Annotated in this window: 36 protein-coding genes, 2 tRNA genes, 3 rRNA genes and 2 pseudogenes (2 of these 43 only partly in view); 27 read left to right on the forward strand and 16 right to left on the reverse strand. The window is 33.6% G+C overall.

Going from position 1 to position 57,671, the window contains the following annotated elements:
* The 4 genes from NNL09_RS24605 to NNL09_RS24620 form a co-directional block, all read left to right on the forward strand.
* Positions 1–578: the 3' portion of a TonB-dependent receptor gene (locus tag NNL09_RS24605; RefSeq protein WP_196911403.1), read on the forward strand. The gene continues 1,801 nt to the left of window position 1, outside the view; the window shows 578 of its 2,379 coding nt (coding positions 1,802–2,379); its start codon lies beyond the left edge, outside the window; its stop codon occupies positions 576–578.
* A 118-nt stretch (positions 579–696) separates the two neighbouring features.
* Positions 697–1,512: a DUF4249 family protein gene (locus NNL09_RS24610; protein WP_196911402.1), complete on the forward strand. Its 816-nt coding sequence runs from the start codon at positions 697–699 to the stop codon at positions 1,510–1,512.
* A 160-nt stretch (positions 1,513–1,672) separates the two neighbouring features.
* Entirely contained in the window at positions 1,673–2,485 is an 813-nt protein-coding gene (murQ, locus tag NNL09_RS24615) for an N-acetylmuramic acid 6-phosphate etherase (protein ID WP_025663954.1), read from the forward strand.
* Complete coding sequence (locus NNL09_RS24620) at positions 2,475–2,708, forward strand: DUF6095 family protein (RefSeq protein ID WP_025663953.1); 234 nt, start codon at positions 2,475–2,477, stop codon at positions 2,706–2,708. Before murQ ends, NNL09_RS24620 begins: the two co-directional genes overlap by 11 nt.
* Before the next feature lie 22 nt (positions 2,709–2,730).
* Here NNL09_RS24620 and NNL09_RS24625 read toward each other — a convergent pair whose 3' ends face one another.
* On the reverse strand, positions 2,731–3,240 hold the full coding sequence (locus NNL09_RS24625) for a DinB family protein (protein ID WP_025663952.1): 510 nt from the start codon (positions 3,238–3,240) through the stop codon (positions 2,731–2,733).
* Between the two features lie 299 nt (positions 3,241–3,539).
* Between NNL09_RS24625 and NNL09_RS24630 the strand changes: the two genes are divergently transcribed.
* The 4 genes from NNL09_RS24630 to NNL09_RS24645 all read left to right on the forward strand — a co-directional run bounded on the left by NNL09_RS24630 (position 3,540) and on the right by NNL09_RS24645 (position 9,170).
* A complete protein-coding gene (locus NNL09_RS24630; protein WP_025663951.1) occupies positions 3,540–4,358 on the forward strand; it encodes a hypothetical protein in 819 nt (272 codons plus the stop codon).
* A 169-nt stretch (positions 4,359–4,527) separates the two neighbouring features.
* A complete protein-coding gene (locus NNL09_RS24635; RefSeq protein ID WP_255518929.1) occupies positions 4,528–5,739 on the forward strand; it encodes a DNA polymerase IV in 1,212 nt (403 codons plus the stop codon).
* Positions 5,740–5,873: 134 nt separating this feature from the next.
* Positions 5,874–8,834, forward strand: a complete 2,961-nt coding sequence (locus tag NNL09_RS24640; protein WP_196911401.1) for a DNA polymerase III subunit alpha — start codon at positions 5,874–5,876, stop codon at positions 8,832–8,834.
* Between the two features lie 132 nt (positions 8,835–8,966).
* Complete coding sequence (locus NNL09_RS24645; protein WP_152538262.1) at positions 8,967–9,170, forward strand: hypothetical protein; 204 nt, start codon at positions 8,967–8,969, stop codon at positions 9,168–9,170.
* A gap of 114 nt (positions 9,171–9,284) precedes the next feature.
* Here NNL09_RS24645 and rrf read toward each other — a convergent pair.
* The 5 genes from rrf to NNL09_RS24670 all read right to left on the reverse strand — a co-directional run bounded on the left by rrf (position 9,285) and on the right by NNL09_RS24670 (position 14,667).
* Positions 9,285–9,392: ribosomal RNA gene (gene rrf, locus NNL09_RS24650) — 5S ribosomal RNA — on the reverse strand.
* 182 nt (positions 9,393–9,574) lie between these two features.
* A 23S ribosomal RNA gene (locus NNL09_RS24655) occupies positions 9,575–12,392 on the reverse strand.
* Positions 12,393–12,622: 230 nt separating this feature from the next.
* Positions 12,623–12,696 (reverse strand) — tRNA-Ala (locus NNL09_RS24660).
* Positions 12,697–12,904: 208 nt separating this feature from the next.
* Positions 12,905–12,978, reverse strand: a tRNA-Ile gene (locus tag NNL09_RS24665).
* 166 nt (positions 12,979–13,144) lie between these two features.
* Positions 13,145–14,667 (reverse strand): 16S ribosomal RNA (locus NNL09_RS24670).
* The 16S, 23S and 5S rRNA genes sit together here with 2 tRNA genes alongside, the layout of an rRNA operon.
* An 829-nt stretch (positions 14,668–15,496) precedes the next feature.
* On the opposite strand from NNL09_RS24670, the gene thrS reads away from it, so the two are divergent.
* From thrS to NNL09_RS24725, 11 genes and pseudogenes are all read left to right on the forward strand, one after another.
* On the forward strand, positions 15,497–17,443 hold the full coding sequence (gene thrS, locus NNL09_RS24675) for a threonine--tRNA ligase (RefSeq protein WP_196911177.1): 1,947 nt from the start codon (positions 15,497–15,499) through the stop codon (positions 17,441–17,443).
* A 96-nt stretch (positions 17,444–17,539) separates the two neighbouring features.
* Positions 17,540–18,029 (forward strand): annotated as a pseudogene (gene infC / locus NNL09_RS24680) (translation initiation factor IF-3).
* A 60-nt stretch (positions 18,030–18,089) separates the two neighbouring features.
* Entirely contained in the window at positions 18,090–18,287 is a 198-nt protein-coding gene (gene rpmI, locus NNL09_RS24685; RefSeq protein WP_024771193.1) for a 50S ribosomal protein L35, read from the forward strand.
* A 141-nt stretch (positions 18,288–18,428) separates the two neighbouring features.
* Positions 18,429–18,773 carry a 50S ribosomal protein L20 gene (gene rplT / locus NNL09_RS24690; protein ID WP_025667297.1) on the forward strand — a complete coding sequence of 115 codons (345 nt, stop codon included), beginning with the start codon at positions 18,429–18,431 and terminating at the stop codon, positions 18,771–18,773.
* Between the two features lie 194 nt (positions 18,774–18,967).
* Positions 18,968–19,357: a hypothetical protein gene (locus NNL09_RS24695; protein WP_254514280.1), complete on the forward strand. Its 390-nt coding sequence runs from the start codon at positions 18,968–18,970 to the stop codon at positions 19,355–19,357.
* A gap of 6 nt (positions 19,358–19,363) precedes the next feature.
* Positions 19,364–22,129, forward strand: a complete 2,766-nt coding sequence (locus NNL09_RS24700; RefSeq protein ID WP_196911179.1) for an ATP-binding protein — start codon at positions 19,364–19,366, stop codon at positions 22,127–22,129.
* Between the two features lie 51 nt (positions 22,130–22,180).
* Entirely contained in the window at positions 22,181–22,990 is an 810-nt protein-coding gene (locus tag NNL09_RS24705) for an RNA methyltransferase (protein ID WP_025667294.1), read from the forward strand.
* 94 nt (positions 22,991–23,084) lie between these two features.
* Entirely contained in the window at positions 23,085–24,317 is a 1,233-nt protein-coding gene (locus NNL09_RS24710; RefSeq protein WP_025667293.1) for a M48 family metallopeptidase, read from the forward strand.
* Between the two features lie 168 nt (positions 24,318–24,485).
* The gene (locus tag NNL09_RS24715; protein ID WP_025667292.1) at positions 24,486–26,693 is read left to right on the forward strand and encodes a bifunctional (p)ppGpp synthetase/guanosine-3',5'-bis(diphosphate) 3'-pyrophosphohydrolase; all 2,208 of its coding nucleotides are present in this window, start codon (positions 24,486–24,488) and stop codon (positions 26,691–26,693) included.
* A 175-nt stretch (positions 26,694–26,868) separates the two neighbouring features.
* Positions 26,869–27,336, forward strand: coding sequence for a Fur family transcriptional regulator (locus NNL09_RS24720; protein ID WP_025667291.1), 468 nt, complete (start codon positions 26,869–26,871; stop codon positions 27,334–27,336).
* Complete coding sequence (locus tag NNL09_RS24725; RefSeq protein WP_025667290.1) at positions 27,336–28,607, forward strand: adenylosuccinate synthase; 1,272 nt, start codon at positions 27,336–27,338, stop codon at positions 28,605–28,607. Before NNL09_RS24720 ends, NNL09_RS24725 begins: the two co-directional genes overlap by 1 nt.
* A gap of 70 nt (positions 28,608–28,677) precedes the next feature.
* On the opposite strand, the gene NNL09_RS24730 is transcribed toward NNL09_RS24725, so the two are convergent.
* Together NNL09_RS24730 and NNL09_RS24735 are read right to left on the reverse strand one after the other, a co-directional pair.
* On the reverse strand, positions 28,678–29,382 hold the full coding sequence (locus NNL09_RS24730) for a hypothetical protein (protein ID WP_035096598.1): 705 nt from the start codon (positions 29,380–29,382) through the stop codon (positions 28,678–28,680).
* Between the two features lie 88 nt (positions 29,383–29,470).
* Positions 29,471–30,832, reverse strand: a complete 1,362-nt coding sequence (locus tag NNL09_RS24735) for a PD40 domain-containing protein (protein ID WP_051476125.1) — start codon at positions 30,830–30,832, stop codon at positions 29,471–29,473.
* Between the two features lie 486 nt (positions 30,833–31,318).
* On the opposite strand from NNL09_RS24735, the gene NNL09_RS24740 reads away from it, so the two are divergent.
* From NNL09_RS24740 to NNL09_RS24770, 7 genes and pseudogenes are all read left to right on the forward strand, one after another.
* On the forward strand, positions 31,319–33,094 hold the full coding sequence (locus NNL09_RS24740) for an OstA-like protein (protein WP_025667287.1): 1,776 nt from the start codon (positions 31,319–31,321) through the stop codon (positions 33,092–33,094).
* Between the two features lie 64 nt (positions 33,095–33,158).
* Positions 33,159–34,349 carry an aspartate aminotransferase family protein gene (locus NNL09_RS24745; protein WP_196911180.1) on the forward strand — a complete coding sequence of 397 codons (1,191 nt, stop codon included), beginning with the start codon at positions 33,159–33,161 and terminating at the stop codon, positions 34,347–34,349.
* Between the two features lie 332 nt (positions 34,350–34,681).
* The gene (locus NNL09_RS24750) at positions 34,682–36,073 is read left to right on the forward strand and encodes a tetratricopeptide repeat protein (RefSeq protein ID WP_025667285.1); all 1,392 of its coding nucleotides are present in this window, start codon (positions 34,682–34,684) and stop codon (positions 36,071–36,073) included.
* Positions 36,074–36,160: 87 nt separating this feature from the next.
* The gene (locus NNL09_RS24755; RefSeq protein ID WP_196911181.1) at positions 36,161–37,126 is read left to right on the forward strand and encodes a DUF368 domain-containing protein; all 966 of its coding nucleotides are present in this window, start codon (positions 36,161–36,163) and stop codon (positions 37,124–37,126) included.
* Positions 37,127–37,129: 3 nt separating this feature from the next.
* Positions 37,130–38,143 (forward strand): annotated as a pseudogene (locus tag NNL09_RS24760) (DUF368 domain-containing protein); the annotation flags it as partial.
* Positions 38,144–38,152: 9 nt separating this feature from the next.
* Positions 38,153–38,884 carry a shikimate dehydrogenase gene (locus NNL09_RS24765; protein WP_196911183.1) on the forward strand — a complete coding sequence of 244 codons (732 nt, stop codon included), beginning with the start codon at positions 38,153–38,155 and terminating at the stop codon, positions 38,882–38,884.
* 139 nt (positions 38,885–39,023) lie between these two features.
* A complete protein-coding gene (locus NNL09_RS24770) occupies positions 39,024–41,207 on the forward strand; it encodes a DUF349 domain-containing protein (protein WP_196911184.1) in 2,184 nt (727 codons plus the stop codon).
* 346 nt (positions 41,208–41,553) lie between these two features.
* Here NNL09_RS24770 and NNL09_RS24775 read toward each other — a convergent pair whose 3' ends face one another.
* From NNL09_RS24775 to mazG, 7 genes are all read right to left on the reverse strand, one after another.
* Positions 41,554–43,011, reverse strand: coding sequence for a RagB/SusD family nutrient uptake outer membrane protein (locus NNL09_RS24775; protein ID WP_196911185.1), 1,458 nt, complete (start codon positions 43,009–43,011; stop codon positions 41,554–41,556).
* Positions 43,012–43,027: 16 nt separating this feature from the next.
* Complete coding sequence (locus tag NNL09_RS24780) at positions 43,028–46,105, reverse strand: TonB-dependent receptor (RefSeq protein WP_196911186.1); 3,078 nt, start codon at positions 46,103–46,105, stop codon at positions 43,028–43,030.
* 260 nt (positions 46,106–46,365) lie between these two features.
* Positions 46,366–47,805: an AraC family transcriptional regulator gene (locus tag NNL09_RS24785; protein WP_196911187.1), complete on the reverse strand. Its 1,440-nt coding sequence runs from the start codon at positions 47,803–47,805 to the stop codon at positions 46,366–46,368.
* A 376-nt stretch (positions 47,806–48,181) separates the two neighbouring features.
* Entirely contained in the window at positions 48,182–49,531 is a 1,350-nt protein-coding gene (locus NNL09_RS24790) for a RagB/SusD family nutrient uptake outer membrane protein (protein WP_196911188.1), read from the reverse strand.
* 14 nt (positions 49,532–49,545) lie between these two features.
* Positions 49,546–52,584, reverse strand: a complete 3,039-nt coding sequence (locus NNL09_RS24795) for a TonB-dependent receptor (protein WP_196911189.1) — start codon at positions 52,582–52,584, stop codon at positions 49,546–49,548.
* A gap of 571 nt (positions 52,585–53,155) precedes the next feature.
* Positions 53,156–54,655 (reverse strand): helix-turn-helix domain-containing protein, encoded by a 1,500-nt coding sequence (locus NNL09_RS24800; RefSeq protein ID WP_254514281.1) that lies wholly within the window; start codon positions 54,653–54,655, stop codon positions 53,156–53,158.
* Positions 54,656–55,096: 441 nt separating this feature from the next.
* Positions 55,097–55,870, reverse strand: coding sequence for a nucleoside triphosphate pyrophosphohydrolase (gene mazG, locus NNL09_RS24805; protein WP_025667274.1), 774 nt, complete (start codon positions 55,868–55,870; stop codon positions 55,097–55,099).
* A 100-nt stretch (positions 55,871–55,970) separates the two neighbouring features.
* Here mazG and NNL09_RS24810 point away from each other — a divergent pair, with 100 nt between their 5' ends.
* Entirely contained in the window at positions 55,971–57,263 is a 1,293-nt protein-coding gene (locus tag NNL09_RS24810; protein ID WP_196911191.1) for a glycosyltransferase, read from the forward strand.
* Between the two features lie 10 nt (positions 57,264–57,273).
* On the opposite strand, the gene NNL09_RS24815 is transcribed toward NNL09_RS24810, so the two are convergent.
* On the reverse strand, positions 57,274–57,671 hold the 3' portion of the coding sequence (locus NNL09_RS24815; RefSeq protein ID WP_025667272.1) for a nitronate monooxygenase family protein. The gene runs 547 nt beyond the window's last position; 398 of the gene's 945 nt are visible here — the last part of the coding sequence; its start codon lies beyond the right edge, outside the window; its stop codon occupies positions 57,274–57,276.

The following is a 57,671-nucleotide window of genomic DNA, read 5'->3' on the forward strand; positions in this document are numbered from 1 at the left end:
TCGAGCGAGATATTTTAAATGGAGAAGCCCGTGCTTATGGTTTAGAATTTTTATTAAGAAAAAATAAAGGGAAGTTTAAAGGTTGGCTTGCCTACACCTTATCAAAATCAGAACAAAGAACCCCTGGTAGAACACCACAAGAACCAGGGATCAACAATAGCAAATGGTATAGTACTCCATATGATAAAACTCATGATATATCCTTTAACGGAAGTTATGAATTAAACAAAAAATGGAAATTTGGCGCTAATTTCATATTCCAAACAGGACAACCAACCAATTACCCTACAGGGCAGTTCGAATTTCAAGGATTAGTAGTCCCTGTGTTTGATGGACCACGAAATAGTGAACGATTACCAGCATATCATAGAATAGATATATCAGCTACTTTAACACCAAGGAAAAACAAAACCAGAAAATGGCATGGAGAGTGGGTATTTAGTATCTATAATGTATATAATCGTAAAAATGCAGCATCAATTACTTTTAGAAGAAATCAGGATTCCTATGTAAATGAAGCCGTGAGAACTTCTATATTTGGGATTATACCAGCTGTGACCTATAATTTTAAATTCTAATACATGAATATAATTAAAGGTTTATATAGTAATCAAGAACTATACACTACACTAATAAAAACAAGTATGATGTAAATTTTAGTTTTGATCACTGAAAAGAAAATTAGAAACAGAAACAATGAAAAAATTAATCTATATACTGGTAATTCTAATAACATCGATTAGCTGTGAAGATACAATTGATATAGAGGTCCCCAATGGAAAACAAAGATTAGTAATCGATGCTTCTTTTGAATATTATCTAGACGAAAATCCAGTTGATATCGAAGGTGGAGTAAGGCTTACATTATCGGCTCCATTCTTCGACAAAGAAACTCCTACTGTAAGTGATGCCACCGTTTTTATCACAGATCTTTCTAATAATTCGATTATCAATTTTACCGAATCAACAGAGCCAGGGTTTTATACCCCAGACTCAACTACATTTACTCCAGAATTCGATACGACATATCAACTTACCGTTATCTACAACAATGAAACTTTTATTGCCACTGCGCAACTTATTCCTACTGTTCCTATTGATAATGTAGTGCAAGGTGATAATACTTTATTTGACGACGAGACCGAAATTATTATTTTCTTTACAGATGACGGAACTCGTGATGATTTCTACCTTTTTGATTTTGATTTCAGTTTATTTCTGGCAAGCGAAGATCGTTTTTATCAAGGCGAAGCATTCAATTTCTCTTATTTCTACGAGGATATGGTAAACGGCCGTAATGTAACCATCAAGATATTAGGAATTGACGAACGCTATTACAACTATGCAAACCTACTTATCGAACAAAGTGAACAAGAAGGAGGAAATCCATTTCAAACACCTCCTGCTCTACTAAGAGGCAATATCATTAACACAACCAATATTGATAATTTTGCCTTGGGATATTTTAATATTTCTGAAGCTAATCGATTTGATTTTACTATAAAAGAATAACCTATTCTTATTGGGCTCATTCTATTTTTGAGTTTGTCGAAAATAGTTTCTCCCTTAAAAAAGGATTGTATTTTATAAAAAATCATAGAAAGTCTAAATAACTTCATTAAAAAAAGAAAGTTACTTCCGTCTTCAAATCAAAAATGAGTATTTTTGAAGCATGTCATTTACAAAAACTACAGAGCAATCCTCAAAATATGATCATTTAGAGAAAATGAGTATTAACGAGTTGCTTTCCAACATAAACAAAGAAGATAAAACAGTTCCTGATGCTGTAGAAAAATCTATTCCGCAGATTGAAGCTTTGATCGCTCAAATTGTACCAAAACTTAAAAATGGCGGTCGGATTTTCTATCTCGGAGCCGGGACAAGTGGCAGATTAGGAATTGTAGATGCCAGCGAATGCCCACCTACTTTTGGTGTTTCTCCCGATTTGGTTATTGGATTAATCGCTGGAGGTGATACTGCAATTCGTAAATCTGTAGAATATGCCGAAGATAGTACAGAACAAAGTTGGAAAGAGTTACAAGAATATCAGATTTCAGAAAAAGATGTCGTTATTGGTATCGCAGCTTCAGGTACTACTCCATATGTCATAAGTGCATTACAAAAATGTAATGAACATAATATTATTACAGGATGTATTACCTGTAATGAAGGTAGTCCTTTAGCCATCACTGCTCAATTTCCTATTGTTATTACCGTAGGTCCCGAGTTTGTAACCGGAAGCTCTCGTATGAAAGCCGGTACTGCCCAAAAACTGGTGTTGAATATGATTTCTACAGCCACTATGATTCAATTAGGGCGAGTAAAAGGGAACAAAATGGTTGATATGCAACTTAGTAATAATAAATTAGTAGATCGTGGAATACGTATGATCATGGAAGAATTATCAATCGATCATGCAAAAGCTTCTGCGATATTAGAACAGTACGGAAATGTACGTGATGCAATAAGCCACTATGGAACCTGAAAGAACAAATAAAGAACTATTAGGTAAAGGAGTGCAGCGAATGGCTATAGCGCTTATTTTTATGTTTATTAGCCCGGTTATTATTCATTCTGCTTTTAAAAATCAGGATCATCCGTTATATATCCCTATATTAATATTAGGAATAATTGGTGCAGGATTTGCGATATTTATGGCATTTAGAGGTTTAAGAACTATTATGGAATCAATATTTGGCAAAAAATAAAATAGTTTACAATCATTTTTAACTAAATCCCCTCTCTTTTACTAATCGGTGTTGTCGGGTTATAACCAAATCCCGGAATTTTTATTTCTACTCCTAGCCGATTAAGAATATATCCGATAGTTGCATAATGATGTACCGCATGACTATTGGCATGAGCAAGAATACTCTCTAGTGTGTAGTTTACAGTTACTTTTCCCTGTCCCAAATTATCAGTAACATGAATTAGGTAATCCGTATTTGTATCAATATAAGATAGTAATGTTTCCTGAAGTTGGTATATATGATGTATCGCAGACTCCTTATCTGTAGATAATATTTCATCTCGTTTACGAGCTGTTAGATCAATATTGTTAGAGTCTAACCCATGAATTATACAGTCAAAAAAATCAAGAGTATGGCGTATATGTGAACCTATACTAGAGTAATATGGCCCAACAGAACTATTTTGATATGTAGTAGAATCTATAGCGTTAAGTAAATCTATAGCGCTACTAAGATTATAATTTATTGAAGAGATAACTAATTGTTTCATGAGCCGTTTAGACGTAAGATACATAATTAACTTACAAATTTTATAGATAAGCCTATAAAATTAATTTTTAAAAAAGTTATATCGTAAATAATATTACATGCAAATCATCGTTTAGGTATTGATTTACAGTAACAATCACCCTATTTTCTCACACACAGTAGGATATTTATCACCAAAAATAAGGTTTACCCGTAAAAACTAAGACAAAATGCGTGTTTCGTCGATTAATGACTGTTTTTTTTGGATATTATATATAAAATATTGTATTATTGCTATGTGATTTAAAAAGCCCCCAAAGAATGAAAAAAATTGCACTTATCCTATTTTTGTTATGTTTTATCCCCAGAACTAACGCTCAAAATATATACGACGATGCCTTAACTGCTGCCAGTTATGCATACTCGCACAGTAAAAAAGCGCATGGGGCAAATAACGTCTTTCATACCCAAGAATATGCCGATAAAGCTATAGAAGCTTTCCAGAAAGTAGAAGATTTGGCTGATAAATGTGGTTGCAAAGAAGCAAACGAAACCGCATATAAAGCTAGAGTTGATATGGAAAGTTCGTTAGAACAAGATACCTACGAACGTAGTAGATATTTTGCTAAACGCGCTAAAGAATTGGGATCTCAACTTCTAGAACAATTAACTTCTTGTCAGGCTAATGGTGATAATTATTCAGATGCAGATGTAGCCTCTACAGAGGGAGAAAACGAATTGGCAGAAGCCACTCAAGAAGTCGCTAGCAAACAAAAAGAATTAGAAGAAAAACGTCGTCAGTTAGAAATCGAACAACAAAAACTCGAACAACAAATAGCTGAGCAAAATAAGATGAAAGCCGAATTTGAAGCTAAACGTGCTGCCGAATTAAAAGCACAGTCATTAATGAAATCAAAAGCCGAAATGGCATTACAAAAATTAGAAAGCGCACTACAAGAATTAAGTGTAGTTCTAAATGAAGAGTCTAAATTCGTATCACAAGCTGATTATGTGCGAAGTGAAAATGACCTAAAAAACGAATCACTCGACGATACAAAAACATTCTATGTAAATAGAGCAAAAGAACTTACCCAAACCGCTATGCAACAATTTGCCGGTTATAATATGGTAGAAAATTAATTAATGCTGAATTTTATTTTGTAGCCCCAAAATAAAATTTTTACGAACGACATCTCTCCTCTTGCGAGATGTCGTTTTTTTTTTTGCCCTGTTGTGAATAAAAAAATTGTTATAAAACAATAATTATGGAATAATTCCTTATTTTTGGAATTATTCCATAATTATTGTTTTGAGAACTATATTACATCTTGATCTAGACACATTCTATGTATCTGTAGAACGCATGATCAACAGCACTCTAAAAGAAAAACCACTTCTTGTTGGTGGAATTAGTGATCGTGGTGTTGTAGCTGCATGCAGTTATGAAACCAGATCCTATGGCATACACTCTGGCATGTCTATGAAAATTGCTAAAGAGCTGTGCCCCGAGGCCGTTGTTATAAAAGGTAATGCTGGAACATATAGCAAATACTCTGATACAGTTACAGAAATCATCAAAGAAAATGTACCTGTATTCGAAAAATCAAGTATTGATGAATTCTATGCAGATCTTTCTGGGATGGACAAATTCTTTGGCACTTATAAATATTCTTTAGAATTACGCCAAAAAATTATTTCCGAAACGGGGCTTCCTATATCTTTTGGACTTTCTGGTAATAAAGTAGTATCTAAAGTAGCGACCAATGAAGCAAAACCAAATAACCAGTTAAAGATAGATTTTGGCACAGAAAAACCGTTTCTGGCTCCGTTATCAGTTAAAAAAATTCCAATGGTAGGTGATAAAACATATCAAACTTTACGAAACCTAGGAGTTCGCTATATAAAAACGATCCAGGATATGCCTGTAGATGTAATGAAAGGAGTACTTGGAGTAAACGGTCTCACCATCTGGAAAAGAGCAAACGGGATAGATAACACCCCCGTTATTGCATTTTCTGAACGCAAATCAATCTCTACAGAAAGAACATTCGATAGAGATACTATAGACATCTACAAACTTAGAAACCTCCTTATAGCAATGACAGAAAACCTCTCCTATCAATTGCGTAGAGGAAATAAGTTAACTGCCTGCATTGCTGTAAAAATCAGATACTCTGATTTTAATACATATACTAAACAACTTAAAATACCATATACCAGCGCAGATCATATTCTTATCCCAAAAATTCTGGAGCTATTCGAAAAACTATATCAAAAACGATTATTAATTCGATTAATAGGAATACGATTTACCCATTTGGTTGGTGGCAACTACCAGATTAATTTATTTGATGATAGTGAGAAGCAGCTTAACTTATATCAGGCATTAGATAACATTAGAATTCGATATGGAGACCGAAGTGTAATAAGAGCCGCCGCTATAGGATCAACAACTATAGGCAGAATGCAAAACCCATTTAATGGACAGCCTCCTATTGTATTAGCCCATAGAAAACAATAGTTTTTACCCATCGATATCATAATAATGGCATCCGGGCGGGTTATTCACTATATCTTTTTCTGTTAATTCGAATGAATTAACAGAAAAAGGATGTCGTTGCTACCCCTGATGCAAAAGTCAAAACATGAAACTAAATGTATCTTAATTGTCACTCATACTATAGTTTACGTTTCGGAACTTTTTCTGAAATCGATCTCTTAGAGTTGGCCAAAAAAAATAATATAAACTGCCTTGCTCTAACAGATATTAACAATACCTCTGCCTGCCTAAATTTTGTTAGAAAAGCAAAAGAGTATGAGATCAAATCTATTGTAGGAATAGACTTTAGAAACAATCATCAACCTTTATATATAGGATTGGCAAAAAATAATGAAGGGTATAAAGAACTAAATGATTTCTTATCATACTATTCGTATAAAAAAACCGATTTTCCCAAAATAGCTCCTCCTGTAAAAAACGCCTATATCATATATCCTTTTGAATACATATTATCTATAAATAAAACCAATTTTACAGATAATGAATTTATAGGTATAGCTATAAAAGACATTCCAAAATTTCGTCTTTCTAATTTGCAAAAACTGAAAGATAAATGTATAGCACTACAACCAGTTACCTTCAGAAATAAAAAAGATTTTAATGCCCATCGATTATTAAGGGCTATTGATAATAATATACTACTAAGTCGTTTACCCAATAACCAACAGGCTTGTTTTTCAGAACAAATGATCCCGGATCAGGAAATAAACAATAAATTTTCAGAATTTGATTTCATTATCAAAAACACCCTTGCAATCCAGGAAGAATGCTGTATTAATTTTGACTTTTCAAAAAACAACCCTTCGCTAAATCCAAAAACATACACCAACAGTATACAAGAAGATAATAAATTACTTAAAAAGCTCTGCCAGGAAGGTCTTGCCTATCGATATCCAAATCCTCCAAAAAAAGTACTAGATCGCCTAAAAAAAGAACTATCGCTAATTACAAAAATGGAATTTGTTTCCTATTTTTTGATTAACTGGAGAATTATCTCTTATGCACAGAGCAAAGGATATTATTATGTAGGTCGTGGTAGTGGAGCAAATAGTATTGTAGCATACTTACTTCGTATCACAGATGTTGATCCCATAGAACTAGATCTCTATTTCGAACGGTTTATCAATACACACCGTACCAGTCCTCCTGATTTTGATATTGATTTCTCATGGAAAGATAGACAAGATATCACTCGATTTATTTTCCAGGAATTTAACAATGTAGCATTACTAGGAACCTACATTACTTTTCATTATAAAGGAGCAATAAGAGAATTAGGTAAAGTATTTGGTCTTCCAAAATTTGAAATCGACAAGTTAAGTGAAGGAGATTACGATTATAACTCTCTTGATCAAATTCATAAGTTGGTAGTCATTTATAGTAATCTTATACGAGGTATCCCTAATTACCTTAGCGTACATGCTAGCGGAATATTGATTAGTGAACACCCTTTACACTATTATTCTGCCACAGATCTTCCGCCCAAAGGGTTTCCCACTGTACAATATGATATGATTATCGCAGAAGATCTGGGTTTATACAAATTTGACATTTTAGGGCAACGTGGGTTAGCAAAAATTAAAGACGCAATTACAATTATAGCATACAATCAACCTGCATTAGCAAATTTTGATATTCATGATATAAAGAGGTTTAAGAAAGATAAAAAAATAAATACTCTGATACGAGATGCAAAATGCCTGGCTTGTTTTTATGTAGAATCTCCTGCGATGCGTATGCTTTTAAGTAAACTAAAAACAGATAATTACTTAGGGTTAGTAGCAGCAAGCTCAATTATACGTCCCGGAGTAGCTAAAAGCGGAATGATGCGGGAGTATATTTTACGGGAACATGACGTAGAAAGAAGAAAAAACTCACACCCGATTATGCTTGATTTAATGAGTGAAACCTATGGTATTATGGTATATCAGGAAGATGTAATTAAAGTAGCACATTTTTTTGCAAAACTAACCTTAGATGAAGCAGATGTATTACGTCGAGGTATGAGTGGTAAATTTAGATCGCGAAAAGAATTTAAAGATGTTAAAAATAAATTTATAAAGAACTGCAAAAATGAAGGTTATGCTGAATCCTTAATTTTTGAAATCTGGGATCAGATAGCAAGCTTTGCAGGATATGCTTTTCCAAAAGGACATTCTGCTTCTTATGCCGTAGAGAGTTACCAAAGTTTGTTCCTTAAAGCTTATTTTCCATTAGAATATCTAGTAGCAACATTAAATAATGGAGGCGGTTTCTACCGCCCCGAAATATATCTTCATGAAGCCAAAATATTAGGAGCTACCATACTAACTCCTTGTATCAATACTAGTAACTACGAACACACCTTAAAAGGCAAAAGTATATTTTTAGGATTAATGATACTAAGAAATCTAGAATATAAGGTTTCAGAAAACATTTTGAAGAATCGCTCTCAAAGTGGTCCATATACTTCTTTAGATAATTTTATTGATAGAGTACAAATAAGTATAGAACAGATTAGCATCCTTATTAAGATTGATGCATTTAGGTTTACTAATAAAAACAAACATGAACTATTATGGCAGGCTCATTTTAAAATAAACAGCATTCCATCAAATAATCACACTCAATTTCTTTTATTTAACCAAAAACGAGTATCACATACACTTCCAGAATTAAAAGTATCAAAACTAGAAACTATGTTCGAGCAAATTGAAGCTTTCGGGTTTCCACTTTGTGGTTACTTCAAAATATTAGCTACCACACCCAAAAACAGCAATAATGCGAATCAGCTATATGATTATCTAAATAAAAATATAGATATATACGGATATCTTATAGCCATGAAAAACACTAAAACTCATACAGGAAAACGTATGGCTTTTGGTACGTTTCTAGATCAGTTTGGCAATATCTTTGACACTTTACTATTTCCCAAGGTGCAAGAGAAATATCGATTAAGAGAAAAAGGTATTTATCGAATATATGGTAAGGTCGTTAAAGAGTTTGGTTTTTTGAGTATCGAAGTTATTAAAATCGTAAAACAAGACTATATTCAAGATCCCAGATATGCATAAACGAAACCAACTAAAAACAACACCATAACAATATTACTTTTTAGAATACTTTTCATTTTTTAAGTGATACATAATTTAAATTTTATAACTTCATATCATCATAAAAATTATTAACCTCTTAAATTAATCATTATGTATACAAAAATTCTAATTACGAAAGGTGTCAAAAAACTAAGCAAAACTGATCAATCTACAATTAAGGGAGCGCATTTTGGTGGTTGTAGACCAGGCGGTGGGTATACAGGGCAAAGTTGCAATACTTCAGACCAATGCAGACCTTTTGAACCAGGCTTCCCTGTCTTTTGTTCTCATGGCTGTTGTTATGGCGCTTTTTAACCAAAAACACGTATGATAATTAAAAATCCTCTTTATTTAAATAAAGAGGATTTTTATATTTAATATTTTAAATCATAAAAAAAAACCCTTCATTAAATAATGAAGGGTTTTCAAAGAAGGCGGTGACCTACTCTCCCACGATTGTAGTACCATTGGCGCTAACGGGCTTAACTTCTCTGTTCGGAATGGTAAGAGGTGAGCCCCGATGCTATAACCACCTTAAATCTTGATTAGTACCTGAGTAATCAGTAAGGAATATTCAGAGATTATATCTCTATATACACTATACTAATATCTCACTACTAACATAATATTGTTGACATATTGATTTAATACACGATAAAAGAACACTAAATATAGCTTGCAAAGCAATTCTCCACTCCGATAGTTGCCTATCGGAGTGTGCGCATAAGCCTATGGGTTATTAGTACTACTCGGCTATGACATTACTGCCTTTACACCTATAGCCTATCAACGTGGTAGTCTCCCACGACCCTTTAAAGAAATCTCATCTTGTGGTGGGTTTCGCGCTTATATGCTTTCAGCGCTTATCCCTTCCGAACGTAGCTACTCTGCAATGCTCCTGGCGGAACAACAGATACACCAGCGGTTCGTCCAACTCGGTCCTCTCGTACTAAAGTCAGATCCACTCAAATTTCTAACGCCCACTGTAGATAGAGACCGAACTGTCTCACGACGTTCTGAACCCAGCTCGCGTGCCACTTTAATGGGCGAACAGCCCAACCCTTGGGACCTTCTCCAGCCCCAGGATGTGACGAGCCGACATCGAGGTGCCAAACCCCCCCGTCGATGTGAGCTCTTGGGGGAGATCAGCCTGTTATCCCCGGAGTACCTTTTATCCTTTGAGCGATGGCCCTTCCATGCGGAACCACCGGATCACTATGCTCTACTTTCGTACCTGATCGAGCTGTATCTCTCTCAGTCAAGCTTGCTTATGCCATTGCACTCTACGCACGATTACCAACCGTACTGAGCAAACCTTTAGAAGCCTCCGTTACTCTTTTGGAGGCGACCACCCCAGTCAAACTACCCACCAAGCACTGTCCGTCGCTAGACGTTAGGCTTCGAATAAGCAAAGGGTGGTATTTCAACAATGACTCACACACGCCTGGCGACGCATGATCAAAGTCTCCCACCTATCCTACACATTACTTATCCAAAGTCAATACTAAGCTATAGTAAAGGTTCACGGGGTCTTTTCGTCCCACAGCGGGTAACCGGCATCTTCACCGATACTACAATTTCACCGAGCTCATGGCTGAGACAGTGTCCAGATCGTTGCACCATTCGTGCAGGTCGGAACTTACCCGACAAGGAATTTCGCTACCTTAGGACCGTTATAGTTACGGCCGCCGTTTACCGGGGCTTCAATTCAATGCTTCGATAAATCTAACATCTCCTCTTAACCTTCCGGCACCGGGCAGGTGTCAGGCCATATACATCATATTTCTATTTAGCATAGCCCTGTGTTTTTGATAAACAGTCGCCTGGACCTTTTAACTGCGGCCTCGCCGAAGCGAGGCGACCCTTCTCCCGAAGTTACGGGTCGATTTTGCCTAGTTCCTTAGCCATGAATCTCTCGAGCACCTTAGAATTCTCATCCCAACTACCTGTGTCGGTTTACGGTACGGGCTGCTTCACTCGGTTTTCTTGGAAGTCGATCCGCTAGATTATCACCTCGGCCGTAGCCTTAGTGTACTATCGCCGTGTTACCACTGGCTTCAACGCACATTTCCGTCAGTGCGCACTAACTTCTCGCCTCCGTCACTTTTAGTGTGAGCAGGTACAGGAATATTAACCTGTTGTCCATCCACTACCCCTTTCGGGTTCGCGTTAGGCCCCGACTAACCCTCAGCTGATTAGCATAGCTGAGGAAACCTTAGTCTTTCGGTGTGCGGGTTTCTCGCCCGCATTATCGTTACTTATGCCTACATTTTCTTTTGTAGATACTCCAGCATACCTCACAGTACACCTTCAACGTCACTACAATGCTCCCCTACCGATATTTCTATCCCATAGCTTCGGTAATATGCTTATGCCCGATTATTATCCATGCCGAACCGCTCGACTAGTGAGCTGTTACGCACTCTTTAAATGAATGGCTGCTTCCAAGCCAACATCCTAGCTGTCTAAGCAGTTCAACCGCGTTTTTTCAACTTAGCATATATTTTGGGACCTTAGCTGATGGTCTGGGTTCTTTCCCTCTCGGACATGGACCTTAGCACCCATGCCCTCACTGCTGGTAAACATTTTATAGCATTCGGAGTTTGTCAGGAATTGGTAGGCGGTGAAGCCCCCGCATCCAATCAGTAGCTCTACCTCTATAAAACTATACCAACGCTGCACCTAAATGCATTTCGGGGAGTACGAGCTATTTCCGAGTTTGATTGGCCTTTCACCCCTACCCTCAGGTCATCCCAAGACTTTTCAACGTCAACGGGTTCGGTCCTCCACTTTGGGTTAACAAAGCTTCAACCTGCCCAAGGGTAGATCACACGGTTTCGCGTCTACTACTACTAACTATAGCGCCCTATTCAGACTCGCTTTCGCTACGGATCCGATGCTGAACATCTTAACCTTGCTAGTAAAAGTAACTCGTAGGCTCATTATGCAAAAGGCACGCCGTCACCAATAATGGCTCCGACCGCTTGTAAGCGTATGGTTTCAGGATCTTTTTCACTCCCTTATTCAGGGTTCTTTTCACCTTTCCCTCACGGTACTGGTTCACTATCGGTCTCTCAGGAGTATTTAGCCTTAACGGATGGTCCCGCCAAATTCATACAGGGTTACACGTGCCCCGCACTACTCAGGATACTACTAAATCTTTGCGCTTTACTTATACCAGGCTATCACTGTCTATGGCTCCTCTTTCCAAAGGATTCTAATTCATTACAAATCTTATATCGTAGTCCTACAACCCCTGCATTGCCGTAACAATACAGGTTTGGGCTAATCCGCGTTCGCTCGCCACTACTAACGGAATCACTTTTGTTTTCTTCTCCTCCGGGTACTTAGATGTTTCAGTTCTCCGGGTTCGCCCCTATTGCTAGGTGACATATCTTCAATATGCCGGGTTGCCCCATTCGGATATCTGCGGATCAATCAGTATGTGCCTGTCCCCGCAGCTTTTCGCAGCTTATCACGTCCTTCTTCGCCTCTGAGAGCCTAGGCATTCCCCATACGCCCTTAATTAGCTTATGCGTCTTGCTTTAACTTGCTCTTTTAGTTTTTGTCGATACCAATAAAGTAACTAAATCAGTATCAACCTCTTTTATGTTCATTAATTGTAAACAATTAATGCTCGTATTTTTAAATCAATATGTCAATGAACGTTTTTCTTAATAACAATATAAAATTAACAACTATAAAGACTATTTCATCTCATGAATCCTGTGCTTTATAATCTATCAATACTTATATCTAAAGAATCGTGGAGAATATCGGAGTCGAACCGATGACCTCCTGCGTGCAAGGCAGGCGCTCTAGCCAGCTGAGCTAATCCCCCAGTATTTGAAATCCTAAATGTCGAATCCAGAATCTCGAATGATGAAGTAATGAATTCTCAACTTCTAAAATTTCCTTTCAATATTTTTTTATGAACTTTTTTTTAATCCGTAATTCGTAATTCAAAAATCCAGAATTAAAAACCGTAGTCTCAGGCAGACTCCCTTCGATAAACTCAGGATAAACTTCTCGTCTGTCTTTCGACTTTGTAGTCTCAGGCAGACTCGAACTGCCGACCTCTACATTATCAGTGTAGCGCTCTAACCAGCTGAGCTATGAGACTTCTTCATAGTTGTGTGTTGGTGGTTAATTGTTGATCGTTGAAACAATCAACTAACAACCAAAAACTAACAACTAAATAATTAATTAACAGCATAAAGACTAAAAACAACTAAGATACATTCCATCGTATCATTTCTGCTTCTCTATATAAAATAGAAAATCTCTAGAAAGGAGGTGTTCCAGCCGCACCTTCCGGTACGGCTACCTTGTTACGACTTAGCCCCAGTTACCAGTTTTACCCTAGGCCGCTCCTAAACGGTGACGGACTTCAGGTACTCCCAGCTTCCATGGCTTGACGGGCGGTGTGTACAAGGCCCGGGAACGTATTCACCGGATCATGGCTGATATCCGATTACTAGCGATTCCAGCTTCACGGAGTCGAGTTGCAGACTCCGATCCGAACTGTGACCGGCTTTATAGATTCGCTCCTATTCACATAGTGGCTGCTCTCTGTACCGGCCATTGTAGCACGTGTGTGGCCCAGGACGTAAGGGCCGTGATGATTTGACGTCATCCCCACCTTCCTCGCGGTTTGCACCGGCAGTCTTGCTAGAGTTCCCGACATGACTCGCTGGCAACTAACAACAGGGGTTGCGCTCGTTATAGGACTTAACCTGACACCTCACGGCACGAGCTGACGACAACCATGCAGCACCTTGTAAATTGTCCGAAGAAAAGTCTATCTCTAAACCTGTCAATCTACATTTAAGCCCTGGTAAGGTTCCTCGCGTATCATCGAATTAAACCACATGCTCCACCGCTTGTGCGGGCCCCCGTCAATTCCTTTGAGTTTCATTCTTGCGAACGTACTCCCCAGGTGGGTTACTTATCACTTTCGCTTAGCCACTCAGACCGAAGTCCAAACAGCTAGTAACCATCGTTTACGGCGTGGACTACCAGGGTATCTAATCCTGTTCGCTACCCACGCTTTCGTCCCTTAGCGTCAATTAATTGTTAGTGATCTGCCTTCGCAATCGGTATTCTGTGTAATATCTATGCATTTCACCGCTACACTACACATTCTAACCACTTCACAATAATTCAAGTCTTGCAGTATCAATGGCAATTTTCCGGTTGAGCCGAAAACTTTCACCACTGACTTACTAAACCGCCTACGGACCCTTTAAACCCAATGATTCCGGATAACGCTTGGATCCTCCGTATTACCGCGGCTGCTGGCACGGAGTTAGCCGATCCTTATTCGTAGAGTACCGTCAGCATTTCACACGTGAAATGGTTTCTTCCTCTATAAAAGTAGTTTACAACCCATAGGGCAGTCTTCCTACACGCGGCATGGCTGGATCAGAGTTGCCTCCATTGTCCAATATTCCTCACTGCTGCCTCCCGTAGGAGTCTGGTCCGTGTCTCAGTACCAGTGTGGGGGATCTCCCTCTCAGGACCCCTATCTATCGTAGCCTTGGTATGCCGTTACCATACCAACTAGCTAATAGAACGCATAGCCATCTTATAGCGATAAATCTTTAATCCTTAGTGAAGGCTCACTTAGGATACTATAAGGTATTAATCCAAATTTCTCTGGGCTATCCCTTACTATAAGGTAGGTACTATACGCGTTACGCACCCGTGCGCCGGTCGTCATCAGTTGCAAGCAACTATGTTACCCCTCGACTTGCATGTGTTAAGCCTGCCGCTAGCGTTCATCCTGAGCCAGGATCAAACTCTTCATCGTTTGTCTTTAAATATTATTTAAAACAATACAACGGAATTATAATCGTATCTCAATATGTCTCTAGTCTTTATTCTAAATGTAATAAACTATACTAATAGTTTAATACGCGCTGTCAATCAATATGTCTATGAACTTATTTTAATCAATAAAGCAATCTTCATCGCTATTAATTATAGATCGTAATTCAAGGAATCGAACCCCAAAAATGCTATCAAAACATCCTAAACCATTACTACGTATTTTTTATGAACTTGTGCTGTCTCGCTAAGCGGGTGCAAATATATAACCCCTTTTGTTACTAGCAAAACTTTTTTTGAATTATTTTTTAAAAAAAAGCAACCCTACTAAAATCTCAAATCCAATCCCAATGAACTAACAAAACATTATCCCGTTTTGCGGGCGCAAACATACAACCCTTTTTTATTCTGACAAGACTTTTTAATAAAGTTTTTAAAACTTTTTCTTAACTATAAAATCAAAAAAACAACTCTCAATGAACTCGCAAAACATTATCCCGTTTTGCGGGTGCAAACATACAATCCTTTTTCTTTCTAACAACAAAAATTAGTAACTATTTTGAAACTTTTTTTTAACACTCTGATATCATAAACTTTACATAAACACAAAAAGCATCAACAACACAAAACAGCTTTAAAACTCTTCATTAGATAATTCTAAGAGGTATTACATAAATACCGTAGAAGCCCATTAAAGATCAACAATACCCTACCCTATACCTATACTACAATATTAATCTACTAAATTATATCTTATATATATTGTATGGATTTTATTATCGTATTATCTTTGCCCCTTTAATTAGAAAAAGATGATCAAGATTACGTTACCAGACGGTTCGATTAGAGAATACAATAGCGAAGTTACTGCTATGGATGTTGCAAAAGATATTAGTGAAGGTTTTGCCAGAAATGTAATTTCTGCAAAATTTAACGGAACTACTATCGAAACCTCCACAAAATTAACCACAGATGGTAACCTAGTTTTGTTTACATGGAGAGATGATGAAGGTAAAACAGCATTTAGACATTCTACATCTCATGTCCTTGCTCAAGCTCTTGAAGAATTATATCCCGGAGTTAAGCTATCCATTGGCCCAGCTATAGATAACGGGTTCTATTATGATGTAGATCTGGGAGATCAAGTTATTTCTGAAAAAGATTTTAAAGCAATCGAAGACAAAATGCTTGAAATTGCAAGAGGAAAGCACGATTTTAAAATGAGATCTATTTCTAAAGCTGATGCTCTTGCTAAATACAAAGAAGAAGATAATGAGTATAAGGTAGAATTAATTGAGAACCTAGAAGATGGCACAATAACATTTTGTGACCACGACACCTTTACCGATTTATGTCGAGGAGGGCACATTCCTAATACCGGGCTTATTAAAGCTGTAAAAATCATGAGTGTTGCTGGTGCATATTGGCGTGGTGATGAGAACAACAAACAATTAACAAGAGTTTACGGAACTTCTTTTCCGAAGCAAAAAGAATTAAAAGAATATTTAGAATTACTTGAAGAAGCAAAAAAACGAGATCACAGAAAGCTAGGTAAAGAACTTGGGCTTTTTACTTTTTCTCAAAGGGTAGGTCAAGGATTACCGCTTTGGCTTCCCAAAGGAGCTGCTTTGCGTGATCGTTTGGAACAGTTTTTGAAAAAAGCACAAAAGAAAGCTGGTTATGAAATGGTAGTCACACCACATATTGGTCAAAAAGAATTGTATGTTACTTCTGGTCATTATGCAAAATACGGAGAAGATAGCTTCCAGCCTATCAATACTCCTGCCGAAGGTGAAGAATTCCTACTAAAACCAATGAATTGTCCTCATCACTGTGAGATATACAATAGTGAACCATGGTCATATCGAGATCTACCTATACGATATGCTGAATTTGGTACTGTATATAGGTATGAACAAAGCGGAGAACTTCATGGGCTTACTCGCGTAAGAGGTTTTACTCAGGATGATGCTCATATTTTTTGTACTCCTGATCAATTAGATCTGGAGTTTAAAAAAGTAATTGATTTGGTTTTATATGTTTTTGGATCTTTAGGTTTTGAAAACTTTACAGCTCAAGTATCTGTAAGAGATTTAGAAAAACCAGATAAATATATTGGAGATGTCGAAAATTGGGAAAAAGCAGAAAATGCTATTATAAATGCTGCAAAAGATAAAGGATTAAATTATATAATCGAAAGCGGAGAAGCTGCTTTTTATGGTCCTAAGCTCGATTTTATGGTAAAAGATGCATTAGGAAGAAACTGGCAATTAGGAACTATACAGGTAGATTATAACCTCCCAGAGCGTTTTGATCTTACATATAAAGGTAGTGATAACGAATTACACAGACCTGTAATGATTCATAGAGCTCCTTTTGGTAGTATGGAGAGATTTATTGCTATCTTGCTAGAACACACAGGAGGTAATTTCCCTCTGTGGCTAATGCCAGAGCAAGCTATTATACTCTCTATCAGTGAGAAATATGAAAAATACTCTGAAAAAGTTTTAAATTTGTTAGAAAATGACGAAATTCGCGCCCTTGCTGATCATAGAAATGAAACAATAGGTAAAAAGATTAGAGAGGCAGAAATGAATAAATTTCCTTATATTATCATTGTAGGGGAACAAGAAGAGAGAGACAACACCATATCTGTTCGAAAACATGGTGGTGAAGATTTAGGAGCTATATCAATTGAAGAGTTTTCTAAAATAATAAAAGAAGAAATTAATAAAACGCTAAAGCCGTTTAATGGATAACGATAAATTAAGTTTAATTTAAAATTTTAAGTCATAGCAATAAGAAGAAGAAGGTCTCAAAAACCACTAAGAGTAATCAAAGAAGATGCACACAGAATCAATCATAAAATTCGTGTTGATGAAGTGCGTCTTGTAGGTGACAACGTAGAAGTTGGTGTTTACCCAACAAAAAAAAGCGCTACAACTTGCTGAAGAGCAAGAACTTGATCTTGTAGAAATTTCGCCTAAAGCAGTGCCTCCTGTTTGTAAGATAATGGATTATAAAAAATTCCTTTATGAACAGAAGAAAAGAGACAAAGCCTTAAAATCAAAGGCCACTAAGGTTGTTATTAAAGAAATTAGATTTGGTCCTAACACAGATGAGCATGATTATGAGTTCAAGAAAAAGCATGCGATTAAGTTTTTATCAGAAGGAGCCAAATTAAAAGCTTATGTCTTTTTTAAAGGACGTTCAATCATATACAAAGATCAAGGTCAAATTCTACTACTTAGGTTGGCACAAGAACTAGAAGAGTATGGCAAAGTAGAGCAAATGCCAAAACTTGAAGGTAAACGAATGATTATGTTTATCGCTCCAAAAAAATAAGAAACTCTTGTCAAAAGGAGTTATTAAGATAATAAGTGAGATTATAAAAACAAGGATACAATGCCTAAAATGAAAACAAAATCCAGTGCAAAAAAGCGTTTTAAGCTTACCGGTACTGGTAAAATCAAAAGAAAGCACGCTTTTAAGAGTCATATTTTGACAAAAAAATCTAAAAAACGTAAGCTTGCTTTAACGCACGCAACATTAGTGCATAAAAGCGATGAAAATAGTATTAAAGAACAATTACGTTTAAAGTAATTTTTTTTAATCAGGTTAGAATTAGTATAAACCCAGGAGTTAGGCCTATAAAATTTTAGATTGTTAATTTTCGAATTAAGAAATAAAATTTAAATGATCAAGTGTCGATTACCGACCGCCTACTACTAAAAAATTTAAATTATGCCAAGATCAGTAAATTCTGTTGCAAAAAGAGCTAGAAGAAAAAAGGTTCTTAAGCAAGCAAAAGGTTATTTCGGACGTCGTAAAAACGTTTGGACAGTAGCAAAAAATGCGGTTGATAAAGCGATGCAATACTCGTATAGAGACCGTAAAGCAAAAAAGAGAACTTTCCGTGCGTTATGGATTACTCGTATTAATGCGGGTGCCCGTTTACATGGTATGTCTTATTCTCAATTTATGGGAAAAGTAAAAGCTAATAATATCGAATTAAACCGTAAGGTTCTTGCCGATTTAGCGATGAACAACCCAGAAGCTTTTCAAGCAATTGTAGAAAAAGTAAAGTAATTCTTTTAGTAAAACAATACAATCTCACTTATAAAAAATCCTGCTTTTGAAGCAGGATTTTTTTTATCTCTAACATTTACAAAGCAATGCATTTCATCGTCAAAAACAGTATTTAATCCATCAAAAAGAATGTGGATTGGTATTTTTTCATTACTTTTAAGAAAACCGAATAGATATGAAAAAAAAAACACTTTTTGATTATATCAGTATTACTTTTAGTAAGTCAGGGATTATTAGCGCAAGATCATAGTGTGCATTCTAGCTCTCGCGATTTAGGAGCAGAACAAATTTTTGGTCTTTTAGAAATGCCTTTTCTGGCCATTGCACTTATATTTAGTTTTCTTACGGCCACAAAGTTAAAAGGAGGGAAATTTGGATCAGGAATGACACTACTTGCTTGGGGGTTTGTAGTTATGGCTCTTGGACATCTTCATATGCAAATTGCTCATATCTTTGGCTATAATATTTTCAAGAATATATTTGGAGATACTTTGGGTAACTACATTTGGTTTATCGCACTAATTCTTACATGGGGTTTATCGGCATTAGGCTTTTATAAAATATATAAAGCCAGCAAAATATGACCCTAGATGATCTTAAAATGGTTTAAAAGAATAACGACCGCCAAGAAAACCAATCCCAAAAAAAGCCAAGAAGAGCAAGAAATTATTGATCTAATTGATTTTCTTTGGAAAGAGATTGATATATCCAAAAACACTTCTAATCTAAAAATAAAAGTAAAAGCTTTTAGAGAATTTTCTTATGTAAAAAAAATTGAGTTTTTACCAGAACTATACTTATTCCTAGAAGAATATATTACAGAAAAAAATGCAATACGACGACCTAGTAGACAATTTGTACGTAATCAAATTATAGAACGATATAATTCACTATTCAAGCACACATCCTTCAAGTTAATATTTGACCCATTAAAAGAACAAGAATTAATCTTGTGTAAAGTTTTTCTCTCTAATGTATTAGAGAAATCTTCAGAACTTATTGGCAGCTATAATGATTCTAAAATTATTTATATCAAAAAATACCTGGATACACCATACAATTTTCGCACTATTGACCTAATCAAGGAGAGAAAAAATCTATTAGATTTTTCTAATCAGATTTTTCTTAAAATCAAAAATAGCTTAGGTATAAATGCAATCACCAATATCTATTTACTTATTTATAAAAAACATTTTCAATCTTATCATTTATTAGACTCATTTACTGCAACGTTAAATGTAATTCCCGAAGAAATTCTTGCTAAAGACCTGATCAACTTCCCTAGTAAACAACAAATGCATAAGATGCTGCAGAAACAGCTTTATAGTTTAGAAGAAATTAACGAAAGACTTACCAAAGAAGTTGTAGAAAGAAAAAAAGTCGAGGAAGAATTAAAATATAGTGAACATTTAAATACAACCATATTAGAAACAGCAATGGATGGTGTGGTCTTAGTAAATAGCAAAGGAATTGTATTGAATTGGAATAAACAGGCAGAGAATATACTAGAATTAAAAAGAGAGGAAACGATTGGATACAGTATCTATTCATTAGTCCCATATAAACTTAGACAAGAATTAAAAAGAAGTTTTAGTAATTACATACAAACCGGAGATGATGAACTGATCAATAAAAGAGTAGAAACCTCTGTAAACAGGAAAAATGGCTCTATTGTATATATAGAGCTTACTGTTATTGCAATTGAAACTAAAGATGATTATCTTTTCAATGGTTTTTTTAGAGATATCACCAATCGAAAGATTATTGATAATGAAATTAGAGAAGCTAAAGTTATCGCAGAAAAATCTGCTAAAGCAAAGACCGTTTTTTTGTCTAATATGAGTCACGAAATCAGGACTCCTCTTAATGTTATTTTGGGACTTACAGGTATTTTACAAAAGAGTGATTTTAGTAATCTCGATATAGATAAAAAAAACTTGGATGGCATTCAGTTTTCTGCCGAAAATCTTTTGATATTAATCAACGACATTCTTGATTTCTCTAAAATTGAAGCAGGAAAACTCACATTACACAATACAGATTTTAGTCTTAAAGAATTAATTACTAACATCTCACGTGGTTTTAAAATAAAAGCAGACGAAAAAGGCTTAAAATACACAATGCTTATTGACCCTTCTGTACCTAAATTTATTATTGGGGATCAACTTAGGTTAAATCAAATTCTAATCAACCTAATAGGTAATGCAATAAAATTTACCCAAACCGGCGAGATAACAATACAAGTAAAAACAGAAAAATCAAGTAAAAAAGGAATTACTATTAATTTTTCTGTAAAAGACACAGGAGTTGGTATCCCCGAAGATAAGCTTAAGAATATTTTCGAAAGTTTTTATCAGGTACATAAGCCAGGAAAAAATAAGATCGAAGGAACAGGGCTTGGCCTCTCAATCTCTAAACAACTTATAGAGCTACAAGGAGGAGTGCTTAAAGCCGAAAGTAAACCAGGAGCTGGATCAACTTTTGATTTCTCTATTACATATGCCAAAAGCAATTTCAGGTCTACAGAAATAGATAGGAAACATACTACTATGTCTGAAAATAACCATAACCTGTCTGGAGTGAAAGTACTGGTAGTTGAAGACAACAAAATGAACCAATTTTTTATAAAACAATTATTCTCTAATTGGCATATAGATGCACATATTGCAGATAATGGAATGATTGCATTAGAAAAGCTTAAAAACTTTACCTATGATCTAATACTTATGGATATGCATATGCCAGTAATGGATGGTCCCGAAACTACAGAAATCATAAGAAACTCTGATGATAATAAGATTAACAAAATACCTATAATAGCTTGCTCGGCAGATGTGTTCCCAGAATCAAAAAAGAAAGCAATAGAGTCAGGAATGAATTTTTATCTTACCAAACCATTAAGCGAACAGGCTCTTGAAGAGATACTATTAAGTATCTTATCAAAAAATATACAAAACGACACCACTACTTCTGCTAGTACAGATAAACCAACATCTTTAGAAGTTAAAAAATTTTGCGACCTGTCCTTTCTAAAAAAGACTTTTGATAATGACATCGAAATTATTCAAGGAGTTTTACAGATATTCATTGATGAAACCCCAAAAGATTACCAAAAACTAAAACAGGCTATCGAAGAAAAAAATTGGGATATTACACGAGAAACTGCTCATAAACTTAAATCCAGTTTTAAAACTATTGGTTTAAAAAATGAAACAGATATTCTACAAAAAATAGAATATTCATCAAAAGAAAAGGTAGAATTTAGTCTACTCAAAGAATACTTTATAGAATTAAATCAATCCTACTCCAAAATCATCAAAGAAATCAATCAGTACATACAAGATTTTCCTTCTTAAATATACAAAAAAGAAAACACTTTTCTATTCGCTATTATTATCTTTGCGTTTATGCAAAACCAGATAAAAAGTCTTCAGAATGATAAAATAAAATTTCTTAACCAGCTTAAAGAAAAATCAAGAGTTCGCAAAAGAGAAAAACGTTTTATTATCGAAGGTAAACGTGAAATTACATTAGCTATACAAGGAAAGTATACAATTACTCAACTTTATTATTGTTCTTCTATTATTCCGCTTAAAGAAATTTCGGCACTACTTACTTCTTCTCAACATCAAATTGAACTGTTTGAGATTACTTTAGAAATTTATCAAAAACTGGCCTATAGAACCACAACCGAAGGAGTCTTAGCTGTGGCTATTTCAAAAGATAATGATATCAAAAATTTCACTTTATCATCAAAAAACTCCTTAATTCTTGTGGCTGAATCTCCTGAAAAACCTGGTAATATAGGTGCTTTATTACGTACCGCAGATGCTGCACAATTAGATGCAGTTTTTATTGCAAATCCAAAAACTGATATATATAACCCCAACATCATACGATCTAGCGTTGGATGCATATTTACCAACAACATTGCAACCGGATCTTCTGCAGCTATTATAGATTTCTTAAAAAAACACAATATCAATACCTATGGTGCTGCATTACAAAAATCTGTAGATTATCACACTCAGGATTATACCAGACCCACTGCTATAGTGGTTGGTACCGAAGCTACAGGATTAAGTGATGTTTTTTTAGAAAGTGCAACTCAAAATATTAAAATACCAATGAGCGGTGTAATCGACTCAATGAATGTTTCGGTTGCTGCTGGAATTCTCATTTTTGAAGCAAAACGCCAACGAGGGTTTACAGGCTAAAAGATTAAAAATAGTACTAAAAATCAATTAAAAATCATTACCTTACCGTTTCCTACATATCCCAAATCTTTAAACTACTAATTGCTCTAAACCAATGACCCCCAATTCCCTTTTTTATTTATTAATAGCTATTATCATTATTGTATTTCTAATAGATTCTCTATTAGACATCCTTAACTCTAGACACTATAACAATCAGATTCCCGAAGAGCTTATAGATGTTTATCCCGAAGAAGAATATCAAAAATCCATAGCATATAAAAAGGCTAATTTCAAATTTAAATTGGTATCCTCTACTATCTCGTTATGTATCATGCTTCTATTTTTCTTTTTAGATGGATTTGCTATAGTAGATAATATATCAAGGAGTATTTCAAATAATTCAATTATAATTGGTCTTATTTTTTTTGGAATTATAATGATTGGTAGTGATATTCTCTCTACTCCTGCTACTTACTATAAAATTTTTGTTATTGAAGAAAAATTTGGTTTCAATAAAACCACTATAAAAACCTTTTTTATTGATAAAATAAAGAGCATCATAATGATGATAATTGTCGGAGGAGGACTTTTGGCATTGATTATATGGTTTTATCAAATTACAGGAAACTCTTTTTGGGTGTATGCCTGGACATTAGTATCTATATTTACATTGGCTATGAATATGTTCTATGCAAAGCTTATAGTTCCTATCTTTAATAAACAAACCCCTTTAGAACCAGGAGAACTTAGAAATACTATTGAAGCTTATTCTAAGAAAGTTGGTTTTCAGTTAAAAGATATTTTTGTTATTGATGGTTCTAAAAGAAGTACCAAAGCAAATGCTTACTTCTCTGGTTTTGGCAGCGAAAAAAGGATCACTCTTTATGACACATTGATTAATGATCTTGATAACGAAGAGATTGTGGCTGTATTAGCGCACGAAGTCGGGCATTATAAAAAAAGGCATGTGATCGTTAATTTGTTCTTATCTATTGCACTTACCGGGTTAACATTATGGTTTTTATCGCTTTTTATTGCAAATCCGCTTCTATCTGAGGCACTGGGAGTAGCAACTCCTTCGTTTCATATTGGACTTATAGCTTTTGGTATTTTATATAGTCCGATTTCAGAAATAACCGGATTAATAATGAATATAGTTTCTAGAGCTTTCGAGTATCAGGCAGATAACTATGCAAAAGAAACTTATGATAATGAAGCTTTAATTAATAGTTTAAAAAAACTTTCAAAAAACAACCTTAGCAATTTAACCCCTCATCCTGCTATGGTATTTATTCATTACTCGCATCCTACTCTTTTACAAAGAATTAAAAATCTTAGAAAATAAATCCCTTACTCAAGACTTGGTGGTTACATTTCTTAATTGTATTTTTAATTATTAATGACAAAAAATATAATATAATCATTAATCTCAAGGCACAATTTTGTCGGTTAATATTACGTAGGGGATATCACACGCGATACTTAATAGGGCTTTCTTAAAAAACTTTATGTTATGACTGAAGCTGCTATAGATAAAGAAAATAAACAGATTGCTAAGCAATACAAAGAATTGCTTCGTATTAGTTATAGAGATCTTACAAAAGAGGATAAGATACTTATACGACAGGCGTTTGATATTGCTGTTGATGCCCATAAAGATCAACGTCGTAAAAGTGGTGAAGCTTATATTTTTCATCCTATTGCGGTAGCAAAAATTGTAGCTAGTGAAATTGGACTGGATGCTACATCAATTGCTGCAGCATTACTTCATGATGTTGTAGAAGACACAGAATATACTCTGGTAGATATTGAGCAAATGTTTGGTGAAACAGTAGCTCGTATTGTAGATGGCCTTACTAAAATTTCTTCTCTAAAAAAAGATAGAGATATTTCTCTACAAGCCGAGAATTTCAGAAAAATGCTTCTTACCCTTAATGATGATGTAAGGGTTATTATCATTAAAATTGCAGATCGCTTGCATAATATGCAAACGATGGATGCTATGAGACCAGATAAGCAGGTAAAGATTGCATCCGAAACTTTGTATATATACGCCCCTCTGGCTCATCGAATTGGCTTATATAATATCAAAACAGAATTAGAAGATCTGGGATTGAAATATACCGAACCCGAAGTATATAAAGATATTCTCGAAAAAATTAAAGAAAGTAAGGAAGAGCAAGATGAGTATATCAAAAAATTCTCTGATCAGATTAGAGAAGGTCTTGATAGAGAAGGATTAAATTATGAAATAAAAGGAAGGCCTAAATCCATTTTTTCGATTCGTAGAAAAATGGTAAAGCAAAACATCTCATTTGACGAAGTGTATGACAAATTTGCCATACGAATAATATACAAGTCTGATAATATAGAGAATGAAAAGTTTATTGCCTGGAAAATATATACTGTAGTAACCGATTACTATAGACCAAACCCTATTCGCCTAAGAGATTGGATCTCTCAACCCAAGTCTACTGGCTACGAAGCCTTACATATTACTGTTATTGGCCCAGACAGCAAATGGGTAGAAGTACAAATTCGTAGTGAGCGTATGCATGAAATTGCAGAAAAAGGATATGCAGCACATTATAAGTACAAGAATACTGAAGAAAAACAAGATCAAGGATTAGATGGATGGCTTAATCGATTGCAGGAGGCATTAGAAAATTCTGAAACAAATGCTGTAGATTTTGTAGAAGAATTTAAATTAAACCTTTATGCAAAAGAAATATTTGTCTTTACGCCAGAGGGGGATTTAAAATCATTACCAAAAGGAGCAACTGCACTTGATTTTGGTTTTAGTGTACATACCGAGGTTGGATTAAGAACAAGAGGAGCTCGAGTAAATGGTAAATTAGTACCTCTAAGCCATGAGCTTAAAAGTGGCGATCAGGTAGAAATCATTACCTCGACCAAATCAAAACCTTCTTCTAGCTGGTTGGATTATGCTACTACAGCAAGAGCAAGATCCAAAATTAAATCTGCTTTACGAGACGAGAAAAAACAAATTGCCGAAGACGGAAAAGTCGTTTTAAAACGTAAACTTCGCTCTCAGAAAATAACAATGAGTGAAAAAGTAGTTAATGAACTTGTACTCTATTTTAAACTTAAAACAAGTTTGGATCTATTCTACAGAGTAGGTATAGGAACTATTGACAATCAAAAAATCAAAGAGTTCGCTACCACTCGAAGTAATGTCTTTATGAATTTTATTAAAAATAGAATTCGAAGAGGTAATATTAAAGATGTTAATAAGGAGGAAATTACATCGAAATACGATCTGCTAGTTTTTGGAAAAGATTCAGAAAAACTAGAATACAAATTATCTAATTGTTGTAATCCTATTCCTGGAGATGATGTTTTTGGTTTTATAACAGTTAATGAAGGTATAAAAGTACATAAAAACAATTGCCCAAATTCGCTACAGCTACAAAGCAACTATGCGTATCGTATTATTCCTGCGAAATGGATTGATTCTAGCCAGGAAGAATTCAAAGCTGTAATAAGACTAAATGGTATTGATAATATTGGTGTAGTAAATGAGGTAACACAAATTATCTCAAACAATATGAGTCTTGCAATATATAATATGAATTTTGACACTAATGACGGCGTTTTTACTGGTAAAATAACTGTAGGTGTCAAAAATAAAAACACTTTAAAAACGGTTATGAAAAACCTTTCAAAAATAAGTGGTATTGATAAAGTTGTAAGAGAATAAAAACTTGTTTTTTTGCTCAAAAATGAATTATGAATTAAGAATCATACTATTTTACAAAGATTCTTTTTTATGGTCAAATCGGTTCAAATCAACTAATTTTAAAAAACCTTAAATAATCGTTTTTAAATCAGAGTCTCACTAATAAAAAATAATGTAACTTTGCGTTTTTAAACGTATGAGTACTAAAGCAACTACACAAAACGATCAAGTTATCGTTAAAAATGTTTTCACCAGTTTCTTAGAAGAAAATGGTCATAGAAAAACACCCGAAAGATACGCTATACTTCAAGAGATTTACGAAAGTGATGAGCATTTTGATATCGAATCATTATATATCAAAATGAAAAACAAAAATTATAGGGTAAGCCGTGCCACACTTTATAATACTATAGAGCTTTTATTAGAATGTAAATTGGTTAGAAAACATCAATTCGGACAAAATCAGGCTCAATACGAAAAATCATATTTCGACAGACAACATGATCACTTAATTTTAACTGATACCGGGGATGTATTAGAATTTTGTGATCCTAGAATTCAATCTATAAAAAAAACAATCGAAGAAATTTTTGACGTAGATATTACAAATCATTCTTTGTATTTCTACGGAACTAAAAAAAACCCAACTAATAAAGATAACTAATGGCGGTAAACTTATTACTTGGTCTTCAGTGGGGAGACGAAGGGAAAGGAAAAATTGTAGACGTTCTTACAAAAGATTATAATATTATTGCACGATTTCAAGGTGGTCCTAATGCCGGTCACACTTTAGAATTTGATGGAATCAAACATGTGTTACATACTATTCCTAGCGGAATTTTTCATGATAAAGCCATAAATCTAGTTGGAAATGGTGTCGTAATAGACCCTGTGATTTTCAAAAAAGAATTGGATAATCTTAATAAATTTAATTTAGATTACAAATCCAAATTATTGATTTCTAGAAAAGCCCATCTAATTCTTCCTACGCATAGGATTCTGGATGCTGCTTCTGAAGCTTCTAAAGGAAAAGCAAAAATTGGTTCTACTCTAAAAGGAATTGGCCCTACATATATGGACAAAACCGGTAGAAATGGTATTCGAGTTGGAGATTTAGAATTAAATGACTGGAAAGAACGCTACCGTGCTTTAGCCAATAAGCATGAAGCAATGATTGATTTTTATGATTCAAAAATAGAATACAATCTGGAAGAGCTAGAGAATGAATTCTTTGAAGCGATTAAAGTTTTAAAAACACTTACTTTTATTGATAGCGAAGAATATCTTCATCAAGCCCAAAAAGAAGGAAAAACAATTTTGGCAGAAGGTGCACAAGGGTCTTTATTAGATATCGATTTTGGCACATACCCTTTTGTAACATCATCAAATACTACAGCAGCAGGAGCATGTACCGGTTTGGGTATTGCACCAAATAAGATCAAAGATGTTTTTGGTATATTTAAAGCATACACAACTCGAGTTGGTAGTGGACCATTTCCTACCGAATTATTTGATAAAGATGGAGAGACAATGGCACAAGTTGGTCATGAATTTGGGGCTACAACAGGTAGACCAAGAAGATGTGGATGGCTAGACCTTGTAGCACTAAAATATGCAGTACATGTAAATGGTGTTACAAAATTAATGATGATGAAAGGCGACGTACTAAGTGGGTTTAATACCTTAAAAATATGTACAGCTTATAAATACCAGGGTAAAACAATCACTCATTTACCATACAATATAGAACCTGAAAATGTGACTCCTATCTATACCGAGATGAAAGGTTGGTCCGAAGATCTTACAGGAATGACCGATCCTTCTCAATTACCTAAAGAGTTAAATGAATATATCTCGTTTTTAGAAAAAGAATTAGAAACACCTATTACAATTGTTTCTGTAGGACCAGATAGAACGCAAACCATACACAGGTAAAAAAAACATTATAAAAAATAAGAGCGGCTGTAAAAATATACAGCCGCTCTTATTTTTTATATCTATAGCATTAATTTCCTAAATAGATAAAAGTATTAATTACCAGATAAGGTTGATAGCGATCAAAAGATTGATTTGCTCCTCCACTATTTAGTGTTACATTATGATTGTGATTTCCGGCATTACTAGTATTTGTATTTCCTCCGGCCAATAAAATTCTTCTATTTGCATCTACACCATTTTGTACACGTTGATTAGAAAAGAAACCAGCAAAACCATGCCTATGATTCCCTCTAGTATTTGTTGTACCCGTAAAATTAACATTAGGTAAATTTGCCTGGACTAAGGTTGTATTCGCTTGTCCTCCTGTATCCCCTATATTCTCTCCTCCTGCGGGATGTTTTAAGACTCTATCTGTTGCATTGGGTAAGTTTGTGGTAAACCCTAAACTAGTAGCAACTGCTTGAGCCGTAGCCGAAAGTGTTGCAATACTACGACCATCTAAAATATACCACCCGCTATGATCTGCAGTAGCAACGCTAAACTTTACATCTCCGTCTGATGCTGATTCATTTGCAGCAACCCATCTTGTTCCATCCCAGTAATATATCTTATCATCTGTAGTGTTATACACTATCGACCCTTCATTAGGAGTTGCAATACCATTCATTTGAACAGTAGTAACATTAGGCAATCCTAATATAGAATTCCTATCGACCTGAGCATAAAAAAAATGACTTACAAAAACGAAAATTAAAAATAGTTTTACTTTCATATAGTTATTTGTTTTACCATAAATATATAAAAGCAAAAACATTTATCAGAAAATAAATCTAAAATATATTTTCTATCAATTCATAATATCATAATGAAGTAGTCCCTTCCTTATTAGGTTTTAGCTCTATTACTCTTTCTAATTTTCGCATAATTTTCTGCTTACGATAATAACCATCAGGAAATGATTTTATCTGCTTGAAACCGTAGATATCATCATCACCTTTTCCTCCTTTACGATTACTTGCAAAATATCCAGTTTTGCTTTCTTCATTAATAATAAAAGTAAAATCATCTTTAGAGCTGTTAATAGGTTTTCCTAAATTATAAACTTCTACTACTCCTTCTTTATTTAAAATAGCCATAAAAATATCTAACCCTCCTAGCCCCTTATGACCATCACTGGCAAAAAACAACTTTCCTTTATCACTAATATAAGGGAAAGTTTCACGGCCCGAAGTATTAATTAAATCTCCCAGATTTCTAGGCGTTCCAAAACTTTCATCTTCATTTATTTTCACCACATACAAATCTGATTTTCCCTGGGTTCCTGGCATGTCACTTGCAAAATATAAGTATTTGCCATCTGAAGATAATGCAGGGTGCGCTATTGAGTACTCATCACTATTAAAAGGCAACTCTTCTACTTCTCCCCATTTTCCGTTATTATAACGTGCTCTATATATTTTTAATAAAACAACGCCTTCTGTATTTGTTTTAGATTTTCTTTTAGAATAATTATTTCTAGTAAAATAGACTGTTTTTCTATCCTTACTAAAAGTTGCAGAGGATTCATGAAACTTCGAATTAATAGTCCCTTTTAATTTTTCAATACTTTTCTGTTCAGAAACATGTGTAGTTGTATACAAATCCAAGAAAGGTTGATCATTCCACTCGTGTAATACTTTAGAAAAGTTATTGGTATTTCTCGAGGATGCGAATACTAATTCCCCATTATAAAAACTAGGAGCATAATCAGAATATTTAGAATTGATATTTAAGGTATCAATTATAAATTCCTTTGGCTTATCTTTTTCCGATAAAGTATTATCTAATGAATCATGTATCTGTTCAATTCCTTTATCATTACTTGCATATAACCAATGCGCTATATCATCTTCATTTTTATATTCTTCAGTACTTTTAAAGCATTGTGTATACCTGGTTCGGTATTCTGATTTCATCTTTTCTGGATACAAAGAAGACAACACTCGATACCATTGTGCTGCTTTTTCTAACTCACCATTAAAGTAATATGAATCCCCTAATCTTTCATATAACTCTATTGATTTACCTCCTTTTTTTATAGCTTTTAAGTACATTTCCCTTGCCTCGATATAGGCATACTTTTCAAAAGCTTCATTTGCTTTTTCCAACTGCTTTTCCTGAGAAAACACAGCACCCCAAAAAAACAAAAAAAATAGAGCCCCTAAGTTTTTTTTCAAAACCATCTATTATCTTTTTGTTAATAGTATAACGACCTCAACTGTTCTTTTTTTTTAAAAAAGTAGCTCTATATCTATTCTTAATAATGGATCAGAATAAACAAATTTGCTTTTGATAAAGAATAAAAGTTAAGATGATGCTATCCCCATAGCATTGATCGTTTCCTTTGTTGTTTCCTATCGCAATTTACTGATGCTTAAGTAGATCTAGTGTTAAAAAATTCGAAAATTTCTCTTATTTGCTTCTTTTTATCTGTATTAGTCCTTTGATCGTACAAAACTTACACATTATCCTTTTTTTATAAAACTAAACCCCTCTAATGATTGTAGAAATTACTTGCTTTTAAGTTATTACAGAGATAAAACATGTTAAAATGCAACATAAGATTAGACATAAAGTTATTAAATGAACACAACTTACTTTTTATTTTACTGCTATAGCCACAATCATTAGATACAATTTTCGTTATTTTGCATACAAATTTGAAACACTTGAAAAACAAATTCTTCTATATACTATTTGCTTTTATATTTTCGGTAGCATCATTTGCACAAGAAGGAAAACAAATCAAAGTTCAATCTGATCGTACCATAAAAGATCAAAATCGGTTTCCTGGGGCAACTATCCTGGCCAAAGTAGACAAACAGGTATATATGCAACATGAAGGAATTGAGATATGGTGTGATCAAGCTATTCACTATGGTGAAGATAAGTTTGTTAAGGCCTTAGGGAATGTAAAAATGAAGCAAGGAGATACCATTACTATGACTAGTAAATATGCTGAGTATAATGGTAATACTAAATTTGCATATGCAAGTGATGATGTATTTATGGAAACTCCTTCGAATACATTACGTACCGATACTTTATTCTTTGATCGACTTAGGCAACAGGCCTATTATCGTAGTGGAGGAACAGTTAGAGATTCTTCGAATACATTAACCAGTCAAATTGGACGGTATTTTATGGATAGAAAACAATATTCATTTAATACCGCAGTAAAAATTGTAAATCCAGAAAATACGGTCGATTCTGATCGATTGGATTATTATACAGAAAATGGTCATGCATATCTATATGGCCCCTCAACAGTTAAGGGTAAAGAAAGTACATTATATTGTGAACGAGGATTCTATGACACTAAAGTTAAGACTGGATATGCTATCAAAAATGCAAAAATCGACTATGATAAACGCACTGTTTTTGGAGATAGTATTTTTTACAATAGTGCTAGTCAATTTGCTTCGGCCACTAATAATATTAGAGTATTAGATACTGCAAATAATTCTGTAATTACTGGTCATTATGCAGAGGTTTTTAAAGAAAAAGATTCTGTTTTCATCACAAAGAGAGCACTCGCAGCTACTTTGCAGGAAAAAGATTCGATTTTTATTCACAGTGATACACTTATGGTCACTGGTAAACCCGAACGAAGAATAATGAATGGTTTTTATGATGTGAGAATTTATAAGAGTAATATGAGTGGTAAAAGTGATTCTATTAATGTAGATCAGACTACAGGGTATACTAAAATGATTGGCCGACCGATTATTTGGTCGCAAAGAAATCAAATGACAGGTGATACTATAAAAATTATCTCGAATACAAAGACAGAAAAGTTAGATTCACTTATCGTATACCAAAATGCTTTTTTAGCACAAGAAGACACCCTTAAAGCCGGATTCAATCAAGTAAAAGGCCAAATACTTTATGGTTTATTTAAAGAAAATGAACTCTACCAGGTGGATATTGACAAAAACACAGAAACTATATTTTATCAGAGAGAAAGCGAAGGGGAGTTAAAACTTATTGGTATTAATAAAGTACTCTCTAGCTCAATCAGATTATTATTAAATAATCGAGAGATTGAAGATGTCTATTATTATCAGAATATTGACGGTACTTTATATCGTGAAATTGATCTACCAGAAAATGCTCGTGAGCTCTCTGGTTTTAATTGGCGTGGTGATGAACGTATTAATAGCAAGGCTGACCTATTTAGAGGAGAATCGCCTCCAGAGCTTACCAAAATAACAGGAATCCCATTACCAAAAGATGAAGCAGATTTCTTTGATGAAGAAACAGTTAAACGTTTAGAGGATAATAAGTCAGAAGGTTCTCGATTATTAGAGCAAGAACTTAAAGATGCTGAGCTCAAAGAAACCAACGAACAACTAGATTCTATTCCTTTTAAAAAGAAAGTAAAAGAAGATCTTAATACCGAAAAGAAAAAAAGCCAAAAAGATAGTACCAATATCGAACATTAATATCTTTTTGTGTAAAAATATCGGATAACGCATTCAAACCCGATAATCTAGTAAAAAAACAATCTTGAAACAGGATTTTTTCAAATATCAAGCGCAAACTACTCCACATCCCTTAGCTATAGAAGTTTCGTATGCTACTGGTAGCTATATTTATGACACTAACAACAAAAAGTATTTGGATTTTGTTGCTGGAGTATCAGCCTGTAGTTTAGGACATAAGCACCCTAGGGTTATACGTGCAGTAAAGAATCAATTAGACAAATATCTACACGTCATGGTGTATGGTGAATACATACAACAACCTGCTGTAGAACTCACCAAATTATTGGCTTCTCACCTACCCCATCCATTAGAAAAAACCTACTTAACCAACTCAGGAACCGAGGCTATTGAAGGGGCTTTAAAATTAGCCCGAAGAGTTACAGGTCGAAGTCAGATTATTGCGGCAAAACTAGCATATCATGGCAACACTATGGGATCTATGAGTGTAATGGGATATGAAGAACGCAAACAAGCATTTAGGCCATTAATTCCTGATACCTCTTTTATTACATTTAATGATGAAAAAGAGATACAACAAATCACACACAAAACCGCAGCAGTTATCTTAGAAACCATACAAGGAGGAGCGGGGTTTATCGAACCTAAATACAAGTATCTAAAAAAAGTAAAAAAGAAGTGTCAAGAAGTTGGAGCACTGTTAATTCTAGATGAGATACAACCTGGATTCGGAAGAACTGGTACATTATTTGGCTTTCAACATTATGGTATCGTTCCTGATATTGTAGTAATGGGTAAAGGAATGGGTGGCGGACTTCCGATTGGGGCTTTTACCGCTTCGACAACAATGATGGATCAATTACAGGACAACCCCAAATTAGGCCATATCACAACATTTGGAGGAAACCCTGTCATTGCAGCTGCCGCTTTGGCAACATTACAGGAAATTACAGAGAGTGACGTAATGGCAGCTACATTAGAAAAAGAAAAACTATTTAGGTCACTATTAGTTCATCCATTAATTAAAGAAATTAGAGGACTGGGTCTTATGTTAGCTTTTATAACTCCTTCTGCAGAAATAACAAATCAAGTTATATTAAAATGTCAAGACCATGGATTAATCTTATTTTGGTTACTTTTTGAGCCTCTTGCAGTACGTATTACGCCACCACTTACTATATCCGAAAGTGAAATCAGAGAAGGATGTCAAATTATCCTTACTGCTTTAGATCAAATATTAGACAACAAAATTTAAGCGGTAATCATTGAAGTTTTATTAAAAAAACCGTATCTTTAGTAGACCATCCATTATTTTCACAAATTCATTAATACATTTCGGCTTCTATAAAAGAAAAACTCTATATCATTATCTATATAATGGTACGTATTTTGTTAATTAGTTTGTTAAAAACAATTGGTTTTTGAAGTATTATTATTCAATTTCATTTGTAATTTTAATACTGAGGAAATCAATAATGCGAAAATAAATTAAGTAATGGATTTATTAGATACTTTTATTTGTTGGGGAAAACAAAAAAAGTATTTACATCAATTTTATGATTTATTGAGCATCTTTAATCAACGTGTATGAGATTTAACCACGAAGAAGAAGAAAATAATTTCTCGATTACTCGATACGAGTCTATGCTGAGATCTAATGATGTTAAATTTTTTGATTCAGATGAATTTGAATCTATTATTCATCACTATTTAGAAAATGGAAAAATTGCTAAGGCAAAAAAGGCAATTTCTTTGGGACTTTCTCAACATCCATCGTCTGTTAATCTTAAATTATTGCAAGTCGAAGTTCTCGTTTTTGAAAATCGCTTAGATAAAGCAGACAATCTTTTGGCTCAACTACATGCTATAGAACCAGAAAATGAAGAAATCTACATTCAAAAAGCTAATATTCTTTCTAAACAAAACGATCATATAAAAGCCATAGAGTTATTAATGATGGCACTTAGCTACACAAATGATGCTGCCGATGTGTATTCCCTTATAGGAATGGAGTATCTTTTTATGGATGATTTTGAAAATGCAAAAATCAATTTCATGAAATGTCTCGAAGCAGATGATCAGGATTACTCTGCTTTATATAATGTGATATACTGTTTTGATTTTCTTGAACAACATGAAGAAGCTATCGAATATCTAAACATGTTTCTAAATAAAAATCCATATTGTGAAGTCGCCTGGCACCAGGTTGGTAAACAATATTTTGATCTCGAAGAATATGAAAAAGCACTAGCAGCTTATGATTTTGCAATTATAAGTGATGAATATTTTATTGGTGCCTATTTAGAAAAAGGGAAAGTATTAGAAAAACTAAAAAGGCATAATGAAGCTATAGAAAACTATAGAATAACATTAGAACTAGATGACCCTACTTCTTTTGCTTTACTAAGAATAGGAAAATGTTATGAAAAACTAGGTGTAGATGACCTTGCTATTCAACACTATTCCAAAACTGTGCATGAAGATCCATTATTAGATAAAGGATGGATAGCTATCACTGATTTCTACATGCGTAAACGTGATTATCAAAAAGCACTATACTATACAAACAAAGCTATAAACATCGATGGCGAAAATGTTTTATACTGGAAACGTTACGCAAAAATAAACAATAGACTTGCATTTTTTGAAGAGGCAGAACGAGGATATAGAAAAGCTATCGAATTAGGGAATTATGAACTAGAAACCTGGTTAAATCGTTCGGACATCCTTAGGTTTATAGGAGAATCAAATGCTGCAATACAAAATTTACACCAAGCTATAGAATTTTATCCCGATAATGCAGAAATTCAATATAGACTTGCTGGTTTATACTATGAACTACAAGATTATCAAAAAGGGGAGTATCATATAAGAAAAGCCTTAGATCTTGACTATGAATATCATATCGTTTTGGAAGAACTTTTTGAAAAGATTTTTAATCTAACTCTTGTTAGAAACATTATTTCTGAATACCAATAATTCTAAAAAAGACTGTTTTTTTTCTAATTGATTGCATTGCAAAAATCCATACATTTGTTTTAACTTAAAACACCAAAAACAATAAGAATGCAAAGAAATCTTAAGGATTACCTTATCATCTCTGCAAAAGGATTAGCAATGGGAGCGGCAGATGTAGTTCCTGGAGTTTCTGGAGGAACTATTGCATTTATATCTGGCATATATGAAGAATTAATTGAAACTATTAATGGACTAGATCTTGGTTTTTTCTCGGTTTGGAGAAAAGAAGGATTTAAAACTTCCTGGAAAAAATATAATCTATCTTTCTTAACGGCCCTTTTTTTAGGTATTGTAACCAGTATTCTTTCTCTTGCAAAACTTATAAAGTGGTTGCTTCATAATGAACCTCTATTACTTTGGGGATTTTTCTTTGGATTAGTTCTTGCCAGTATCGTTTATATTGGAAAACAAATCACTGCCTGGAAACCAAAAGTAATCATTGGCATTATTCTGGCAGCAGTACTTTCTTATTTTATCACTATAGCAGAACCTCTGGCTTCACCAGATAGTAACTGGTATCTTATGTTTTGTGGATTCATTGCAATCATTGCCATGATATTACCAGGAGTATCAGGAGCTTTCATACTACTTATTCTTGGGGTTTACCAAACAGCTATTGATATTCTGAACCAATTACGTAACGGAATTGTACAAATGGATTTTGATATTTTGTGGCAGGCTATTTATAAAATATTAATCATGGCTATTGGTGCTGTTATAGGGTTGAAATTGTTTTCTAAAGCACTTAATTGGATGTTTAAACATCATAAAAATATGACTTTAGCTATACTTACGGGCTTTATGATAGGCTCACTAAATAAGTTATGGCCCTGGAAAAAAGTAGAATCCTGGAGAACAAACTCTGAAGGAATCGAAGTTCCTTTCATAGAAAAGAGCATTCTACCAAGTCAATTTGAAGGTGATGTTAAAATGATTTGGGTTTTACTTTTTGTAGTTATAGGTTTTCTATTAATCCTTATCTTAGAACGCCTTTCTGTAAAAAAATCAGACTAACCAATGCAACAAAGTACCCGAACCTTTACTGATAGACTTTTCCTTGTTATTAAAGGTCTTGCAATGGGTGCAGCAAATAAAGTCCCTGGTGTTTCTGGCGGTGTAGTCGCATTTGTTGCCGGGTTTTATGAAGAATTTATCTATTCTCTTCAGAAAATAAATTTTAAAGCATTTAAGCTTTTTATCAATTTTAGGTTTAAAAGCTTCTGGCGATATATAAATGGACGATTTCTTGGCCTTTTAATCTTAGGAATGTTAATTAGCTATTTTAGTGTTTCTAAAATTCTGGATTACCTCATTATTCATTATGAACTATATGTATGGGCTGCATTTTTTGGGATGATCATGGGCTCTATTTATTATATAGTAAAAGACTTTAACGATTGGAATAGAAGAAACATTTGTCTTATTATTATAGGTATCGTTGTTGGGGTTAGTATTAGTTTATTGGCTCCTGCAAAAGAAAATGACAATCTTTGGTTTGTATTTATCTGTGGTATTATTGGTGTATCAGGTATGACATTACCTGGATTATCTGGTTCTTTTATTCTTATTTTATTAGGTAATTACGTTCTTTTACTGGTTGATTCTGTAAATGCATTATATGATACAATAGCCGATCTAATACGTTGGGACCTTTCATTTATAGAAGATGCTCACAGAATTAGATTACTAAAAGTACTTATTGTATTTAGTCTTGGTTCATTAACTGGTTTAGTTACCTTATCCCATTTTTTAGGATATGTTTTAAAACACTATAAAAATGCAACTTTTGCAGCGATCATTGGATTTATAACTGGTTCTCTAGGTGTCGTTTGGCCCTGGAAGAATAAAATTTATAAAGTTGATACTCTAGGAAACATACAAATTGATGCATTGGGTAATCCAATACTCGATAATTATGATCGCTATTTTCCTGATTTTACAACTATCGAAACTTATATTGGGATTTTTTATATTCTCGTAGGTATTGGCATCGTTTTATGGTTAGAATGGTATGGCCAAAAAAACGCTAAAAACTTCAAAATGAAAAAAATTTACGGTTTATTAGGTAGAAACATCAGTTATTCCTTCTCTAAAGGTTATTTTTCTGAAAAATTTGAAAAAGAAAATCTAGATTGTGAATATAACAACTTTGATCTTACCCAAATTAAAGATTTTATTGAAGTTACCAAAGATCCTGATGTACAAGGTTTAAATGTAACCATACCCTATAAAGAAGAAGTAATTCAATATATGGATGATCTGGACCCAATAGCCAAAGAAATTGGGGCAATAAATGTCATAAAGTTTGATAAGGGTCAAAAATTAAAAGGATATAATAGCGATTATTATGGTTTTACAGAATCTTTAAAGCCTTTACTTAACAAAACGATAAAAAAGGCATTAATTCTTGGTACAGGAGGTGCTTCAAAAGCTATTGCTTATGCATTAAATCATTTAAATATCGACTATACATTTGTATCACGTAATCCTGATTTTAATGAACTAAGTTATAGCGATCTCGATGAAGATATTATACAAGCATACAAACTAATAATAAACTGTACCCCCCTGGGAACGCATCCGAATATTCATAATTACCCAGATATCCCTTATGAATACATTACCAAAAATCATGTTTTATATGATTTGATTTATAATCCAGATGAAACTACTTTTATGAGCAAAGGAAAAGAAGAAGGAGCTACTGTTTCTAACGGATTACAAATGTTAATACTGCAAGCAGAAAAGGCTTGGGAAATCTGGAATATGTAATTTTTGGCTCATTTTGTCATAAAATTCTTACCAAAACTCTTTTTAAGTAGTCTTAAAACCTTTCAATAACTTTGAGTTTTTCTAATATGTTAGTATCTTAGTCAGGCATTAAACTCAGACAAACAAAAACGCTCACACAATGTCCACACGTGATAACCTGCCTCAGGCAGATGGAAATGAAGAAAATAAGACTAAGATTTTAGATGTAAACTTAGAAACTGAAAATCTAGAAGCCGTTAAATCAGAAGATTCTGATGAAGTAACTACTGAAAACACAGAACATTCTGTAAATGAAGAATCTAAAACATCGGTTAATCCACAGATTACCGATGCCATAGAAGAAGATTCTGAGTCTGAAAACAGTAGTGCAACTACAGAAGAAACACTAGATGTTGATAATGCCGTACAAGAAAACGCGCCCACTGCAGATGAAGCTACCTCAGAAAATAATACAACGCCATCTGTAGACGAGAGTAGCAATACAACTACTTCACAAAAAGAAGAATCAAAACCTAAAACTCCTGCTGGTGAGGATCAAATTCAAGATCAAATGGATGAAGCTGTCGCTGAGCATAGCGAAGATGAGAGCACCATAGAGCGTCATAATATCGAGAAGAAGGATTATCATGCAATGAATAAAGAAGAATTGGTCAAAGAATTACGAGAGTTGATCAAAAATGAAAAAATTCAGGCAATTAGAGAGCATGTTGAGGAAATTAAAAGTGAGTTTAATGAAAAATTTAATGAAGAAGTAGAACAAAAAAAGGAAGAATTCTTGGCTGATGGTGGTGATATTATAGATTTCTATTATTCTACGCCAATAAAAAAAGAATTTAATTCTGTTTATTTTGATTATAAAGAAAAACGAAATTCATATTATCAAAATCTTAAAAAAGATCTTCAGGAAAATCTAAAAAGAAGATTAGAATTGATTGATGAATTAAAAGGCTTACTTAATGTAGACGAAAACATAAATACAACATACAATCATTTTAAAAGTATTCAGGAAAGGTGGCGCAATGCGGGCCCTATACCAAGGGATAAATACAATACTGTATGGAATACCTATCATCATCACACTGAGAATTTTTATGATTTTCTGCATTTAAACAGAGAATTTAGAGATCTTGATTTTAAACATAACCTTGAGCAAAAACTTAAGATTATTGAGCGTGCCACAGAATTAGCACAAGAAACCGATGTTAATAGAGCATTTAGAGAATTACAGCTGCTTCATAAAATGTGGAAAGAAGATCTGGGACCTGTTGGAAAAGAATATAGAGAACCTATCTGGGAAAAATTTAGTGCATTAACCAAAAAAATTCATGAAAATCGCCAGAGGTATTTTAAAGATCAGGATAAGATCTATGAACAAAATCTAGAAGTTAAAAGAGAGATCATTGCAAAAATTATTGAAGTTAGCCAGGATCATCCTAAAAATCATAATGGTTGGCAGCAAAAAATAAAAGAAATTGAGGCGTTAAGAGATGATTTTTTTAAAGCAGGAAAAGTACCTTCTAATCTAAATGAACAAACTTGGAGTGAGTTTAAAACTGCTGTAAGAGATTTTAATCGTAATAAAAACGCATTTTATAAAGGCCTTAAAAAAGATCAGTTTGATAATTTAAATAAAAAAATGGAACTGATTCAGATTGCAGAAGATAATAAGGATAGTGATGACTTTACTGCTATTACTCCACTTATGAAAAAAATTCAATCTGATTGGAAAAAGATTGGTCACGTACCTCGAAAAGATAGTGATAGAATCTGGAAAAGGTTTAAAGACGCATGTAATTCTTATTTTGATAGACTTCATGCAGAGAGAAATGAAGCTAATAAAGAAGAGCTCATTTCTTTAGAAAAGAAACAGGAACATATCGAAGCTCTTAAAAAACTAGAGCTTTCTGGGGATACTGAAGCCGATCTTAAAACTATAAAAGACAACATTGCTATCTGGAAAACTTTGGGTAGAGTGCCATATAAAAAGAAAAACATAGAGGCAGAATATAATAAAATTCTGGATGGTTTCTTTCAGCAACTTAATTTGGGGCGTAAAGAAACAGAGCTCATTAAATACGAAAACAAACTAAATACTTTATCCGGTCAGAGTGATGATCGAGCTCTTAGAAACGAGCAGAGCTTTATTCGTAAAAAAATTGATGAAGTTAATGGTGAAATCCGCCAATTAGAAAACAATCTTCAGTTCTTTAAACATGCCAAAGATGATAATCCAATGGTAAGAGATGTACGAAAGAATATCGAAAAACATAAAGAAAACCTAGATGTTTGGAAAGCTAAACTAAACAAGATTAAGCAACTTTAATCATATATATGATTTTCTGTAATTTAGAAATCAAGTTATTCTAAAGACATAGGAACACATACATTCTTATTATAGCTAAACTTTTCTCTCTCTGAGTATAGACAAAAGCAGTAACCAATTGTTTCTAAATAACATCAATAATTCTGCTGTACATATTCTATCGACTTTAAGTTGTGGTGATATAAAAGGAATTTTCTCATGTAGATGCACCTTAACTTTTTGTAGATAATATAAAATATCGTTAGAATACTCTAAAAAGAATAAACAGATAAGTTAAAAAATAAATTACCCGCCAACCATGAGCTGACGGGTAATTTTGTTTATATAACAAACAGTGTATTTCCAATTAATAACCAGGATTCTGTTGTCCAGCTATAGTTGGATTTGCATTAATCTCTGCTGTTGGAATAGGGAACTGGAATCTAAAATCTCCTGCCGCAAGAGTTGGAGCTTCAGGAGCTGTTCCTGTACCATCAATAATATCTCCTCTAGTTGCATTTCTAGATATACTTTCTCCTCTTCTCTTAAGATCAAAGAATCTATGACCTTCACAAGCTAATTCAACTCTTCTGTTAAATTGGATAGCATCTTCAAGAGCTGCTCCTGTTTCTCCTCCTGTAAAGGAAGTAAAGCGCTCATTTCTTAACTCATCTAAAGTAGCTAATGCCTGAGCTCCCTGACCTAGTTCAAATTGTGCTTCAGCCTTATTTAAAAGAACCTCTGCATAACGAAGTACTTTTACATCTACTCTACCGTTAACCTGACCTTCTTCACCCAAAAACTTTTTGATTGCATTATAGTCATTACCTTGGTTTGTTCCTACAAATTGTAAAACATCTCTTCTTACATCATTAGCATCTATACTATTGAAGAAATCAAAATCTAGTACATATTCTGAAATAGTTGCACTACTAGAAGATTGACTGTAAAGAACTCCAACATTATTACCGTTAGATTCTGAAGTAGTATTAATAGAAAGTTCTATCACTACACCAGCATTAGTTTTATCGATATATACATCAGGAAGTTGTGCTGCCGTTGCCAATGTAGCAGAAACTGCATCAGCCGCATCTATAACTTTTTGATATTCTCCATTATATAAATACACTCTGGATAATAATGCATTTACACCATTTTTATTTAACCTACCTTCACCATTATCATCATCTATTAGTGTCTTTGCACGCTCTAAATCACCGATAATTTCAGCATAATTTGCTCCTACAGTTTCTCTTGCAGGTTGTGCAAACGGATCTCCTGTATCGCCATCTTCTACTTTAAGGTATACTGCACCTAATGAACCGTTAGCATCACCACTTTGTGTTGGGATTTTACCAAAGATTCTTGCCAAATCAAAATGCGCCCAAGCTCTTGCAGCCAATGCCTGTCCAAGAATATTATCCTTTTCGGGCCCATCATTAAGGTTATTTATTTGACCTATTACCAAATTGGCAACATTAACTGCCTCATATGCCTCACTCCAATATAACGGAATAGGACCAAGCGTACTTGCTACATATCTAAGATCATAATAATCATCGTTCGAACTCCTACCTGTTTGCGCCTGTATTACATTATCAGAAACTATATCTGGAATACCCTGTAAACCAGAGTTAGGGTTAGAATAATAAAGCCATAACTGTCGATAAATACCATCTACACCGTTTTGAAAAGCGGCTGGGCTATTAAAGAAAGTATCTGGATTACCTTCTGTAAAAGGTTGCGCATTATCTAATTCATCGTCGCAGGCAAAAAACCCTAACGATAGAAATAAAATAACTACTATATAAATTTTATTGTTCATCTCTCTTTTTTTTTAATTAAAATCCTACTTCAACTCCAAACGTGTAAGATCTCGTTTGTGGGTAACTAAACAAACTAAACTCTCCAGGGATAAAACCTGCATTTCCTTGATCTCCTGATTCTGCAGAACCTATACCGATTTCTGGATCACCATTGTAGTCTGTTATTGTCCAAATATTCTGACCAGTAACAAAAAGTCTAAGTGACTCTAATTTTATAACGTCTAAGAACTTTCTAGGCATATTATAATCAAGAGTTAATGTTCTTAATCTAATAAAATCACCTTTCTCTAAGAATCTTGTTGTTCCACCTTGATCCGCATTAGCTTGAAATAATGGACTTGGTAATACATTTGTATCACCTGGTTGTCTCCAGTAATTAAAAGCTTCTGTTCTTAGGTTTCTATTAATGTTTCCTATCGCGATACCTTGCTGACGTTGGTTGTTTAATATATAGTTTCCTCCTCTGTATACAAAATCACCTCTTAAACCAAATCCTTTATATTTTACAGAAGTATAAAACCCTCCTTCATATTTAGCTATTGGAGATTTTCCTTCCTGGATTTTTTGGAAACTATCACTGTATGTTTCTGTAACATTTCCATCAAGATCTACATATTGTGGTGCTCCATTGGCAGGATTCACTCCAGCATATTCTACCAGATAGAAAGAATTAATATCTTGCCCTTCTCTAAGAATAATATTTCCAAAAGTACCTGTAACAATATCCTGACTATTGATTAGTTTATTAACTTTTGTATCCAATAGTGTAATATTTCCTCCCATAGATAAAAGGAAGTCTTCAGTTCTTATTACATCTGCATTTATAGTGATTTCAAAACCACTATTTTCTACCTCACCAATATTCTGGAAAATTGCATTATCTTCATCTCCAACAGTAAAAGAAATAGGTCTGTTAAGAAGAAGATCTTTTGAAGTCTTCTTAAAGTAATCTACAACACCACTAATTCTATTGTTAAAGAAAGCATATTCTAAACCAATATCAAGAATGGCTTGAGACTCCCACTGGATAGCAGGGTTTGGTGCTCTTAAAGGTACAGCTGTTGTCTGACCGTTATACGTATTATTAAACCCTAGTACAGGTAAAAATTGGAAGTTTGGAATATTCTGGTTACCTGCTGTTCCGTAAGAAGCACGAAGTCTTAAGTCATTAAAAAATGAATCATCCATAAAACTTTCTTTAGCTATGTTCCAAGCTAAACTTCCACTAACAAAAGTACCATACTTATTGTCTGGTCCAAATCTTGAAGATCCATCACGTCTTACCGAAGCAGAAGCAATATATCTACCATCAAAATCATAATCTACAAATAATGCCTGAGAAAATAAAATTCTTCTATCTTCTTCTGATCCAGCAGCTGTAGCTTCTGCAGCAACATCTAAATATGGAATGTTTGGAGAAGGAAACCCTCTAGCTGTTGCAAATAAATCTGTTCTGATATTTTCATTATATTCTAATAAGAAACTAGCAGATACATTGTGTAGGTCATTAAAAGTATCGTTATAGCTTAATAGGTTCGATACATTATATTCAAAATCAAGGGCAAAATTTTCTGTTTGAGTACCAGGGAAGTTAGCATCACCAATAAATCCTTGCAATACTCCACCTGCAATTGATCTATTTGTTCTGTTAAAACGATTACTTACCAAACCAACAGCGAAACGATTTGAAAATTTATCTGATAGCGTAAGATCTGCGCCTACATTACCTAAAATTAAAAAGTTACGATTGTTTTCTGGCTCTGTTTGTAAAGCTAAAGCAATTGGAAAACCTGTAGTTGTTGGATTATATACAGGATTTCCTTGAGAATCTAACAAAATACTCCCATCTGTATCTCTAGAAAAAAGCGGATCATAAGGATTATAATCATACATTCCTCTAAATGGATTCTGAACATTGTTTCTATCTCTAGGAAGATCTGTAGTACTTCTTGCAAAAGAAACATTAGCATCTATACTAAGCCAGTCTTTTGCCTGATATGTAGTGTTTAAACGAGCTGTAATTCGCTCGAAACCTTTAATTCTATCAATTATACCAGTATCCTTGTTATATCCAAGAGAGAAAAAATAGCTCAAACGATCACCAGCACCAGATATAGATAAAGAATTAGATTGGATTACTGATTTTCTTAAAAGCTCATCTTCCCAATTTGTATCTAAATCAATAAATGCCTGACGTTGCTCCGGAGTAGTAGCTGTAGCACCAGGTAAACTTTGTGCAGCACCAACACCCAAAGCAGCATATTGACGCTCTATTTCTAGCTTCTGGGCTGCATTCATTAAATCAAAAGAATCTGGAATACGTTCTCCGAAACCATAAGAAGAGATAAATTTAATTTTAGCATCTCCTTTTTTACCTTTCTTGGTAGTAATTAAAACTACACCATTCGCCCCTCTGGATCCATATTTAGAAGCCGAAGCAGCATCTTTAAGTATAGACAAAGATTCTATATCATTAGGGTTTAAGTTCCCTAATGGGTTAAAGTTATTATTTAAGGTATTATCTGTAATAGGAACAGGAACTCCATCTATTACATAAAGAGGAGTTGTACTAGCATTAATCGAACCAACACCACGTATTTGAACAAATGCAGTATTTCCTGGTCGTCCATTCGCAGCAGTAACCTGCACACCAGCAGCTTGCCCCTGAAGAATGTTATCAATACTTGTAGAAGGCACAAAATCTTGTAAATCCTGCGCACCTACTGTTGATATCGCAGAAGTTACATTTGATCTTCTAGAAACACCATATGCAGTAACAACAACTTCTTCTAACTCGGCAGCAGAGGTAGCTAACTGAATATTTATTGTAGTATTCTGAGCAACTACAACATCTTTGGTTTCAAAACCAACATAACTAAAAGAAATTACAGCACCTCTACTAGCAGAGATTGTGTAATTTCCATCAAAATCGGTTTGAGTTCCGTTATTTGTATTTTTGATAAGGACATTCACTCCTGGAAGCGGTAATCCCTTATCATCTGTAACTGTTCCTGATATGCTTTCTCCTTGTGCAAAGGAAATACTACACACAAAGAAAAATAACATTAGAAACTTGTAATAATGTACTTTCATAGATAAAAAAGTTTTCAAAAAATTAATACTTAACATAGTTATTAGATATAACCATAAAAGGAAGGATTAGAATATTTTGATGGCTAACTCAAATTTACTTTCACAAAACTTGAACAAAGTTTAAATGGAAATAATACATTCATCCCTCCTATTTATGATTATAGCCCAAAGAAACATTTTACAGGTATAAAAAAAGGTAACCCCTATAAGCCTTTACCCTTTACCGAAGAAAATTTACCCGTATACAAAGCCCTTTACCTTTAGGATTTAACGTATTCTGATGGTGTAATTCGATTGTATTTCTTGAATGACTTATTGAAAGTCACTTTGTTATTAAAACCGACCTCATAAGCCACATCTATAATATTGAAATCCTCATATTGATGTTGCTTATTTTTTAATATTTTTTTTGCTTCTTCAATTCTATACTTATTAATCAATTCAAAAAAGTTAAGATTAAAGTGTTCGTTTATAATTTGAGAAGTATTATGCCTTGAAGTATTAAGTAATTCTGAAAGCTTTTGAAGACTCATATCATTTCTTCGATATATTTCATCCTTTTCTAATAACTCTAGTAACTTTTCTTTTAATTCTAGGGAAAGTTGTTCTGTAAGACCGGATTTTTTATATTTCTTCAATCCATTATTTAATCCTTTCTGCATTTCATTTTTAATCATTTTTAATCCACTAAATACACCTGGCTCAACAAATGCAGTATAGCTAATGTATAAGATCAATAATGCAATTGACAGAATTTGAAAATTAATAGGAAAATCATTGGCTACACGTCTTATCATCAGGATATCATAAAAAACATATGATATTATATGTAGTGAACATAAAATAATAATATTCCTATGCCAGTGATATTGTATTCTTGGTATAGCCATATTACTCTTAACCGATTTCATATATATTCTTATCACCAAAATCATATATATCAATAATGATAAAAGCTTAGAATCTGATATTAAGGTTATATACGGGCGTTTATCATTTAACATTACCCACAACTTCTCTTCTCCTGATAAATTATATACCGGCAGTAATAAAAGAAGAAGGAATAGTGTAGGAATCAAATGTGCCAAATCTATAGATTTAAACCTATATTTTTGAACTACTCTTTTAAAGTAAAAATAAATAAGTGGCCCATACAAAAATGAAAATAGCGTTGACAGATATAATGAATGCGGAAAATAAAATTCATAATTTGTAGGCAATAAGCTAATATTAATAATAAAAATTGAGTGTTGAAACAAAAAAACACTCATTAAGAGATTAGCTATTTTATCTGCGCACCTTCTAAAATTTAATACTATTGAAATAAACACACCTACAAATCCAACATATAAGCAAAACAGCCACCAAAAGTCAAATTTTTGATGGTATTTATCCTCTAATCGAATATAAGAATCTGAATCATGAATTAGATCAAAATTACTATGCTTTACAAAAGAAACATCCAGACTTATTTGTATGTACTTTTCTATATATCGGCAAGCTAATTTTGCTTTATTAGCTTTGGCGTAAGAAAATGCTAATTCTTTAAATAAAGCTATCGAATCAACATTTTTTTCTTTTGATATTTGTTGGGAATTTAATTTATATGACTTTAGTTCGTATTTAGGAGTAGAAAATAAAGGGCTGTACTCACTAGTATCCTTATGTTTTATATTTATTTCTTCTGTATAACAATACATGTTTGAAGAAATAAGTAAAACAAGGACAATCCATACTAGAACCGATGTTTGTATTTTCTGAGTTAGCCGCATAATTATTCTCGAGATAATTATGATCAATATGGTACAATACGTTTTAAAACCTTATTAATAACTATAGTCGGTCTAAATCCATAAAAATTACATCCCCTGTATATTTAAAAACAACTTTTTAGGGTTATGACTACCTCTATCAATAACATCTATAATAGCAAAAACCATCAATTTTATTTTGAAAAATAAGCAGATCATGAAATAGTCATCAAAGAAGTGTAAAAATTAAATTGCCCACCATATAGTATTGGTGGGCAATTTTACTTATATAAAATTAAGTGTATTATTCTATATTAAAAATAGTCTAATACCCTGGATTTTGCTCTAACAAATCATTTCTATCTCTTGCTTGTTGAGGCACAGGAAAAACCAATTTATTATCATTATAAGGTAATCCTCCTATATTGCGCTGTGTTCGCTTGTAATCATGCAAAACAAACCCTTCAAAACCTAGTTCTAGTTCTCTCTCATTTAAAATTAGATCAATGGTTAAAGCACCAAGTGCAGGAGCAGAAGATCTTGCCCTTAAAGCGTTTATTTCTGCCAATGGAGCCTGGCCAGTAGACGTACCTTCTCTAAAGTTAGATTCGGCTCTTATCAAATGCATTTCTGCCAATCTGATATGCTGAGTATTAGCAAACTGTCTAACAAACTTAGAGCTTAATGTTAATCCTCCGTCTGTATAGGTATAGTTTCTTCTTTCATCTGCTGCAGAATCAAACTTATCTATATAGGCCTGAGCAATCGATATATCACCTCCTCTACCTCCTAAGGCTTCGCTTGCAAAATGTTGTACTTGTCGATTAGCTCCTTCTTGATTGGTAACAACAAATGAAAAAATACTTTCTGCTGTGTTATCATCAGAATCAAAAACGGCATTAAAATCCGGCATTAAACTATGTCCGCTATTTTGTATCACATCATCTGCAGCATCTCTTGCAGCGGCATAATTACCTTGTTGTAAATATACTCTAGCTAATACTGCCTGAGCTGCATATTTATCGGCTCTGTCTCCATTAGTATCAGGTAATTTACTATAAGCGCTTGTTAAATCCTGAATGATTTGAGTATATACCTCTTCTACAGAATTTCTAGGAACTAATCGTTCAAGACTTGGAGGATCCAAAACAATAGGAACCCCGAGCTGAGTATTTCCGCCACCTGCATTATATTGTTGACCATACAAACGTATTATATCAAAATATGCGAGTCCTCTTAAAAACATTGCCTCTCCTTCAACTCTGTTTTTTTGATCCTCATCTTCAAACTTATCTAAGTTTGCCAATACTGTATTAACAGCACCAAATAACAAGTAAGCATCACGCCACATTCCATTAGCACTACCATTAACATTATCCAGCTCTTTATTAAATAACTCTCTTAAGTTAGCAAATGTCCCATTCCATTCTATTTGATCTGTATTACCGTATAAGACAGCAATATTTGCCAAATCTCCATCATAATTTCCACCTCCAAAAGTAGGATCTCCACTTCTTGCAGAATCATAAGCACCAGTAAGAATTGCTTCAATATTTGCTGCTGTTGCTGTCGCTACTTCAGTAGAAACACTTTGTTGTGGTTCTATATCCAGTTCATTCTCGCACGATATATTACTGAATATCACAATTAATATCAAAAATTTCAAAAATTTCATAATCTATCTTTTTTTTAAAATGTTAAATTAACACCCAGTGTATATACTTTTGCTGGTGGTGCAGAATAAAAAGTACTACCCACATTAGTATTGGTATTAGCATCATCATTAGTTGATTCTGGGTCATACCCTCTAAAGTCTGTAAAAGTTAGAAGATTTAATCCAGATACATAGAGCCTTATCTTATTCATCCCTAATTTATCCAATGCGCTTTGCGGTAAGGAATATCCGAGTGTTATATTTCTCAATCTTATAAAATCTGCATCTTGCAAATATCTGGTACTATTAGAGTGCCCATTATTTAAAAACAATCTTGCCTGAGGTACATCTGTTATATCTCCAGGGTTCTGCCACCTATTTTCATAAATATAGACATCTTGATTATCTAAACCGTTTCCGAAACCTGTTTCCTGGTATTGTCCAGCACCATTATATAATTGAGCTCCCCATTGTCCTTGAAAAGTAAAAGAAAAGTCAACTGTTTTATAATTCAGTGTACTTGTAAGACCTCCAAACAAATCTGGGTTAGGGTTTCCGGCGATAATTCGTTCTGCCTGTGAAAAATCGTTAGTTCTACCTCTATTTATAGTACCATCAGCATTGGTTGTATTCAAAATATATTCTGCATCACCATTAGCTGGATTCACACCTGCATACTCTACCATAAAGAAAGAATTAATAGGTTCTCCTTCTCTAAGAATATTTTGGCCTGTGATCAAATCATCACCATTTGGCAAACTAACAATTTCATTTTTATTTGTAGCAATATTAAAACTGGTTTCCCATGTAAGGTTATCTGTTTGAACATTTATCGTATTTAACACAAATTCAAAACCTTTATTTTCTAGATTTCCAATATTCTTAAGTATTCCAGCATTATTAGGAGCACCTGTTTCATATGGAAGTCGCTGATTAAATATCAAGTCATCTGTTTTCTTGACATAATAATCGATCTCACCAGTTATTCTATTATTTAGAAATCCAAAATCAAGACCAAAATTTTGCTGTGCAGTTTCTTCCCATTTTAAATCAGGGTTATCTATTTGCGTAAAAGCAATACCCGAAACACCTCCATAATTAGTACCTCCGTACAGAGCCAAAGAACCAAAATTAGCAGTAGGAGTATTACCATTAACCCCCCAACTGGCTCTAAGTTTTAAATTTGATAATATACTAGAATCATGCAAAAAGTTTTCTTCAGACACAATCCAACCTACCGAAACTGCAGGGAAAAATGCATTTCTTTTATCTTTACCAAATCGAGAGGATGAATCATGACGAAGAGTGGCATTTATAAGATATCTCTTTTTAAAATCATATGATGCTCTGGCAAAATAAGCTAGCTGTGCCCAATTTGTAAAAGTACCGGTACCAGCCGAAATTGTTGCTGCACTAGAGACAGATCTAAAACTATCGGTAGGAAAACCATCTCCTGTTACCGAATTAGCTCTATTTTTTAATCTAGTATACGTCATACCTAAAACAAAATTTAGACTAGATGCTCCTCCCGATGAATAATCATAAGTAAAATAATTATTTGTAGATAATATTTCTGTACCATCATCCGAAGCAAAACTTTGACCATTTGTAGACTGAAATGGTGCTAATCTACCTGTATTTCTATCAACTGTCTGATATAAATAGTCATAACCAAATTCTGATCTTAAAGTTAATGATGGTAAGATATCTATATCCCCAAATACCTTCGCTAAAATCCTTCTAATAGAAGTTTTACGGAATGAGTGCTTATCTTGCAATAAGAAATTGGCATATAATGTTCTTGTACCTGTACCATTGGTACCATTTGGCTCACCATTTAAAAGATAAGCTGGTGATGTAGGCACTTGCGCAATGGCTTGCAAAGGAGTAACAAATGCATTATCCCCTGCTATCCTATTAATTATAGTACTCGAATAACTTGCATTCACACCAACACTAAGGCTTTTGCTAACATTGTGATCAATGTTTGCTCTCATACTATAACGATTTAAACCGTTACCTCTAATAATACCTTCTGAATCATTGGCCGATCCTGATATAAAGCTCACCGTCTTTTCATTTCCACCAGAAATAGACACATTAATATCATTAATATAGCTATCTTGAAAAGCTTCCTCTTGCCAATCTGTATCGAGAGTTCTCCAATCCTGATCTCCTTCATATCTTGGCAATCTATTGTCTACCCAATCATCGGCGGCAACCTGATCTCCAAATCTATTGAATGCTGATTCTCGAAGTAATTCTTCATACTGGCTAGCATTTAGCCAATCTCTTTTGTTTGTTGGTTTTCCAAATGCGGTAGAAAGGTCAACAGAAACCTGTGATTTTCCCTCTTTACCTCTTTTGGTTGTAATCAAAATAACTCCATTCGTTCCTTTTGCACCATAAATAGCTGTAGCCGATGCATCTTTCAAAATATCAATTGATGCAATATCATTTGGGTTTACCGTTAATAAAGGATTCAAATTTGCACCAATCGAGGACGAATTTCTATTATTCATCTCAATTCCATCAATAACATATAATGGTTCTTGAGAAGCCGATATCGAAGAAAGCCCTCTAATAATTACCTTTACACCACCTTCTAGCTTACCATTAATTTGTGTAATTTGTACACCTGGCGCCTTGGCTATTAATGCATTTTGTACACTAGGTGTAGAAATACCGCCAATTTGACCTGCCTCAATTTTTGACACATTACCAGTTAGTAACCGTTTTGATTGGGTACCGAATCCAACCACAACTACTTCTTCTAATACTCCTACATCTTCTTTCAGCACTACATTAATTTCATTTTGTCCCGATACAGCAATCTGCTGGGTAACAAAACCTAAATATGAATACACAAGTACTTCGCCTATATCGGCATTAATTGTGTATTGCCCGTCAAAATCTGTTTGTGTACCTGTAGATTTGCCTTGTATTATAATGTTAACCCCAGGTAATGGTAGCCCACCTTCTCCCTGGACAGTTCCAGAGATTTGTTGTTGGGCAGACATCATGCCCGATACTAAAAAAGCGAGCACAAATAGTTTGTAATGATGTAACCTCATAAATAGAATTTTTAAAAAAGATTAAACTTAAATAGTTAGTTTTATCACAAAAGGAAGAAAAGAATCACATGTATAATTACGCTTACGTTTTTACGAATTGATATATAATTTCATAAAAAAACAACATATACTTAATTTATCTATTCTTTTATTTATGATATCATAAATATAAGCATTGTTTATTAACAATCCCTAAATTTTTAAAAATACACTATATATTGAAAGTGATTTGAATACTAAAATCAACTTGTAGATTACATTTTTAATATAAAAAAGATATTTTTTTACAAGTAAAAAATCAATATTTTTAAAAAAAATAAAAAAAATGAATCATTTGATCTAAAAAAACGTAGAAAAGAGCATATTCTAAAAAATAAATATCAATAATTAAATCTTTTTAAGAAAATTAATCCCAATAACAGGGCTATTATTTTATTTTCTTTTATGCTAAATATTGACTTTTTCAATAATATATCCTACTGGTTTTCAAATAAATGAACGAATAAAAATAAAGATAAAAAACGCATTTCAGAAAAGAAGAAAACTCGCCTTTTATCTAAAATTTCTTGTGCTATGCTACAAATCGTTTTAAATATTCTGAGGGAGTAATTTGGTTATATTTTTTAAATGATTTATTAAAGGTAACTTTATTATTAAAGCCTACTTCATAGGCCACATCGATGATATTAAAACCTTTATACTTTTCTCCTTTTAAAATCTCTTTGGCTTCTTCTATTCTATATTTATTAATTAATTCAAAAAAATTAAGTCCAAAATGTTCATTTATAATCTGAGAAGTATTGTGTCTTGTAGTATCTAGTAATAGTGAAACTTTATGGAGAGTAATATCATTTTGTTTATAAATTTTCTCTTCTTTAAGTAAATACAACAGCTTTACCTTAAGCTCTAGTGACAAACTTGGTGTTAGTCCCGATTTTTCGTATTTACTATTTTTATTTTTTAGTATTTTTTCTTCTTTTTCATCTTCCGACTTTACTATTCTTAATTTTCCAAATAGTGAAGGTTGAACAAATGCAGAATAGCTAATATATAGTACCATAACTGCTAACGAAACCACCTGTACATTAAACAAAAACCCACTACCTAAATGCAATACATTTAAAAATGCATATATCGCATATGACAATACATATACAGCACAAAATACCATTATGTTTCGCTGCCAATTAAGTAATTGTTTCGAAAAATACAACCTCTTCTTATCCCTTCGGACATAAACATTAACCATTAAAACACCATAAATTAACAATGATAATAGCTTAGAAACTGAAATTAAAGTAAGGTATGGTCGTTCATAATTTATGACCATTCTAAGTTTTTCTTCTGCTGGTAATAAATAAACGGGCAATAACAATATTACTAGAAAAATGGTAGGAATCAAGTGTAATAGGTCCAAACGTTTGAACTTATAGTTTTGTGATGCTCTTTTAAAATAAAAATATATAATGGGGCCATATAACAGCCCAAACGTAGAGAACATAAATAACGTATGCGGCCAATAATATTCATAATTCATAAAATACAATCCCAAATGGGCCATAAAACATGAATTCAGGAGTACAAAAATACTCATTAGTAAACTAGCAGCTTTATCTGTGCCTTTACGAAAATTTAATACTATAGTTATAAAAAACCCTACAAAAGAAATATAAAAACAAAAGAGGGCAAACCACCCAAATTGTTTTAGATACTTCTCTGCAAGTTGTTTATAGGATTCTGATGTGCTTATTTGGTCAAAATTACTATGATCAACAAAAGTTACATCAAGAGTTGATTTAATATACTTTTCGATAAACTCACACGCTAATTTGGGTTGATCAATTTTGGCATAAGAAAATGCCAGTTCTTTAAATATAGCAGTAGAGTCTGCTATCTTTTCTCCTACTATAGCTTGATCAGCTTCTGTAATATATACAAAATCTGCCCCATTAGAAAACTGATCTTTAGAAAATAACAGTTTATAGGAAGTTCCATCCTCATTTCTCTCACTTGTTTCAATAATGAAACAATATCCTTTTAAAGGAATGAACAAAATAAAGATGAAAAACAAGTATGTTAATATTGTTCTTCTTTGAGTTAGCCTCACGATTGATTGATTGATGATGAATTTAACCACTAATTTACGATTTCTTTCTGTTAAAAAATTGTTATAGAAGAGTATCCCGATAATATTTTACCTAAAAAACTAGTGTTTATAGGCTTTTCGGGGTAATAAAATAAGTGAAAACCATAAAAAAAAAGTGCAAAAACAGTATTCATAAATCTATTTATCATCAAAAAAAGCTGATTATTGCTATGTTTTAGCATACAAATAAAAACTTAGAAAGAATATATAAGATTAGATAATTTCAAAATCCTCAATTGAACGTTTTTATCCTCTAAAAAATGACATTTTTCTAAAAATTTCAACAAAAATTTCAATTTTGGTAAACTTTCTCATACTATATATTTTCTTCAATAATAGTATATAAGGTAACAAGCATAAATATGATTATAGCTTTTTTGCTTCTTCCCAAAAAACATCCATTTCGGCAAGTGTCATATCTCTAAGGCTTTTATTATTTTCTTTTGCTTTTGACTCTAAATACTGAAACCTCTTTATAAATTTTTTGTTCGTACGTTCTAATGAATCTTCTGGGTTTACCTTAAGAAAACGAGCATAATTAATCATAGAAAAAAGAACATCTCCAAATTCTGATTCTATTTTTTCCTGGTCCTCTACTTCTATTTCGTGTTGTAATTCATCCAGTTCTTCTTTAAGTTTTTCAAATACCTGATAAGGTTCTTCCCAGTCAAACCCTACTCCAGCCACTTTATCCTGAATTCTGCTTGCCTTTACCATTGCTGGTAAAGATTGAGGAACTCCTTCGAGAACACTATTTTTTCCTTCTTTAAGTTTTAAATTTTCCCAATTACGCTTTACATCTTCCTCATTATCAACAGTAACATCTCCATAAATATGAGGATGCCTATGAACTAATTTTTCGCAAATCTCGTTGGCTACATCTGCAATATCAAAAGCTTTTGTTTCGCTCCCAATTTTAGCATAAAACACGATATGTAATAACAAATCTCCAAGCTCTTTTTTTATTTCTTCCAGATCATTATCTAAAATTGCATCACCAAGCTCATAAGTCTCTTCTATAGTTAAATGTCTTAACGACTGAAATGTTTGTTTTTTATCCCACGGACATTGCTCACGAAGCTCATCCATGATAGTTAATAATCTATCAAAAGCTTGAAGCTGATCTTCTCTTGAGTTCATTTATCTTTTTATTTCAAAAGTAATGTTTTATCAAAAATTAGGTTTAGTTTTAATATATTATAATTTTACCCTCCTAAAAAAACATATCTTAATGACACTCATGTCTCAAAAAAAAATCCTTTTCGCATGTATACCTGCGGATGGGCATTTTAATCCTATGACAGCTATAGCTATTCACCTCAAAACAAAAGGATATGATGTAAGATGGTATACTGGAGAGGGGTATAAAAATAAGCTACACCAAATGGGAATACCGTATTTACCATTTCGAAATGCACAGGAGCTTAAAATAGAAGAAATAGATCAAATGTATCCTGATCGAAAAATGCTAAAAGGAATTGCACATATTAAGTTCGATATCATTAATCTGTTTATTAATAGAATGAAAGGTTACTATGAAGATATAGCAGAAATACATGAAATTTTTCCATTTGACATTTTGGTATGTGACAACACTTTTCCCGGATCTATTGTTAAGAAAAAACTTAACGTGCCTATTGCTAGTATAGGGGTTGTACCTTTAGCACTTTCTGCGTCCGATATTCCCTTATATGGCATTGGTCATCAGCCTGCTACAACATTTTTCGGCAAGAGAAAACAGAATTTTATAAAGCTAATGGCAGACAAGCTTATTTTTAACGAAACAAGAGTTGCATATAATCAATTATTGCGTTCATTGGATTTACCTGAAGAAGAAAATCTAACTATTTTTGATGTCGCCCCTTTACAATCGGATGTTTTTTTGCAAAACGGGATTCCTGAAATCGATTATCCAAGGTATAGTCTTCCGGCTTCTATAAAATATGTTGGTGCACTACAAGTACAAACTAACAATAAAAATCAAAAGGTAAAAAAAGATTGGAGCACTATTCTAGACACCTCTAAAAAAGTCATATTGGTATCTCAGGGAACTGTAGAAAAAAATCTAGATAAACTTATCATTCCATCTCTAGAAGCTTTTAAAGATTCAGATTACATAGTTCTGGTAGCCACGGGCTATACCAATACTAAAGATTTACAAAAACGATATCCTCAACAACATTATTATATCGAAGATTTTATAGCTTATGATTCTGTAATGCCTCATATAGATGTTTTTATTATGAATGGAGGATACGGCAGTGCCTTACTTAGCATTAAACACGGTGTGCCAATGATAACTGCAGGAGTTAATGAAGGTAAAAATGAGATCTGTTCCAGAATGGATTATTCTGGGATTAGTATCGATCTAAAAACAGAAAAACCTCGAGTAATTACAATACAAAATGCTACCGAAAAAATATTAGGAACAGATAAATATCTAGAAACGATACTGACCATACAGCAACGTATGAATTCTTATGATACCCTAAACATCTGCGAGCAACATATTACTTGTCTTATTTCAGAATGAAAAAAGATTTTTACAAGGAAACACCGTTCATTTTATGCTGTATAGTATTGAATTCAATTATCATATCTTCCAGTATAGCAGCTACTGGTTTAATGTCATGAATTAATCCTGACACTTGTCCTATTTCTAATTCTCCTTCAATTAGATCTCCTTCAAACATACCTCTTTTCGCCCGGGCACGCCCTAATAGTGTTTTTAACTCATCTACCGAAGGCGCCGTAGCATATAATGCTTCTACATCCTGATAAAATTTATTTTTAAGTAGCCTTACCGGGGCTAACTCCTTTAGAGTAAGTTGCGTATCTCCTTCTTTTGCCTCTACCACCATATTTTTAAAATTGATATGTGAAGATGCTTCCTCACTTGCCACAAAACGACTTCCTATCTGAACACCATCTGCTCCCAGAG

It is taken from the genome of Aquimarina sp. EL_43, assembly GCF_943422735.1.
Classification (GTDB): domain Bacteria; phylum Bacteroidota; class Bacteroidia; order Flavobacteriales; family Flavobacteriaceae; genus Aquimarina; species Aquimarina megaterium.

Coding starts and splice junctions, on each gene's coding strand:
- NNL09_RS24610 (WP_196911402.1), top strand. CDS start 697: ATGAAAAAATTAATCTATATACTGGTAATTCTAATAACATCGATTAGC.
- murQ (WP_025663954.1), top strand. CDS start 1,673: ATGTCATTTACAAAAACTACAGAGCAATCCTCAAAATATGATCATTTA.
- NNL09_RS24620 (WP_025663953.1), top strand. CDS start 2,475: ATGGAACCTGAAAGAACAAATAAAGAACTATTAGGTAAAGGAGTGCAG.
- NNL09_RS24625 (WP_025663952.1), bottom strand. CDS start 3,240: ATGAAACAATTAGTTATCTCTTCAATAAATTATAATCTTAGTAGCGCT.
- NNL09_RS24630 (WP_025663951.1), top strand. CDS start 3,540: ATGAAAAAAATTGCACTTATCCTATTTTTGTTATGTTTTATCCCCAGA.
- NNL09_RS24640 (WP_196911401.1), top strand. CDS start 5,874: ATGTATCTTAATTGTCACTCATACTATAGTTTACGTTTCGGAACTTTT.
- NNL09_RS24645 (WP_152538262.1), top strand. CDS start 8,967: ATGTATACAAAAATTCTAATTACGAAAGGTGTCAAAAAACTAAGCAAA.
- thrS (WP_196911177.1), top strand. CDS start 15,497: ATGATCAAGATTACGTTACCAGACGGTTCGATTAGAGAATACAATAGC.
- rpmI (WP_024771193.1), top strand. CDS start 18,090: ATGCCTAAAATGAAAACAAAATCCAGTGCAAAAAAGCGTTTTAAGCTT.
- rplT (WP_025667297.1), top strand. CDS start 18,429: ATGCCAAGATCAGTAAATTCTGTTGCAAAAAGAGCTAGAAGAAAAAAG.
- NNL09_RS24700 (WP_196911179.1), top strand. CDS start 19,364: ATGATCTTAAAATGGTTTAAAAGAATAACGACCGCCAAGAAAACCAAT.
- NNL09_RS24705 (WP_025667294.1), top strand. CDS start 22,181: ATGCAAAACCAGATAAAAAGTCTTCAGAATGATAAAATAAAATTTCTT.
- NNL09_RS24710 (WP_025667293.1), top strand. CDS start 23,085: ATGACCCCCAATTCCCTTTTTTATTTATTAATAGCTATTATCATTATT.
- NNL09_RS24715 (WP_025667292.1), top strand. CDS start 24,486: ATGACTGAAGCTGCTATAGATAAAGAAAATAAACAGATTGCTAAGCAA.
- NNL09_RS24720 (WP_025667291.1), top strand. CDS start 26,869: ATGAGTACTAAAGCAACTACACAAAACGATCAAGTTATCGTTAAAAAT.
- NNL09_RS24725 (WP_025667290.1), top strand. CDS start 27,336: ATGGCGGTAAACTTATTACTTGGTCTTCAGTGGGGAGACGAAGGGAAA.
- NNL09_RS24730 (WP_035096598.1), bottom strand. CDS start 29,382: ATGAAAGTAAAACTATTTTTAATTTTCGTTTTTGTAAGTCATTTTTTT.
- NNL09_RS24735 (WP_051476125.1), bottom strand. CDS start 30,832: ATGGTTTTGAAAAAAAACTTAGGGGCTCTATTTTTTTTGTTTTTTTGG.
- NNL09_RS24750 (WP_025667285.1), top strand. CDS start 34,682: ATGAGATTTAACCACGAAGAAGAAGAAAATAATTTCTCGATTACTCGA.
- NNL09_RS24755 (WP_196911181.1), top strand. CDS start 36,161: ATGCAAAGAAATCTTAAGGATTACCTTATCATCTCTGCAAAAGGATTA.
- NNL09_RS24765 (WP_196911183.1), top strand. CDS start 38,153: ATGAAAAAAATTTACGGTTTATTAGGTAGAAACATCAGTTATTCCTTC.
- NNL09_RS24770 (WP_196911184.1), top strand. CDS start 39,024: ATGTCCACACGTGATAACCTGCCTCAGGCAGATGGAAATGAAGAAAAT.
- NNL09_RS24775 (WP_196911185.1), bottom strand. CDS start 43,011: ATGAACAATAAAATTTATATAGTAGTTATTTTATTTCTATCGTTAGGG.
- NNL09_RS24780 (WP_196911186.1), bottom strand. CDS start 46,105: ATGAAAGTACATTATTACAAGTTTCTAATGTTATTTTTCTTTGTGTGT.
- NNL09_RS24785 (WP_196911187.1), bottom strand. CDS start 47,805: ATGTATTGTTATACAGAAGAAATAAATATAAAACATAAGGATACTAGT.
- NNL09_RS24790 (WP_196911188.1), bottom strand. CDS start 49,531: ATGAAATTTTTGAAATTTTTGATATTAATTGTGATATTCAGTAATATA.
- NNL09_RS24795 (WP_196911189.1), bottom strand. CDS start 52,584: ATGAGGTTACATCATTACAAACTATTTGTGCTCGCTTTTTTAGTATCG.
- mazG (WP_025667274.1), bottom strand. CDS start 55,870: ATGAACTCAAGAGAAGATCAGCTTCAAGCTTTTGATAGATTATTAACT.
- NNL09_RS24810 (WP_196911191.1), top strand. CDS start 55,971: ATGTCTCAAAAAAAAATCCTTTTCGCATGTATACCTGCGGATGGGCAT.